The following is a 57,671-nucleotide window of genomic DNA, read 5'->3' on the forward strand; positions in this document are numbered from 1 at the left end:
TCGCAAATGGTCAAACCATAAGCTATACAACTCCGACTATTCAGCCAAATGCATCATACATCGCGTATACTGCCAGTATTCCAGAACTTGCAGAGGTGGATACGTATCAGATGGCACAACGCTACGCCTCTTTGAAAGTAACTGCAGATGCTGAAGGCGCAGAAATAGTCGGTATCACAAACATCGATAACCGTGGTTTATCGGCCGATAATAATGGAGTTGCTGTGCCAATGGAAAACATTGGTAAGGGTGCATCCGTGAATATGGCGTTGGATGGGACAGCTACAAATACTTTGTTCTTTACACAGGTTGCAAAGAAGGCATCTGGTTTCTCTGGCGGTATTGTTATCGTCAATACCACTAGTTCGCCAGCGACATGTGATATTTCCTTCGCCGGCCAACCAGATTCTGCAACCTATAACGATGCCCCATTACCAGCCAATGGACAAATTTCGCTGTATCTGGGAACTTATGCGAATCTACCTAATGGCTTCAACGCTAGCGTAAAGGCTATTTGCACCGAGAATGTCTTCGGAACTTACAACTTCTCAATTGAAGCTGGAGTAGGGAAGTACGGTGATAGCTATATTGAAGCGAATGCATTAAACCAGTAATTGTGGATCTGGATGGCTTTGATAATCCAGATTTTTAAGCGATTCGCAATTTAGTTTAGAAATAACAGGAGCTATTCAAAAATAGCTCCTGTTATTTTGTGTTTCTTCTATGTAGTAATAATAATATTGTGAATTAGTTCCGCTTTTGAGATAAATGGACATTCTTTCTCAAAATAAAATTAAAATTTGGAATTAAGAAAAGAATTGGTTTTACTAAGAACAGTGGCATATATTGTATTAAACCTAAAATTGCAAATCGATTTACCATACCATAACGTTCCGGATTTTGTAATATTTGGAGTGTTTTGTCCTCAATCGCAAAGTTTCTTAATAATTTTTGAAGAGCGTGATAAGAAAGCGGATGAATATCATAGCTAGAATTTCGATGAAAAAATCTCACATAGAAATCAGAAATCCGTGTTGGTAACCAGGATAAAAACGGTAAAAAATAATGCTCTTCCATTATAGTAAATTTATTTGGACCGCTGAAAAAACACACGCCATCTTCCTTAAGAACCCTTTGGATTTCACTGACCAACCCATATTGATCTTCAGTATGTTCATAGACCTGCGCACAAATAATAAAATCAAATGAGTCGTTCTCAAAAGGTAAATGGGCACCGTCTGCTTGGGTAAAGTAAAAATTTTTTTGAAAATTGTCACCATTTTCATCAATTTGAATTCGGTGTAAATCAACCTCAATTCCAACCACTGATTGGAATCTAGATGCTAATATCTTTCCTATTTCACCGGTGCCACATCCAATATCAAGGCAATCTTTTGTGTGTATACCATTTTCTGACTTATAAGATTCAAGAAGAAGATTATATATTTTTAAGGCTTGCTGCGGCCTAGTTGCAGAATCGTGTTTGGTCATGAAAATCCTATGATAAAATATTTATGAGTAAAAATTTCCAAAACTTATTATATAATAAAAAACCAACCTTTACGTATAGCTATTATTCCATCTGAAAAGGATCATATATGAAAAGCAAAATTTATTTAAAATTCATATTGTTCTTTCTTTGTATTGTTTTATCCGGATGTGCATCAAATGGCCCTAGAGCGTCATCCGAAGAAACTTCGTATCCTTTTCCACAAAATCTCAATGTAACAATATCGCCGACTTATAGTGGGTATCCTTATCCTGGTGAGAGTTCCACTCCTGAAATTACCAACGAATTCTTGCCTGCTCCATTGATCGTGCCCACACCTTCAAGTGATAAAGTGGTCTTTTGGGGACAAATGCTTACTCCAGGACCAGGTGGAACGCCATATCTTGGCGATATTTACTTAGGGTACCTAGTGAAGGCAACCCAGAGTGGTTATCCACCTATGATTAAATTTTCTGAAACTACCAATCCGAAAGCTGTTGTCGATACTGAGGGACATTTCTATTTTGCTGATGTCGATCCTGGAGAATATGCATTGGTGATCTATTCGCTTGGTGGCACATATGTCGTATCTGATAAAAGTGGACAAACGAGTTATATTACAGGAGTACCTGGTAGTTCAGTTGATCTGGGCATAATTAGTGTGCCATAACCCACAGTACCATTATTTTGACAAAAAAATTAAAAATACCAGAAATGGCATTAATATTGCATAAGCCCTTTTAATTATGTTGGAGGGTTTCTTTATGCATATGAAAAAAAACTCTATCTTTATAGCATTAGTATTTATGCTCATCCTTTCTTCCTGCACCTACATCGAGGACTACGTCCCCGGTCAGGCCACCCCCACGCTGCCCGGCTCCAGCGCCTTGAAAACCCAGGTACCCACCGTAACTCTGCCGCCTTCGGCCACCCCCGAGCCCTCCCTGACGCCCACGCCCACCGCCACGCGCCCGCCGACTTTCACGCCCACGCCGACGGTGCCGCCCAAGCCGTTCGCCTTGCAGCCGGGCGCGATGATCCCGCTGCCGGCGTTTTCGCACGCCAGCGCGGGCTGCACCTGGATGGGTGTGGCCGGGCAGGTGATCGGCGAGGACGGCCAGCCGGTGACGAACCTGGTGGTGACGGTCATCGGGACGCAAAACGGCGCGCCGGCCGAATGGATGGGCTATACCGGTTCGGCGACGGTCTACGGCGCGGGCGGGTTCGAAATTCAATTGGCCGGCCAGGCGGCGGCGGCGAAATATACCATCCAGTTATTCGATCTGAACGGCAATCCGCTGTCTGAGGTGTTTCCCTTCACGACCTCGGCCGACTGTCAGCAAAACCTGATGATGATCAATTTCAGCCCCAATCTGAATCTGAAACCCGCGGTCTGGCTGCCCCTGGTCGAACATTAGGCTGAACCGCATAAGAATCCCAATCCCTCCGCCAGATATGCCGGGGGGATTTTCTTAAGGCCGGCCGGACGCCACGGGCGGGGAATCCGCCCTTGACCGAATCGCCCGCCAAGTTTATAATTCAGTCGTTGAATATTGGACAACTATGAGCATTCCACCCGAAAATAATCGCGACCTTGTAATCTTAGAGCAAATCGAAAATGACCCGGATGCCACCCAGGCATCTCTGGCGTCCCGGCTGGGAGTGGCGGTCGGGACGGTCAACTGGCATCTCAAGCGGCTGATCGATAAGGGCTACGTCAAAGCGCGGCGCGTGGAACGGCGCAAATTGCGCTATATCATCACGCCCGAGGGCCTGGCCCTGCGCACCCGCCTGACGGTCGATTTCGTTCAGACCCAGTTCCGCCTGTACCGCGACGTTCGCCAGCAGGTGATCCACGCGCTCGAACAGGCGCGCGCAAACGGGTATGACCGCGTGCGCCTGCAGGGCGACGGCGACCTGGCGGATATCTGCCGCCTGACTTGTCTGGAGCAAAACGTTGCCATCGTCGAGGATGGCAACGCGCCTATTCTGGCAATAAACAATCTCAAAATTCGAATCCTATGGGAGGAATCGTCATTATGAGTAGTTCGGCCGATTCTTGGGAAAAGAAACGTGTTTGTGTGACCGGCGGCGCCGGCTTTTTGGGTTCTTATGTTACTGCGAAATTGCGCGAACGCGGCGCGAAGGAAGTCTTCATCCCGCGCATCGAAGATTACGATCTGGTCAAGCCGGAAGACATCAAGCGCATGCTGGATGACAGCCGCCCGGACGTGATCCTTCATCTGGCCGCGCACGTGGGCGGCATCGGCGCCAACCGCGAGCATCCGGCCGAGTTTTTCTATGACAACCTGATGATGGGCGTGCAGTTGATGCACCAGGCCTGGCTGAGCGGCGTGAGCAAGTTCGTGGCGCTGGGCACGGTTTGCGCTTATCCCAAGTTCACGCCGGTGCCATTCCATGAGGACGACATCTGGAACGGTTATCCCGAGGAAACGAATGCGCCTTATGGCCTGGCCAAGAAGATGCTGCTGGTGCAGGCGCAGGCTTATCGCGAGCAGTATGGCTACAACGCCATATTCCTGCTGCCCGTCAACCTGTATGGACCGCGCGATAACTTCGATCCGCGCAGCTCGCACGTCATCCCCGCGCTGATCCGCAAATGCCTGGAAGCGCAGGAGACCGGCCAGGAGGAGATCGTGGTGTGGGGCGATGGTTCGCCGACGCGCGAGTTCCTGTTTGTGGAAGACGCCGCGGAAGGTATTCTGCTGGCAACTGAAAAGTTCAACGGCTCCGAGCCGGTCAATCTGGGCTCCGGGCAGGAGATTTCGATCAAGGATCTGGCGCTGCTGATTGCCCGCCTGACGGGTTACCAGGGCCGCATGGTGTTCGACACCAGCAAACCCAACGGCCAGCCGCGCCGCGCGCTGGATACCAGCCGGGCCGAGCAGTTCTTTGGCTTCAAAGCCGGCACCAATTTCGAGCAGGGCCTGCAGCGCACCATCGATTGGTATCGGGAACATCGGATGCATTAAGCCTTATGGTTACTGAGAACACCACGCCCACGGTTTATTTACGCCCTTCGAAAGGATGGATTCCGCTGAATCTATCCGATCTTTGGGCATACCGCGAGCTGGTGTTCTTCCTCACCTGGCGCGATATCAAGGTGCGCTACAAACAGGCCGCGCTGGGCGTGCTGTGGGCGGTCCTGCAGCCGGTGATGATCATGGTGGTATTCACGGTCATCTTCAGTAAACTGGCCGGGTTGAAACCCGATGCCGGCATTCCGGCGGAGTGGTACCCGGTGTTCAGCCTGGCGGCGTTGCTGCCCTGGCAGCTTTTCCAGGCCGCGCTGCAGCGGTCATCCGTCAGCCTGGTGGGCAACGCCAACCTGTTGACCAAGGTCTACTTCCCGCGTCTGATCATCCCTTTCTCGGCCGTCGCAGCCGGGCTGGTGGATTTCTTCATCTCGCTGGGCGTGCTGTTCGTGATGATGGTGATCTACGGCGTACCGTTCACCTGGAACCTCCTGTGGATGCTGCCGCTGGTCGTGCTGGTGCTGCTCACCGCGCTGGCAGTCGGGCTGTGGCTGAGCGCGCTCAACGTGCAATACCGCGACGTGCAGCAAATTGTGCCTTTCCTGCTGCAGGCCTGGATGTACGCCTCGCCGGTGGCCTATTCCATCGACCTGATTCCCACGACAGGCCCCTGGCGCCTGATCTACGGTTTGAACCCGATGACGGGCGTCATTCAGGGCTTTCGCTGGGCATTGCTGGGCAGCAGTCCGCCTGACCAGCTCATGCTGATTTCCGTGGTCATGGTGCTGGCGCTGCTTGTCTCCGGGCTGTTCTATTTCCGGCGCATGGAACGCAAGTTTGCCGATATGGTGTAACCCGATGAGTGATCTGGCGATTCGTGTCGAACATCTCAGCAAGCAATATCGTATCGGCGCACAGGCCGAGCGGTATGACACGCTGCGGGATTTGCTCACCGGAACCGTCGAGCGAGCAGTCCAGCGTCTCAAACCCGGCCGTAACGGCGGGGAATCTGCCAATACCATCTGGGCGCTGAAGGATATTTCGTTCGATGTGAAGCGCGGCCAGGTGCTGGGTATCATCGGTCGCAACGGCGCCGGTAAAAGTACGCTGCTGAAGGTCCTGGCGCGGGTAACCGAACCCACCGAGGGGCTGGGCGAAATTCACGGGCGCGTCGGATCTCTTTTGGAAGTGGGGACCGGTTTTCATCCTGAGTTGACCGGGCGCGAGAATATCTTCCTGAACGGCGCCATTTTGGGCATGAAACGCAGCGAGATCGCTCGAAAATTCGACGAGATCGTCGAATTTTCCGAAGTGGGTGCCTTCATCGACACGCCGGTCAAACGTTATTCGAGCGGAATGTATTTGCGACTGGCCTTTTCAGTGGCGGCGCATTTGGAACCTGAAATTCTGGTGGTGGACGAGGTGCTGGCGGTTGGAGACGCCGAATTCCAGCGCAAGTGCATGGGCAAGATGGGCGATGTCGCCCAGCAAGGCCGTACTGTGCTCTTCGTCAGCCACAACATGTCGGCCATCCTGCGCCTCACGCAGGAAACCCTGGTGATCGAAAAGGGGTGCCTGAGCATGTGCGGCCCGACGCCGCAGGCGGTGGATTACTACCTGTCGCACGGCTTCGCCACCGAAGGGGAGCGCGCCTGGGAAACCGAAGAAGTGCCTCCGGAGGCCTACCCGTTCCGACCGCTGGCATTACGTGTCCGTGACGCCCGCGGCAAGGTCGTGGATACCGTCCGCTCGACCGAGCCGGCCACCCTGGAACTGGAATACTGCCTGGCAGAGGGCATCACCGGATTGAGAGTGGGTTTTTACTTGCTGAGTACGCGTGGAGAGTACGTGTTTACCTCCTTCGACACGGATGATCCTGACGCATTCGAACGCTATTCCGTTCGACCAGCAGGGCATTACATCAGCCGCTGCGTCCTACCGGCTGATCTGCTCAATGAAGGCCGGTTTGTGATCGGCATCAACGCCAGCTCGTACCGTATCAAGCGCTATTTTCAGGACGAACAGGCCATCACCTTTACGGTGGACGGCGCGGGTGCGCCGGGAACGGTCTGGCCTGAACCTCGCCTGGGGACGGTGCGGCCTCGCCTGAACTGGCAGATAGAGGTGGTAACCGAATGACAGCTGTAGCAAAAGATACGATCAAAAAATTTTTAGGCGAAATTCCTTTCACCGCAGAATTGTACTGGTTGGTTCGCCAGCGCGGGCGGCCAATCCAATCTCGATTCTCGCTCAAGCACTTGCAGGATGAATTGCCCGGCATGGTCGCTCAGGCTCAGGAACTGGCCAAAACCGCTCCAACCGGGAGAAAAGTCTTCATCTTCGCCACGCTGCATTACTGGATCGAACATGCAGCCTTGCTGGCGGTTTCGCTGGCAGCCCAGGGGCATGATGTGACCCTGGCCTATCTGCCTTACGCCGAATGGCAAAAAGAGATCAACCGCTTTGACCTGCGCCGCCAGAATGCATATGCGCGCAAGGTGCTGTCGCTGGCCGAGCCGTTGATCAAAGTGGTCTCTTTCGTCAGCGCTCGCGCGCCGTATATGCCGTTGCCGGAAGACGTCATGAATGCGGTGAAGCAGGTGACGAATTACGACACGCAATACACCCTGCAAACCGAAGAGATCGACACCAATGGCGATGTCTATAAGTTACGCCTGGATCGCAACCGCGAGGCTGCCCAGGCGGCGCTGGCATTCTTACGCCACAACCGTCCGGATGTAGCCATCATTCCAAACGGCACCATTCAGGAATTGGGCGTGGTGTACCATGTCGCTCGCTCGCTCAAGATCAAGACCGTGACCTACGAATTTGGCGACCAACGCCAGCGCATCTGGATCGCTCAAAACGCTGAAGTAATGCGCCAGGAAACCGACAGCCTGTGGAAAGCCAGCCGTGAAAAACCGCTGACGGATGCGCAGTTGGAGAAGATGAAATCGCTGGTCATGGCGCGCCAACGGGCAACGATGTGGGAAAATTTTGCCCGCCTGTGGCAGGATGTGCCCGCGCAGGGCGGTGAGCAGGCGCGCGCCACCCTGGGTCTCGATCAACGCCCCGTGGTGCTGCTGGCGACGAATGTGTTGGGCGACAGCCTGACGCTGGGCCGCCAGGTTTTCAGCCGCAGCATGGCCGAATGGATCAGCCGCACCGTGCAGTACTTTGCCGGGCGGCCTGAAGTGCAACTGGTCATTCGCGTTCACCCGGGTGAAGTGCTGACGCACGGCCCTTCGATGGTCGATGTGGTTCACCAGGTGCTGCCGCGCCTGCCCGAACACATTCGCCTGATTGGACCCAAAGAAAAGGTCAATACCTACGATATCATCGACGTCGCGGACATGGGATTGGTTTATACGACCACGGTCGGCCTGGAAATGGCGATGAGCGGACTGCCAGTGGTGGTTGCCGGCCAGACTCATTACCGGGGGCGGGGTTTTACCCAGGATCCGGATTCGTGGGTCGCCTATTTCAAGATGCTCGGCCAGATCCTGGAGAATCCAAAAACCTACCGTCTTTCGAAGGATCAGATGCATCTGGCCTGGCGCTATGCGTATCGCTTTTTCTTCGAATACCCGCTGCCTTTCCCATGGCATCTGGTTCGTATGTGGGATGATTATCGCGCCCGTCCATTGGGTACCGTCCTGAATGGTAATGCCGAGCATCCCTACGCCAACACCTTCGATTACCTGGTTGGTAAACCACTCGATTGGAGCAAAATCAGTAAATGATGGATTCGCAAAAATCGGCCAAGGAAGACGTCCGCCATTTTTACGATCAGGTGGGCTGGCAGCTCGAGGATGGCGATCATTATCAGAACGCGCATTATGAAGATTTGCGTCCGGTCGCCCAGGAGTATATTCAGCGCTGCCATATGCGCGTCAAGCGCCACCTGAAGCCGGATGGAAAATTTCTGCTGGACGCTGGCTCGGGGCCGATCCAGTATCCGGAATACCTGACCTATTCGGAGGGGTATCAATACCGGGTTTGCGCGGATATCTCGATCGTGGCGTTGAAAGAAGCCCGCAAGCGCACGGGGCAGAAAGGTCTGATGGTGGTTGCGGATGTGGCCAATCTGCCTTTCAAGGACGGTGCTTTCGAAGGCATCGTCTCACTGCATACCTTTCACCACCTGGCGCTCGAAGATCAGGCGCGGGCTTATGATGAGACCTTCCGCGTGTTGGCTCCCCAATGTACGGCGGTGGTGGTCAACGGTTGGTCTGAATCGCCCCTCATGAAGCGTTGGAACTGGGTGGCCGGGATGATGAACGGTCTGCGGAGCCTACGAGCGCGTTTGATGGGCAAGAAACCGCGACCGGCTGTAAAATCGAACGCGCCAGCCTCCAACCGTCCGGTGGGCACTTTTACGGTCAAGAACGATCCGGCCTGGTTGAAGAAAACATTGGCGGGTCGGATCGATTTCGAAATACTGGTATGGCGAAGTTTGAGCGTCAACTTCCTGCGTGCGGTATTTCATGAAAAACTAGGCGGGCGAAGATTGTTGCGTTGGGTCTATCGCCAGGAAGAGCGCAATCCGAATTACTGCGGGGAGAACGGCCAGTACCCCATGGTGGTGATTCACAAGTAGTCTACAGCCCGTTTTCGATGGGTCAGGCATCCCGGAGGAAGTCGGGGGCAGTGGAAAATGAAAACAAGCGGGTTGGTGACACTGACCCGAAGCGAAAGAAATAGTGGAGTAAACGAAATGGATTGGAAAGATAAAGTAGTTCTGGTAACCGGGGGCACCGGTTCGTTTGGAAAGAAGTTCATCAGAATCCTGCTGGATGAATACCAACCCGCCAAAGTGATCGTGTTCAGCCGCGATGAGCTGAAACAGCATGAAATGCGTCAGGCGGGATACGATCACCCGAACCTGCGATATTTTATCGGCGACGTGCGCGACTTGCAGCGCATGAAACGGGCTTTCAACGGCGTGGACGTGGTCATTCACGCCGCGGCGCTCAAGCAGGTGCCGGCCTGTGAATATAACCCGATGGAGGCCATCAAGACCAACATCCTGGGTTCCAGCAACGTCATCGACGCCGCGCTGGACTCCGGGGTCAAGAAGGTGCTGGCGCTCAGCACCGACAAAGCCGTCAATCCCATCAACCTGTACGGCGCCACCAAACTGGCTGCCGAAAAACTGTTCGTCCAGTCCAATGCCTACGCCGGCGGAATGGCAACCCGTTTCTCCTGCGTGCGCTACGGCAACGTGGTCGGCAGCCGCGGCAGCGTGGTACCGGTTTTCCTCAAACAACGCGCCGCCGGCAAAGTGACCGTCACCGACGACCGCATGACCCGTTTCTGGATTTCACTGGAGCAGGGGGTGCGCTTCGTCATCCGCTGCGTGGAAAAAATGGAGGGCGGCGAGGTGTTCGTCCCCAAGATCCCCAGCATGAAGGTGGTCGACCTGGCCCGCGCCATCGCCCCGGACGCCGACCTTGAAATCGTCGGCATTCGCCCTGGCGAGAAGCTGCACGAAGTGCTCATCTCGGAAGACGAAGCCCGCACCACCCTGGAACTCGACGATATGTACGTCGTGGAGCCGGAACTGGCCTTCTGGGCGCAGAAGGGCGGCCTGCATGAGTGGGAACGCATCGGCCGCAGGCTGCCGGACGGTTTCCGCTATATCAGCAATACCAATACCGATTGGCTGACCATCGATCAAATTGCCAAGATTACCGCCCCGATCGAAGAACAATACCTGAAGGGTACATTGGAATGACGCGTATTCTGGTCACCGGCGCGAGCGGGCTGCTGGGGTTGAATTTTGCCCTTCAGCATGCCGCCCAGCATCAGATCACCGGCGTGGTCAACAGCCAGGCTCTGCGACGCGACGCACCGTTTGCGGTGCGCAGCCTCGACCTGAGCCAGCCCGGCAGCGGTGCTGCCCTGCTGAAAGCTGAACGTCCGGAGATCCTGGTGCACTGCGCGGCGGTGGCCAACCTGGAAGTAGCCGAGAAAAATCCAGCCCTGGCGCAGCGCGTCAACGCTGATTTGCCCGGCGAGTTGGCCGAGGCCAGCCGCCGGTTGGGTGTACGCATGGTGCACCTTTCGACGGATGCGGTTTTCGACGGCGCGCACGGGCCATATATGGAAAGCGATCAACCCCATCCGTTGAGCGCTTATGCGCGCAGCAAATGGGCCGGCGAGCAGGCGGTGGCAGCAGCAAATTCACAGGCCATCATCGCGCGGGTCAATTTCTACGGTTGGAGTCTGAACGGGCGGCGCAGTCTGGCTGAATTCTTCTACAACCAGCTCTCCGGCGGCCAACCGGCCAACGGCTGGACGGACGTGTTCTTCTGCCCGCTGGAGGTCAACATGTTGGGCGACCTGCTGCTCGAAATGGCTCAACAGGGGCTGGAAGGGTTGTACCACGTGGTCAGTTCGGAATGCCTGAGCAAGTACGACTTCGGCCGGGCCGTGGCGCGCGCCTTTGGGTTCGATGAGGGGCTTGTGAAACCCACCCGGGTCGCCGACAGCGGTTTACATGCGGCTCGTTCGCCGGATCTGCGGCTTTCCACGATGAAACTGGCGCGAGACCTTGGACGGGCGTTACCCGGACAGGCTGAATGCCTGGCTCGGTTTCAGCGCGAGTACGCCGAGGGGTACGCCGGGCGGCTGCGCGGCCTGGCCGCGTGAAAGCACTGCTTTACAATCGTGTTCGGTCCGGAGATTCCTTGCCAAAGGAGGGATGAACCATGGAAATCAAAATTGGGAACCACCTGGTTGGGGATAATCACCCCACTTATTTCATTGCTGATATTGCTGCCAATCACGACGGCAGCCTGGAGCGCGCCAAATACCTGATCCGGCTGGCAAAGCAGGCCGGTGCCGACGCGGCCAAATTTCAAAACTTCCGCGCGGCGAAGATCGTCTCGGATTACGGCTTTCGCTCGATGGGCGGCCAGCAGTCGCACCAGTCGACCTGGAAGAAATCGGTTTTCGAGGTTTACCAGGGCGCATCGATCCCCTTCGAATGGACGCCGGAATTGAAAGGGGTCTGCGACGAGGTCGGCATCGATTATTTCTCCTCGCCCTATGATTTCGAAGCCACCGACATGCTGGATCCCTATGTTCCGGCTTACAAAATTGGTTCGGGCGAGATTACCTGGCCGGAAGCGCTCGAATTCATGGCGCGCAAGAACAAGCCGGTGCTGCTGGCGACCGGCGCATCGGATATCGGCGAGGTGCAGCGCGCCGTGCATGCCATTCTGGCGATCAACCCCAACCTGGTCCTGATGCAGTGCAATACCAACTACACCGCCAGCGGAGAAAATCTCAAATACATCAACCTCAATGTGCTTAAGACCTACGCTCTGATGTTCCCGCAGGTGGTGTTGGGGTTGTCGGACCACACCACCGGCCCGACTACGGTGTTGGGGGCGGTAGCGTTGGGCGCGCGCGTGATCGAGAAGCATTTCACCGATGACTGCAACCGCGAAGGTCCCGATCACCGCTTCGCCACCGATCCGGATGCGTGGGCCGAGATGGTGCACCGGACGCGTGAGCTGGAATTTGCGCTGGGGGATGCGGATAAGAAGGTCGAAGATAACGAAAAGGAAACCGTCGTCGTGCAGCGCCGCTGCCTGCGCGCCGCCCGCGATTTGAAAGCCGGCGAGACGCTGACGCGCGAGATGATCGACGTGCTGCGGCCGGCCACCCCGGGCGCGCTGCAGCCCTTCGAAATTCCGGCCGTCATCGGCAGGAAACTGTTGGTGGATATCCCGGCCGGGCATGAGATGCGCTGGCTGGACCTGGGAGAGTAGTTGCGCGTCCTGTACTTCACCCGCGATTACACACCGCACGACCACCGCTTTCTTTCGGCCCTGGCCGAAACTCAACATACCATTTTTTCGCTGCGTCTGGAGCGGCGCGGGCGGCAGTTGGAAGACCGCCCTCTGCCGCCGCAGGTGGAGCAGGTACAGTGGAACGGCGGACAGCGTCCCGTGCGCCTGATCGAGGCGCCGGCTCTCCTGACCGACCTCGAGCGGGTCATTGAACGCGTGCAGCCGGACGTGATTCATGCCGGGCCGATCCAATCGGCGGCGCTGTTGGCCGCGTTGAGCGGGTTCCACCCGCTGGTCAGCATGTCGTGGGGCTCGGATTTGCTCAGGGACGCCGACCGCAATTGGAAAATGCGCTTCGTAACGCGCTACACGTTGAGCCACACCACGGTGCTGGCCGGCGACTGCGAGGCGGTGCGCCGCAAGGCGGGCGAGTTTGGATTCCCGGCCGAACGGGTGGTGCTCTTCCCGTGGGGCGTCGATTTGCAGCGTTTCTCGCCGGGCCAGGCGTCCGAACTGCGCAACCGGCTGGGTTGGGAGGATGCCTTCGTCATCCTTTCGACGCGCACCTGGGAAACGCTTTATGGCGTCGATGGGGTGGTCAAGGCCTTTTGCCAGGCCGCCGAGCGCGAGCCGCGTTTGCGGTTGATGCTGCTGGGCGGCGGTTCGCAGGCCGCCATGTTGCGCAAGATGCTGGCCCAGCACGACCTGCTGGATCGGGTGCACTTTGGCGGGCAGATCAGCGGGGATGAACTGCCGGCGTATTACCGGGCTGCGGACCTTTATGTGAGCGCTTCGCACAGCGATGGATCGTCGGTTTCGCTGATGGAAGCCCTGGCCAGCGGCCTGCCCGCGCTGGTTTCGGACATTCCGGGCAACCACGAATGGATCACACCAGAGGAAAACGCCGGCTGGCTTTTCGCGGACGGCGATTTCAACGCCCTGGCCGAAGGAATGCTGCGTGCTGCGGCGGCCCCGGCAGGGTTGAACGACCAGCGTCAGGCGGCCAGGGCATTGGCCGAACGCCGCGCCGATTGGCCGAAAAATTTTCAACAGCTTCTGCGCGCGTACGAACTGGCGCGCGAGCTGGATGATAGGAAATCACAGTGACTGCTGAACGAATCATCGTCATTATTCAGGCGCGTATGAGTTCCACCCGGCTGCCCGGTAAAGTGCTGAAGGATATTGCCGGCCGCCCCATGCTGGCCTGGGTGGTCGATCGCGCGCGCAAGGCGCGATCCGCCACGGATGTCGTCGTTGCCACCACCACGGATTCGTCGGATGATCCGATCGTCTCTTTTTGCATGCTCATGGGGTACGCGTGCACACGCGGCAGCCTTACGGACGTGCTGGATCGGTATTACCAGGCGGCCCGCCAGTATCGGGCGGACGTGATTGTACGCCTGACCGCCGATTGCCCGTTGATCGACCCCGCCGAAATCGATCATGTGGTGCATGAGTTTTTGAGCAGCGGCGTGGATTTTGCCGCCAACCGCCTGCCGCCGCCTTTTGGGCGAACTTACCCGATCGGGCTGGACACCGAAGTGTGCTCTTTCGAAGCCCTGGAACAGGCCTGGAACGAAGCCAGGAAGCCTTACCAGCGCGAACACGTCATGCCTTATTTATATGAAATCCCCGGGCGCTTCAAGGTGCTGCGGGTGGATCACGATCCGGATTACGGCGATTTGCGCTGGACGGTGGATACGCCGCAAGACCTGGAGCTGGTGCGCGCCATATTCGAACGTATGGGCGAACGCGAGGATTTCGGCTGGCTGGATGTGCTGGCGCTGTTCGAAAACGAGCCTGAGCTCGCGCGCCTGAACGCCGGCATCAACCAAAAGTTCTACAACAAACACGGGTGAGCCGATGACACAAACCTGTCCCTTATGCCGCAGCGATCAAAGCCAACCCTTCGAATCATTGAAGGCCGAGGGGCGGACGATCGAATATCGCCTGTGCAGCCGCTGCGGGATGGTTTTCCAGGGTGAAGACTGGAAGAAAGCCGACCTGGATCAATTTTACGCCAACGATTACCGCAAACTGGTCGAGGGTGAGGACCAGGTCAGCGACAAGAACCGGGCCATCGAAGAAACGCGCGCGCGCCTGCTGGTGAGCTGGCTGAAGGCGCAAGGCGTGCAGACGGTGAGACGCCACATGGATATCGGCGCATCCACCGGCGCTCTGATCAACCGCAGCCGTCGCGAATTCGGCGCCCAGGTGCTGGGCGTGGAGCTCTCCAATTCGCACCGCGCTTTTGCCGAAACGCGCGGGCTGCGCATGTTGCCCTCGCTGGATGTCCTGGAAACTCAATCCGAACAGCGCTTCGATCTGATCAGCCTGATCCACGTGCTCGAACACCTGCCGGAGCCCGTGCAGACCCTGTCGCATTTACGCGAACGCTGGCTGACCTCGGACGGCGCCTTCCTGCTGGAAGTGCCGAACCTGTACGCCCACAATTCTTACGAGATTGCCCACCTGCATGCCTTCAGCCGGCACACATTGCTGGAGACGCTGCGCCTGGCGGGCTATCGGGTCGACGCGCTGCATGTGCACGGTCAGCCGCGTTCGAACGTGCTCGGACTGTACATCACGGTGCTGGCGCGGCCGGCAACTGCCCCGGCGAACCAAACCGTGCAACCGGAAGGCAGCGTGCGTCTCAAACGCCGGCTGGGCATGACCAAACGCCGCCTGCTCGAAAGACTGATGCCGGGTCAGGCCTGGCTGCCGTTCCCGACGCTGCCGAACAACGAGGAAAAATGACCGCGTTGATTACCCTCTTCTCGGCGCCCAAGCCTTTCACCAACCCGCACATCGCCACCATTCAGCGCAACGCGATCCGTTCCTGGTTGGCGCTGGGGGACGCGGTGGAGGTGCTGCTGCTGGGCAATGAGGACGGCCTGCCGGAAGCGGCGGATGAATTGGGCGTGCACCTGATCAAAGAGGTCAAGCGCAACGCGCAGGGCACGCCGCTGGTCAGTTCGCTTTTCGAACTGGCCCGCCGGCACAGTTCGACCTCCTTGCTGGCTTATGTCAACGCCGACATCCTGCTGCTGCCGGATTTCGTCGCCGCGGCGCAAACGCTGCTGGCTGACGGTAACCCTTTCCTGGGGGTGGGCCAGCGTTGGGACCTGGAGATCAAAGACGAGCTCGATTTTGGCGAAAATTGGGACGCCGGACTGCGCCAGAGGATCCAGGAGAAGGGCGTGTTGCATCCGCCGGCTGGCTCGGATTACTTCCTCTACCCGCGGGATTGCTTTACCTGGATGCCTGAATTTGCCATCGGGCGCGCCGGCTGGGACAATTGGATGATCTACTGGGCGCGGCGCGAAGGCTGGCGGGTGGTGGATGCGACGGCCGATCTGCCGATCGTGCACCAGAATCACGACTACAGCCACCTGCCGGGCGGGCAGCCGCATTACCGCCTGCCTGAGACGGACGTCAACGTCCGGTTGGGCGGTGGTCGCAGGACCATCTTTACGCTTTCGGATGCCAATTATCGATTGAAGGACGGCCTGGTTTCGGCGGTCCCCGCGCACGGCGCCAGGTTCTGGCGCGAGGTCGAAATCTACCCGTTGGTTCGATTGCATTCGCGCCTGCTGGGGCAGCTTTTCTTTGCCCTGTTTCACCCCCGCAAGGCCTGGGGAGAGGCGCGTGGCTGGCTGGCTTACAAACTGGGACGCCTGCGTAAGCGCCACTAAGGAGCATTATGGCACGAGACGGAATCAATCCATCACGTTCCCGCACCACCGATTATCAACCCGCGCGGGTCACGGTCGCGGTGCTGACCCATTTGCCGCACCAGATGGGCTATTTCGAGAGCCGCCTGGATGTGACCCGCATGACCATCGAATCGATCCTGGTGAATACCGGCGAACCGTTCGACCTGTGGGTGTTCGACAACGGCAGTTGCAAACCGATGGTGGATTACCTGTGCGGTCTGCGCGATGAAGGCCGGATCACGCAACTCATTCTATCGAGCAAAAACATCGGCAAACCGGCGGCCCTGCAGGCCATTTTCAAAGCCTGCCAGAGCGAGATCATTGCTTATACGGATGATGATGTCTTCTTCCTGCCGGGTTGGCTGGAGCAACATCTCAGAGTCATCGACACCTACCCAAAAGTGGGCGCGGTGACCGGATTTTACATTCGCGAGCGCATGAAGAACGGCATTGACAGTACGCTGGCTTTTCTCGACCGACCCGGCGTTGAATCGCAGCGCGGGCTGCTGATGCCGGCCAGTTGGGAAGAAGAATACCGCGTCAACAGCGGCCGTTCGCAGGAACGCTACGATGCGGAAGTGGCCGGGCTGGAAGATATTCGGTTGAATTATCAGGGCGTAGAAGCCTGGGTTTCGGCGCACCACTTCCAGTTTGTGGCTCCCCGCGAGGTCATTTTGCAGGCGCTGCCGCAGGAATGGACCGGGCTGTTGATGGGCAAGATGGTCGAGATGGATTTGACCATCGACCGGCTGGGATACTTGCGCCTGTGCACCGGCAATCAGACCGTGCGCCTGATGGGCAACGTGCTCGACCCGGAAGTGCTGGCGTTGGCTGGGCAGTGCGGGATTCAGCTGCAGGCCGGTCACAAGACCAGCCGCCCGACCAGCGGATTTATGAACGCCCTCTATCGCCTGCCGGTGGGGAAACGCCTGATTCACGGTCTGTACAACCAGCTCTACAAAGTCATCAATTCATGAGGCGTTTATGAGATTTCTGATCGCCGGTTTCGGTTCCATCGGACGCAGGCACATGCGGAATTTGATGGCCCTGGGGCAGCGCGATATTGTGCTGTATCGCAGCGGGCGCTCCACGCTGCCGCAGGATGAACTGGCCGGTTTCCCGGTGGAAACGGATCTGCAGGCCGCCCTGGCGCATCATCCCGATGCGGTCATCGTGGCTAACCCGACTGCGCTGCACCTGGACGTGGCCATCCCGGCCGCGGAGGCCGGCTGCCACATTCTGATGGAAAAACCGGTCTCCGATTCGCTGGAGCGCATGGACGCACTCAAGAGCGCCCTGAAGCGCGGCGGCGGAAGCCTGATGGTTGGATTTCAGTTTCGATTTCATCCCGGGCTGCGCAAGGCCGCCGAGTTATTGAGGGACAGCGCCATCGGCCGCCCGGTGTTCGCGCGGGCGCACTGGGGTGAATACCTGCCCAACTGGCATCCCTGGGAGGATTACCGCCAGAGTTATACCTCGCGGCCCGAACTGGGTGGGGGTGTGGTGCGCACCCTGAGCCATCCATTTGATTATCTGCGCTGGCTGCTCGGGGAGACCGAAGTGGCCTTCGCGCAGGTGGGCGCATTGGGCGAGCTTGGAATTCCGGTCGAAGATACAGCCGAGATTGCCCTACACTTTTCCAGCGGCGCCATCGGCAGCCTGCACCTCGATTACTTACAGCAGCCTCCCGAGCACCGGCTGGAAATTACCGGCACGCGGGGTTCGCTGCGCTGGGATAACGCCGACGGCGCGCTGCGCTGTTTCCGCGCGGAACGCGGTGAATGGGAGACCTATCCGGTCCCGGATGGTTTCGAGCGCAACACCCTGTTCGTCGACGAACTGCGCCAATTCATCGAGGTGGCCGCCGGGCGCGCCGAGCCGGTCTGTGGACTGGACGACGGCATTCGCGTGCAGGAGTTGGCACGGGACGCACTTGCCTATGCCGGCAAAGCGCCAAACGGATTACAATTTGAGGTTGAAAAATAATCTTTAGACCCGCTGCCAATCCGGTCCATTCATAGAAAGAGACTGATCCGATGTCTGATATCTTCGATAAATTCAAAATGAACGGCCAGGTCGCCGTGATTACCGGCGGCGCCGGTCTGTTGGGCAAACAATTCTGCCGCACGCTGGCGCAGGCCGGAGCAGCGGTGGTGGCTGCGGATTTGAACGGCGCGTTGGTGGAAAAAGCCGCCAGCGATATGCAGGCCGAAGGTTTGAACGTCATCCCGGCGGTGGTGGATGTGACGGATCCCCATTCGACCGAAGCCCTGGTGGCGACGGCAGTCAAAGCCTTTGGCCGATTGGATGTGCTGGTATGCAGCGCGGCCATGGATCCGAAGTTCGACAGCGCCCACCAGTCCCAGCAGAGCGCGAATGCGTTCGAGACCTTCCCCGTGGAAGCCTGGCGCCAGGCCGTGGACGTCAACCTGACCGGCCTGTTCCTGTGCGCGCAGTCGGCCGTCAAACCAATGGTCGCCCAGAATCATGGCGTGATCATCAATATCTGCTCGACCTACGGTCTGGTCGGCCCCGACCAGCGTCTTTATGAGCGCCCCGGCCAACCCAGGCAGTACAAGCCGGTGTATTATTCGGTGACCAAGGCGGGCGTGCTGGGCTTGACCCACTATCTGGCCACATATTACGCCGGGACGGGCATCCGTGCCAATGCGCTGACGCCCGGCGGCGTGTATAACAATCACGATGAAACATTCACCAAAGCGTATTCGGCGCGGACTGTGTTGGGGCGCATGGCGAATCTGGACGAAATGAGCGGCGCGATTTTATTCCTGGCGTCGGACGCCTCGACGTATATGACCGGCGCCAACCTGGTGGTGGATGGAGGGTGGACGGCATGGTAGACCGACCGGCAGTCCTGGCGATCATTCCGGCGCGCGGCGGCTCGAAGGGCATTCCGCGCAAGAATATCCGCGATTTTGCCGGCTACCCGTTGATTGCGTATAGTATAGCTGCGGGGTTGCAGGCTGAAACTGTGACCCGCGTGGTCGTTTCGACCGACGACCTGGAAATTGCCGCCGTGGCGCGAACCTGGGGCGCTGAAACACCCTTTCTCCGACCGGCCGAATTCGCCCAGGACCACACCATGGACCTGCCGGTATTCCAGCATGCCCTGCAGTGGCTGGCCGACCATGAAAACTACCGGCCTGAGGTGGTGGTGCAGCTTCGTCCGACATCGCCGGTGCGGCCGGTTGGGCTGGTGGATGAGGCCGTGCGCACCTTGCTGGCTCACCCGGAAGCCGATTCGGTGCGCGGGGTGGTGCCCGCCGGACAGAATCCGCATAAGATGTGGCGAATCGATCCGCAAACCGGGCACATGAAGAATCTGATCGATGTGCCGGGGATCGCGGAACCTTACAATGCTCCCCGCCAGGCGTTGCCGCAAATCTACTGGCAGACGGGGCATATCGACGCCATTCGCGCGCGCGTGATTCGCGAGGGCCATTCGATGAGCGGCGAGGTCATTTTGCCGGTGATGGTTGATCCGCAATTCACCGTGGATATCGATACGCCCGCCGATTGGCAACGCTATGAATGGATGGTCTCCAGCGGTTTGAACCTGGTTCTGCCGGGGCCCGGACGCCGCCCGCTGCCGGAGAAAGTGGCCCTGGTGGTGTTCGATTTCGACGGCGTCATGACCGACAACCGGGTGTACGTCGACCAGGATGGGCGTGAAATGGTGGCCGCATCACGCGCCGAGGGACCCGGCCTGCGCCGTCTGGAAGCGCGCGGTATTCGCACGCTGGTGCTCTCCAGCGAGGTGAATCCGGTGGTGGCGGCGCGCTGCCGTAAACTGCAGGTGCCGGTGCTACAGGGTGAACAGGATAAAGCGCAAGCCCTCCTGAATTATCTGCGATCCGAAAAGATCGATCCGCGCCAAGTGGTATACTTGGGCAATGATGTCAATGACCTGCCGTGCTTCCCGCTGGTGGGGTGCGCGGCTGTGGTGGCTGACGCCGAACCGGAGGCGGTGCATCAGGCAGACCTGGTGTTAACCCGCAAAGGCGGTTACGGCGCGGTTCGTGAATTATGTGAGATCATCCTGACGCATCAGGGAAAAATCTAATCTGTTCTACTGGAAAATTCAGTAAGGAGTAAGAAATGTCGTTTTTGTCCAATTCTGGAATGGCTGTAATGGCTTATCTTGACCCGGGTTCGGGCAGTTTCTTGATTCAGATGCTTCTGGCCGGTGGGTTGGGAGCCGCGTTCTTGATTAAGACGTACTGGCGTAAAATCAAAGGTCTTTTCAATAAGAATAATGAGGATGTGTCTCCATCCGTAATGGAAGACGCCCACCAGGAAAAGTAAATTTTCTGCTTCGGCAGGCACGGAGCCGAAACAGCATCCTGGAAATGAAAAAGCTGAGTATCGCCGATCGGTATGCATCGGTTTGCGCAGCCTTTACTGAGGAGTATTAACCTATGGCGAAAGCCGTGAAGATTGGTGAGCAATGGGTTGGTGAAGGTTATCCGACTTACGTTGTCGCGGAGATTGGCATCAACCACAACGGCGACATCGACATTGCCAAGCGCTTGATGGAAGCAGCCAAACACGCCGGCGTGGATGCGGTCAAGTTCCAAAAGCGCACCCCTGAGTTGTGCGTACCGCCCGAACAGCGCGGGCAGATGCGCGAGACTCCCTGGGGCTACATTACTTATCTGGATTACCGGTATAAGGTCGAGTTCAACGCCGAGCAATACGCTGAGATCGACCGCTTCGCGAAAGAGATCGGCATTACCTGGTTTGCATCCGTTTGGGATGAGCCTTCCGTCGATTTCATCGAACAGTTCAATCCGGTGGCCTATAAAGTACCGTCGGCTTCTCTGACCGACCATGCCTTGTTGAATCATTTACGCCAGACAGGCCGGCCGGTGATTCTTTCGACCGGTATGTCCACCATCGAGCAGATTCACAGGGCGGTGCCGTTGATGGATATCGACAATTTGATCATTTGCCATGCCACCAGCGCGTATCCCTGCGATCCCGAGGAATTGAACCTGCGCATGGTCCAGACGCTCAAGTTCGAGTATTCCTGCCCGATCGGGTATTCCGGCCACGAGGTTGGCCTGATTCCGTCGGTGGTGGCTGTTGGATTGGGTGCCTGCATGGTCGAGCGGCACATCACTCTGGATCGAGCCATGTGGGGCAGTGATCAGGCGGCATCCGTCGAACCGGGCGGCTTCGAGCGGTTGGTCAAATACATCCGCGTGACCGAAGCTGCACTTGGCGATGGCGTCAAGCGCGTCTATGACAGCGAATTATCTTCATTGAAGAAATTACGCCGCGTCCAGGAATAATTATCAATTGGAGGAAGTGTCAGGGTATGAGTTCAAAGGCTACGTTGAGTGCGTCGTTCCGCGATCCCAGCGGTTTCCTGTTTCGGCGAGAAGGTGTGCTGTACCGGCAGGTGAATCAAAAATATCAGCCGGATTACGATCAATTGATGCATTCCGGCCTGTATCAAAAGCTGGTCAATGCGGGCCTGTTGATTCCTCACACAGAAGTCGATATTCAAGCCGAACAGCCCGAAATTGCCTATCGCGTCCTCCGACCTGAAGTTGTGCCCTTCATTTCCTACCCGTATGAGTGGAGTTTCGGCCAACTCAAAGACGCTGCCATGGCTACCCTGGCGATTGCCCGGCAGGCGCTCGATTTTGGCATGCTGCTCAAGGACGCCAGTGCTTACAATATTCAGTATCATCTGGGCAAACCGGTTTTAATCGATACGCTCTCCTTCGAAGTTTATCAGGAAGGCCGGCCGTGGGTGGCCTATCGCCAGTTCTGCCAGCATTTCCTGGCGCCGCTGGCGTTGATGGCTTTCAACGACGTTCGCCTGAACCAGCTTCTGCGCATTTATATCGATGGTGTGCCGTTGGATCTGGCCAGCAAGCTCTTGCCGGGAAAGACGCGCCTGAACTTCGGGTTGGCTTCGCACATACACATGCACGCCAACGCCCAGAAACGCTATGCCGATCAGGCGGTGGATAAATCTGCCGTCCCGCAGCGCATGGCGAAGATTTCGCTGCTCGGTCTTCTGGATAATCTGGAGAGCACCGTGCGCGGCTTGAGTTGGACGCCCGAAGGCACCGAATGGGCGGACTATTACGACGCCACCAATTACACACGCGAAGCTTTTGAAGAAAAGAAAGCCTTGGTTTTGGCCTACATCCAGAGAGTCCGACCGGCGCAGGTGTGGGATTTGGGCGCCAACAACGGCGAATTCAGCCGCCTGGCGACGACCAAAGGCATCAATACCGTGGCCTTCGATATCGATCCCAGCGCAGTCGAAAAGAATTACCGGGCAGTGAAGGCCAACGGTGAACAAAAAATGCTGCCGCTGGTGCTGGATTTGACCAACCCCAGTCCCAGCCTGGGTTGGGAGAACCGCGAGCGGCAGTCATTGGCTGAACGTGGGCCGGTTGATCTGGCGTTGGCGTTGGCCCTCGTCCATCATCTGGCCATCTCGAACAATGTGCCCCTCGACCGTCTGGCGGCGGCCTTTGCCGCTCTGGGGCGCTGGCTGGTGATCGAATTCGTGCCCAAGGAAGATTCTCAGGTGCAGCGCCTGCTGGCGACGCGTGAGGATATCTTCCCGACCTATACCCTGGATGGCTTTGAAGAAGCGTTCTCGCATTCTTTTGACATTGTCGAGAAAGCGCAGATCAATGGGTCCAAGCGCACCCTGTTCCTGATGAAGGCCAAGGAAGACTGACCGATAGGCTCACTCTTGCGGAAAATACCCTTCTATCCCTTCCTATTTGCGCTCTACCCGATGGTTTATCTGCTGGCGGTCAACGTCGATCAGATCAGCCCGATTATGGCGTTTCGATCGATGGCCATTCCCTTTGTCGCCAGTGTTGTTCTGTTCTTGCTGATGGCTCTCGTCACCCACAATTGGCGACGAGCGGCCCTGGTGACTGCCTTTTGGGTGGTGGCCATCTATCTGCTGTTCTTTTTCTTTTACGTGCCGCTGTATCGTACCTTTGAGAAAACGGTCGTGTTCGGGATCAATATCGGACGCCACCGCACCTTGATTTTGGGGCTTGCAGTACTGCTCTTGGCCGGAACGGCCTTGATCTCAACCCGCAGAAGTAATTTTGGCACGCTCACGGTCTTCCTGAACCTGGTGGCCATCGCGGCGATCGCCATTCCACTGGGCCAGATCGTATTGTATAAATATCAATCCGGCATCATGGGCACGGCTTCCCAATCCCAAGATCAAGCGGAGAGCGCAGTCAGTCTGACGCCGGGCGAGAATCCTCCGGATGTATATTACATTATCCTGGATATGTATACTCGTGAGGATTTGTTAAAAGACTTCTTCAAATACGATAATTCGCCCTTCCTGCAGTTCCTGACGGACAAGGGCTTTTACGTTGCCAACTGCAGCCAGAGTAATTACAATTCGACCCAGTATTCGATCGGTTCATCCTTGAACATGGATTATTTGCCCGATCTGGGGCTCGGGGTCGAGGATCCGGACCTGGTACCTGCGGTGCAGCAAAACCGGGTCATGGCCCTGTTCAAACAGATGGGTTATCGCACCGTCAACTTCGAATCGGGCTTCTCGATCACGGAACTGCGCAATGCGGATGAATATCTCAGCCCGTTCAGCAATGTGTGGGACAGCCTGTTCTATGGGGGCGTCAATTCCTTCGAGGCCATGATCTTAAAGAACTCAGCCGGAACGCTGATTTATGAAGCCAAACCGAACCTGGCCAAGAAATACCAGACCATCCTGGACACGCCCTATATCCAGTACCGCGAGCGAATCGCCTACGCGCTGGAAAAGCTGGAAACCATCCCCGCCTCGAAGAGCCCGAAATTCGTCTTTGCCCACATTCTGGCTCCGCATGATCCGTTCGTTTTCGATAAGGACGGTAATTTCGTCTTCCGTGAAACGCCATTCACCCTGAATGGCGACAAGGAATATCCTGGCGAAACCTACATTCCCGGCTATACGTCCGAATTGCAGTATCTCAATGCTCAGGTGGAGAAGATCGTCACGGACATCCTTGAGAATTCAGACGAACCACCCATCATCATCCTCCAGGGAGATCACGGCGCACCCCGAACCAAGGGCATCGACGGTTCTTCGGCAATCCTGAATGCTTATTATCTGACCATGGGGAAAGATCAGCTCTACCCCACCATTTCACCGGTCAATACCTTCCGCGTCGTTTTCGACCAGTATTTTAACGGGCAGTTTCCCCTGTTGCAAGACCAGCCCTACAAGATCGACTTCGATGCGAAGAACTACATTTCCTACGATGGGTATGCGTGTTCCGCGCAGCCGCTCACATCCACTCCTTGAAACCGGACGGTGAATGTGGCCAATATGATTTCGAAAGCAAAAGAACGAATTCGCCTGAACTGGTCGCGCAGGCAAACCGATTACCTCTTCGGCGTGATGACGCGGGAGGTGGCCAGAAATGCCCCGCCGGCCGAAGGTAAACCGGTGGTGATGTTCAACGCTTCGACGCGCATCACCGGATACAGCCAGAATATGGCCTATCACCTGCTGGCCTCCTGGGCGCTGCGCCTGCAGGGCGTGAAGGTGGTTCACTTCGTCTGCCAGGCCGGCATGACGCGCTGCCCGTTGGGCACCAATCGCGACGATTTTTCCGCGAAGCCGCCTTGCAAAGACTGCCAGTGGCAATCTTTTCACGCCTACCCGCAGCCTGGCGCGGTAAACGCCATGCTGCGCGGCTTCGAAATGACGACGGATGAGAACCTTGAAACGGCCATGGCCGGGCTCGGCCTGGAAGCATTGACCTGTTTCGAATATGAAGGCTTGCCCCTGGGGGCACTGGTATTGCCGTCCATGCGCTGGGTATTGCGCCGCCATCACCTTGCGGACGATGACGCCCACCGCGACCTGTATCGGGATTGTATTCGTTCGGCCTGGAGTGTTGCCGCCGCATTCGAAAAAGTGCTGGACGAAGTCGATCCGCGTATGGTGATCGTGTTCAACGGACAGTTCTTCCCCGAGGCCACGGTCCGGTATCTGGCGCAAAAGCGCGGCCTGCCTGTGGTCACTCACGAAGTCGGCCTGTTGCCCATGACGGCGTTTTTCACGCCCGGTGAAGCCACCGCCTACCCGATCGATATCCCGGAGACCTTCGACCTCAATGCCGAACAAAATGCCCGCCTGGACACCTACCTGGAACAGCGCTTTCAGGGCAACTTCAGCATGGCGGGGGTGCGGTTTTGGCCGGAGATGAAACCGCTGAGCGAGGAGTTCTGGCAGCGCGCCGGGAAGTTCAAGCAAATCGTACCCGTATTTACGAATGTCATTTTCGATACCAGCCAGGGGCACGCCAACGTACTCTTCGAGCACATGTTCGCCTGGCTCGATCAAGTGCTGGATATCGCCCGCGCCCACCCGGAGACTTTCTTCATCATCCGTGCCCATCCGGACGAATCGCGTCCCGGCAAGGCCGCCCGCGAGAATGTGGCCGGTTGGGTGGCCCAGAGCGGCGCATTGGAAATGCCAAACGTGCTGTTCGTGGACGCGAGCGAGCATTTCAGCTCCTACGAATTGATCCAGAAATCCAAATTCGTCATGATCTATAATTCGACGATTGGAATGGAAGCCTCGTTGCTGGGCGCGCCGGTGTTGTGCGCCGGCAAAGCGCGCTTCACCCAACTGCCAACCGTTTTCTTCCCGCAAACTGCCGAGGAACACCGCGCCTGGGCTGAGAAATTTCTGCATGCTGAGTCCATCGAAGTCCCGCCCGAGTTCAAGAGAAACGCCCGCCGCTTTTTGTATTACCAGCTCTACCGCACTTCGTTGCCGATGGGCGATTTCCTGGCCGAGGAAGGGATCTGGAAGGGTTTTGTCACGCTCAAAGATTTCGAGTGGCAGGCCCTGCTGCCCGAGAATTCGCCCAGCCTGCGGGCCGTGGTGGACGGTGTGCTGCACGATGGGGATTTCTTGTTGGGGGAGTAGGAAAACCGGATGAAACCTCGCTTTTCCATCTGGCCGCGTAAAATTGGTGATAGCGCCTGGCTCTGGCTGCCGGTGCTGGCTGCGCTCGCCTTGATGATTCCGCGGCTGCTGTCAGCCCAGTACGGGCTGTTGGACGATGGCGCCACGGCTTTGAACGCCGACAAGATGGGCGCGGGCGTGATCGGATATAACGATATCGGTTCGGGCCGCATCCGCCCGGTCTACTGGCTGTACTTCAGCGGGTTATACCGCCTGGTGGGCAATCACCCGCAGACCTTCTTTATCATCCACGCGCTCATGCTGGCGGCCAGCGTGGGCATGCTGGCTGCCCTGGTGCGCCGCGTTGGCGGCAGCCGCCTGCAGGCTTTCCTGGCCGGACTGCTGGCGGTCAGCGCCGGACCGGTGATCGAGAATTTCTACACCCTTTCCAAGAGCGAACCCCTGCAGGCTTTCCTGACCCTGGCCGGGTTGCTGTTGATGCTCAGCCTGGCAGGTCGAAAATCGCGCTGGGGCCGTGGCCTGACCTTCGCCGGGGCGACCTTGATCTTCAGCATCGCGATGTTGAGCAAGGAAACCTACGTGGTCATGCCGTTCATTGCCCTGGCCGGGCTGTTCCTGGCCTGGGTGATCAAACCCTGGCGCCCGTCGAAGGATGGTCTGCGCCTGGGTGGAGCGATTCTGGCGGCGTTGGTGATTGCCGCGCTGGTGTTTGTCATTTACGCGCTGCCCAGCCTCGGATCGCCAACGTCGGGTACGTACGCCACGCATTATGATTTCAACCTTTCGCGCCTTTTCAAAACGCTGATCGAATGGCGCGCCTGGTTGACGCGCGATTTCCTGTACCTGCTGCCCGTTGGCGCGCTGTGGCTGATCCTTCTGATTTTGCGTAAAAGCGGCCCTGCGCCGTTGATTGCGTTGGATGGGCTGGTTTTCGCGGCGGCCTGGATTGTTGTGTTTCTGCCCTGGGAAATCATCTCGGAATACTATTTGCTATTGACAGCCCTGGGCGTGGCGACCTTCGCCGGATTGGTGTTGGGCGGCCTGGGGAAACACTGGCCGGGTCTGCGACTTGGCTGGAAAGTGGTCAGCGGCCTACTGACGGCGGTTGCCGTTTATCTATGGCTGGCGGCCCTGCCGAACCAGGTTAATAACGCCCGGCTGCAGTTGACCGTCGACCGGATCAACCAGCAGATGAGCGCATACCTGGCCGAGACCGTCCCTCAGAACGGCAGGGTGCTGGTCAACCTGACGCCCGGTTCGGAATATACCCCTGAACTGGCGATGCACCTCAAGTATTTCTACAACCGTCCCGATATTCAGGTCGATATCTTCAACTACCAGACACCGCAGAACGGCGCGGAATCGTTCGAATACTGGCTGGTCACGCCGGCTGTGGTCAACAAACCGGTGTATGCAGTTCGCTTTGGCTTCCTGGAGACCCGACAACGGCGCGCCAATGCCCTGCTGGCCGACTTCGTGGCAGAGCCTGGCGCGGTCTTTTCGGGTGGATACGACCAGTACCTGGTGCGCCCGCTGCAGCCCGCGTGCTGGGTGCTGCCCAAAGTCGGGCCCTGCCAGGAAAGCGGCGCATGGATCAGCCGCCAGCCGCTGGAATACAACTGGACGATCTATCATTGGACCGGCAACGCTTCCAAACAGAGCCAGCCGGCGACTTATGCCGCGGCCGGGCAGTGGCAACTACGCCAGACGGATGGCTCGCTGCGTGCAGTTCGGTTCGGCGGCCAGGGCGATTTGCCGGTGATCGGCGATGTCGACGGCGACGACCGCGATGACCTGGGCGTATACAATCCTTCCACGGGAAGCTGGCAGTTCGACACCAACCTGGATGGGCAGGCCGAGATCGAATTAACCCTCCAGGATGGGCAAACCGGCGGACAGGCGCTGCTGGGCGATTGGGATGGCGATGGCCGCAGCAGCCCGGCCCTGTATCAGGATAAAAGCGCGAGCTGGTATTTCTATGATGAGAACGGCCGGTTGCTGCAATCCTTGCAGGCAGGGAATTCAGGCGATATTCCGCTGGTCGGGGATTGGAACGGCGACGGTCGGGATACGATCGGCGTCTACCGTCCCGAGACCGGTGAAGTGGATCTGGAAAATGAACTCAGCGGGCTGAGCGGGGTGGATTTCTACGCGCCGAAGCAACAACAACCGGTCGTTGGGCACTGGGCCGGGTTGCCAGCCGAAACGCTGGCATTCTTTGGCGACGGAGTCTGGCAGCCGTATTACTGGAACCGGGATGGCGAGCCTTTGTTGGCGCCGGCCAGTTTTGAATTCGGCGCGAATGGAGAGACTCCGCTGGCCGGACGCTGGTGAGAGGATGGGGATGCCTGCCTGTTCGATTGTGATTCGCGCTTATAACGAGGGACAGCATATCGGCCGTCTTCTGGCCGGTATCCGGCATCAGAATGTGCGCGATGTGCAGGTCATCCTGGTCGATTCCGGTTCCACGGATGCGACCGTTTCGATCGCCCAGGAATACGGCGCCGAAGTGGTTCGCATTCGCCCGCAGGAATTCACCTTTGGGCGCTCGCTGAACTTGGGAGTGGCGCAGGCGCATTCGGAGCGGGTGGTGATCGCCAGCGCGCATGTCTACCCGGTCTACCCGGATTGGCTGGAACGCCTGGTGGAACCGTTCACCGATTCGCAGGTGGCTTTGACCTACGGTAAACAGCGCGGCACGCCGATCAGCAAATTTTCCGAGCATCAGGTTTTTCGGCAGTGGTTTCCGGATACTCCTCGCCCGCAGCAGGGCTATCCCTTCTGCAATAATGCCAACGCTGCCATCCGCAAATCCGTCTGGGAACAGCACCCTTACGATGAGATGCTGCCGGCCCTGGAAGACCTGGCCTGGGCTAATTGGGCTCAAAGGCAGGGCTACAGGATTCAATACGTTCCCGAAGCCGAGATCATCCACGTGCACCGCGAGACCTGGCGCGGCGTATTCAACCGCTACCGGCGCGAGGCCATGGCTTTCAAGCAGATTTATCCGCAGGAGACCTTTCACTTCTCGGATTGCATCCGCCTGTTTGCCAGCAACTCCTGGGCTGACCTACGCGAGGCGGCCCGCCTGGGCGCGCTGCGTCAGGTGAGTCCGGGTATTCTGGCCTTCCGCTGGATGCAATTCTGGGGCACCTACCAGGGCTACCGCCGCTCGGGTCCGCTGACCTGGAAATTAAAAGAAGCTTTTTATTATCCTCCGGATGCGGATGACGGCCGCGCGGCCCACCGTCCGGTGGCGCCGATTCGTTACACCGAAGAGAAATCAGACGTTCATTCACCTTCTGATGATGCCTGATGGCAGTCTGCGAGGTTCCAAGATGTCGTTACAAAAAGTAGTGGCACTCGTTCCCATGCGGCACCATTCGGTGCGCGTCCCCGGCAAAAACTACCGCCCGCTGGCCGGCAAACCGCTCTACCAGCATATCCTGGACACACTGCTGGCCTGCCCGGAGATCCACGAAGTGGTGGTGGATACCGACAGCCAGGTCATTGTGGCGGGCGTGCGTGAGACTTTCCCCCAGGTGTGCGTCATCGAACGTCCCGCGCACCTGCGAGCGGATACCATCCCCATGAATGAAATCCTCATGTACGACACCGATCAGGTTCCTGCTGACCTCTACGTGCAGACCCACAGCACCAACCCGCTGCTGCGCGCCGAGACGGTTTCGCGCGCGATCCAGACCCTCCAGGACAACTACCCGGCCTATGATACGCTTTTCTCGGTGACGCGGCTGCAATCCCGGCTGTGGGACGGCCTGGCCAGGCCGATCAATCACAACCCGGCCATCCTGCTGCGCACGCAGGATTTACCGCCGGTATACGAGGAAAATTCGTGCCTGTATTTGTTCTCACGGCAGACGTTGGAACTGCGCCGCAACCGCATCGGCGAGCGGCCCTATCTGTTCGAGATCGAGCGCGATGAGGCCCAGGATATCGACGAGGAGATCGACTTTACCATTGCGGATCTGATGATGCGCGCCCGCGGCGCCGGCGCCTGAAGCCTCTCGCCGGAATGGATGTGTTAGAATCAAATTTACGCCGCCGTCGAGTGCTCTTTTTCCAACGGCGGCAGTATATCGTAAGGGATGTGGATTGATGACCAGCGTTCTTTTGACAGCACCCTATATGATCCCGTTTGTGGATCGTTTCCGCCCTGTGTTTGAGCATTATGGAATCGAATTGATCGTCCCGACCGTCCACGAGCGTATGTCGGAAGAGGAATTACTGTCCTACGCCGGCCAATTCGACGGTACGGTCTGCGGCGACGACCGGTATACCGAGCGCGTTTTACAGGCCTGCCAGCCGCGCCTGAAGGTGATTTCCAAATGGGGCACGGGGATCGATTCGATCAACCGCGAAGCCGCTGTGCGCATGGGTATCCAGGTGTGCAATACACCGAACGCGTTCACCTTGCCGGTATCGGACAGCGTGATGGCCTACCTGCTGGCCTTTGCCCGCCGCCAGCCTTGGATGGACCGCGAAGTCAAGGCCGGACGCTGGCAAAAGATCCCGGGCCGTTCGCTGAGCGAATGTACGCTTGGCGTGATCGGCGTGGGTAACATCGGCAAGGCGGTGCTGCGGCGGGCGCGTCCCTTCGGCATGACGCTGCTGGGAAACGACATTGTCCCGATCGCGCCGGATTTTATCGTTGAAAACCGGGTCGAGATGACCTCCCTGGAGGATCTGCTGGCGCGTTCTGATTTCGTCAGCCTGAACGCCGACCTGAACCCGACCAGCCGGCACATCATCAACGCGCGCACGCTGGCCCGGATGAAACCCGGCGCGGTGTTGATCAACGCCGCCCGCGGTCCGCTGGTGGATGAGCCCGCGCTGGTGGCGGCCCTGCAAAGCGGGCAGATCGGCGGCGCGGCCCTGGATGTGTTCGAGGTGGAGCCGCTGCCCGCGGATTCGCCGTTGTTGAAGATGGACAACGTGATGCTGGCGCCGCACAATTCCAACTCCAGCCCCTCGGCCTGGGAGCGGGTTCACTGGAACACGCTGCGCAACCTTCTGGTCGCCCTGCAACTGGACCCGGCCGACCTGAGCCTCTATCAATAATCTCAATTCTCGTTCGATTGGAATCAGGCTCAAAACGCTTCTCGAATCTTCTTCAGGATTGGGACCATCTCCTGCCATTCAGCCCATAGGATTGCGACGAACGTGAAAAAAATCGAACTCCACTGGAAAAACGCGTTACGGAATCCGGACTGGATCGCCGGTCTGGTCCTGGCAATTCTATTCTGGGCGGCTCGCTACTGGCTGGTGGGCGGATTTGGCCTGTACGAGGATGACCTCACCATCGTGCCGAGCGCGGCCAGTATGAGCTTCGGTGAAGTGCTGAAATATATATGGGTGTATATCACTCATCTTTACGGGCATGCGCGCCCGCTCTCGGACAGCTTTATCTACCTGTTTTCGAACCTGGGCTGGCGCCTGGGAGGGTTGCGCGGAATCTATGGGCTGGGTTTCCTCCTCACCCTGGCAAACATCCTGCTGTTCTATGCCTTGATCCGGCGCGCAAGCAACCCGAGCCTGGCCTTTCTGGCCGGTCTGGCTTACTGCCTGTATTCCGCCGACACGACGCAGGCGTTCCTGACTCATTCGCTGGGCGTGCAGCCCTCGATCATCCTGTTGCTGTTGGCTGCGCACGCCTATCTTTCGCGAAAAAAATGGCTGGCCTATGTGCTGGCGTTTGTGATCCTGTTTAGCTACGAGACGCCTTTCCTGGTCTTTGTGGCGGTTCCCCTGTTACAACGCAAATGGGATCGCAAACTCCTCAAAGAATTCGTCTTGCATGCGCTGATCCTCGCGGCAATGCTGGGCGCGGTGTACCTGTTGCGTACGGCCGTGGGCGAAGGGCGCGTTGCCGGCCTGAGCGGTAAGGAGATCCTCAGCATCCCGCTGCAGCAGGTGATCAATGGCTCGCGCGTCAGCGTGACCCGTTATTTCCGGCTGGCGATCCAGGTGGCCCAACGGCTGCTCCAAAATCAAACCCAGGCTCTGCCGGTTTTGGTCGCGTTCGTGGCCTTGCTGGTCGTGATGGCGGTCAAAGTAAATCGTGAATTTACGAATGGGATTGTATCTGCCTTCAGCCAGATCCGGTTGCGGCCTGGAAATTTCCACATACCCACGGAATTCGTGCAGTTGGGCCAGTTGTTGGTGTGCGGGCTGGTGATGGTGGCGGCGGCTTATCCGCTCACCTTTACGACCCAAGCGTTTGCCGTGCGCGGGCGGGAATCGCGCGTTCACCTGGCGGCCGTCCTGGGCAATGCATTATTGATGGGCATTTTACTCTACGCTGGCTTTGCGCTGGCCAAACGCCTGCGCATTTCATGGGTGGCCAGCCTGGTCTGGGCTGCCTGGTTGGCGCTGCTGGTGGGGTATGGTTTCGAAATTCAGGCGGATTATCAGAAGGCCTGGCAATTCCAGAAAGATTTCTGGCGCGAGCTGGTTCAAACCGCGCCAGACGCCGGAGAAAATACCGTCATTCTGGTCGAACCGGGCGGGCTGCAAGATTCGGTTCAGATCGACGCCAACACCTGGAATGTGCCGCGCGTCCTGCCTCAGCTCTTCGAAATGCCGGTCGGGTGGGAAAATCCGCCCCGGGTTTACCGACTGCGCGAGCAGTGGAGGGAATATCTGGCGGCTTCGGAGACGGAATTTCTGGTGGACGACCGCACGGTCACCGCGCCGCCTTCGTTGTACGGCAAATTCCCCGCCGGGGATGTGATCTTCATCGAGACCGCTTCCGGGAATTTCGTGCGGCACGAGGGGCCGTTAACGGTCGGTGGGATGACCTATGAATTGAGGCCGGCAGCCGAACCGGTTCTGCCGCAACTGCCGCATACGCTTCTGTATGGATTGTTGATGAAATAACGTGAATATTTCTGCTTCTCAAGGAGCAATACCAATGGATGAATCTCGACCTCGGGTCTTATTGATCACCGGCGCCGCCGGCGGAATTGGGCGGGCCACGGTCCGGCTGTTCGCGGACAATGGCTGGCGGGTGATCGGGGTGGATCGCGCCGAATTTGGTGAAACCTTCCCTTCGGATGGACTTTTCATTCGGGCGGATATCTCGATCCCGGAACAAATCCAGGGGATCTACCAACAGGCCAGCGCCTTTACGGACAGCCTGGACGCGGTGGTGAACAACGCCTCCATTCAGGTGAACAAGCCGATGCTCGATATCAGCGTTGAAGAATGGGACCTGGTGATGGCCTCCAACCTGCGTTCGGCATTCCTGGGCGTCAAACTGGCCTATCCGCTTCTCAAGGCGCGCGGCGGCGGCGCCATCGTGAATACTTCCTCGGTGCACGCCGTGGCGACCTCGGTCAATATCACAGCTTACGCCGCCAGCAAGGGCGGGCTGCTGGCGCTGACGCGCGCCATGGCGATCGAATTCGCCCACGATAACATCCGCGCGAATGCCGTACTGCCCGGCGCGGTCGATACGCCCATGCTGCGCGACGGCCTGGGCCGCGGGCACCTGGGCGGCGCCAGCATCACCGAGCGCCTGGATAATCTGGCGCGGAAGACCGTCAACGGGCGCATTGGTACGCCGGAGGAGATTGCGCATGCCATCTACTTCCTGGCGGACAGCACCCAATCCTCCTTCATGACCGGCCAGGCCCTGGTGGTGGACGGCGGCGCGACCGCGCGCTTGAGCACGGAATAAAACAGGCGGCATGGGCCTGAATCGTTCGAGTGAATCTGTCCATCCCACCGGGAGATGCGCATGAAATCGATGTTGAAGAAAATTACCCCGCAGCCTCTATGGAAGGCCGGTTCCGATTGCTACTGGGGGTGGCATAACCGCGGGCGGCATACCTTCCTGCGCGGGCTCGATCCGCGCTGGCGGGAAAGCCAGCAGCGCCTGGAAAGTTTTCGCGAGAAACACGCCGGCCAACGCTGCTTCATCATGGGCAATGGTCCCAGCCTGCGTAATACGGATTTGAGCAAACTGCGCGGTGAAACGACCTTCGGCCTCAACCGCATCTATCTGGCCTTCCCGGAACTGGGCTTCAGTACCAGTTATCTGGTGGCCGTCAACGACCTGGTGCTGGAACAATGTCAGGCCGATTTCCGCGCCCTGAGCATGCCGAAATTTATCACCTGGCGCGAACGCAAGGCCCTTTCCGGCGACCCGAACACGATCTTTGTGGACACGGATTTCACTGGCGAGGAAAACTTCAACGGCGACGCGACCGGGCGATTGTTCGAAGGCTTCACGGTTACCTATGTGGCCCTGCAACTGGCTTTTTTCATGGGTTTCAAACAGGCCATCCTGATCGGGGTGGACCATAATTTCGTCACCCAGGGACCGGCCAATCAGGCCGTGGTTTCCCAGGGCGATGACCCCAACCATTTTACGCCCAACTACTTTGGCGCGGGTTTCAAATGGCAATTGCCGGATCTGGCGGGCTCCGAACGCGCTTACCGCCTGGCGCGCCAGGCCTATGAAGCCGCCGGGCGCAGCGTGGTGGATGCCACCGTGGGCGGCAAGCTCACCGTCTTTCCCAAAACCGATTACCTTTCCCTATTCTGAGGATGAGACTGGCGATGATTCTGGCGTTCCTCCCTCCCTCGGTCCTCCTGCTCATCTGGCTGGCGATTCCTGGCAAAACCGGACGCACCGGCCAGCGCCGGGCATTCTTTTACGCTGCCGCCATCTGGGGAACCTGGCTGGCCCTGGCGAGCGAACTGCTGGGCGCCTTCCACCAACTCCGTTTCACCGGGTTGTTGATCGTCTGGCTGCTGCCGTTGGCCCTTCTGTTGGGACTGCCGGGATTGAGGCACTCGATCTGGCGAGGCAAGGACCGGGTGCTGATGGGCATTCGATCGGTTCGCGATTGGACTGCATTCGAGAAATGCCTGTTGGGCGGTCTGATCCTCGAAGCCCTGCTGCTGTTGGCCATCGCCTGGATGGCGCCGCCCAATACGAACGACGCCATGCAGTATCATCTGGCGCGGGTGATGCACTGGCTGCAGGACGGCAGCCTGGCGCATTACCCGGCTGCCATCGACCGCCAGTTATGGCAGCCGCCCTGGGCCGAACTGGCCATTCTGAATCTGATGGGTCTGTCCGGCAGCGACCGCTGGGCGAACCTGGTGCAATGGTCGGCTTTCCTCGGCTGCTGGGTGGGCGTTTCCGGGCTGGCGACCAGCCTGGGCGCCGGACGAAAAGGGCAACTGCTGGCGGCCTGGACCTGTGCGCTGCTGCCGATGGGAATTTTGCAGGCAACCGGCGCGCAGAATGACCTGGTGGCTGCGTTCTGGCTGCTGGGGGTTCTGATGGTGGTGGTGAAGGCGCATCAAGGTTGCCGGGAGATAGTTGCCAACGGTTTTGCCGGGTTAGGCTGGCCGGAATGGGGCATTCTGGGACTTACTGTTGGGCTTGGGTTGCTGACCAAGGGAACCTTTGCGCTCTTCGTGCTGCCGGCGCTGGTCTGGGTGCTGGTTTCAGCGCTGCGTGCCATCCGGGCGCGTTCGGGCGGCCGGTCTGGCGGGAAGGCCTGGTTGAGACTGTCCGGGGTGATCCTGCTGGGCGCTGCCTGCGTGGTTTTGCTCAACGGGTCGCATTGGGCGCGCAATTGGCAGTCGTACGGCAGCCCGTTTGGGCCGCAGGTTTCGCAAAATTCGCTGAAGAACCAGCCCCTCGGGGCGGCGGCATTGTATTCCAACACGCTGCGGAACGCCGCCCAGCAATTGGCCATGCCGGTGGGCAAGATCAACGTGCTGATTCAGGCCGCGGTTCAGAAACTGCACGCCTGGGTTGGACTGGATGTCAACGAGCCGGGATTCACACACACGCCCGGCGATAACGCCGGCTTCATGGTCAAGTATTCGAACAAGAATGAAGAACTGGCCGGCAGCCCGCTGGATTTCGGATTGATCTTCCTGGCGCTGGGCTTCGCCGTGTTTGCGCGCAAGAAGAATGCGCTGGCGATATTCTTCGGCGCTGTCCTGGTGGCGGCTTTTTTGCTGTACTCTTTCTTTTTCAACTGGCAAACCTGGGGCAACCGCCTGTTCCTGCCGCTCTACGTGGCCGGGACAGTCCTGGTCGGCGGCTGGCTGGAGCGCTGGCATTGGGCCGGCCGGGGATTGGCGGCGATCGTTTTGTTGGCGGTTGCGCTGCCCGCCCTGTTTCTCAACACTTCCCGCCCGGTATTGGCCTGGCAGAAGGCCCCTCAGACTCCCTTCAGCGTGTTTACCGCCAGCCGCGGGTACCTGCAGTTCGTGAATTCCCCTGAGCAGTACAATGCCTGGATTTCGCTTTCGGAGGAATTAAAACAGCGCGCCCCTCAATGTGCCCAGGTGGGGTACTGGTTGGGCCCGGGCCAGGCGGAATACGCCCTGTGGACACTGCTGTCGCCGACCGCGAAGGAACGCCGGCTTGAGTTCATCGACCTGGCAGCTCCCCGGAGCGCCGGGGTGGGCGGCATTGCGTATCCAGCCGGTGAATTTGACCCGTGTGCCATTATTTCCACGCGCTTCGATTACAATCAGGATATCCCCGGTTATTTTCTGGCCGCCGGGCATTCGGGCAGCCAGCTCTATCTGCGAAACGATCTAAAACAATGATCAACGGCCCTCTGGTTAGCATCGTAATTCCTTCCTACAATCAGGCGCGCTTCCTCGAAGAAACGCTGCGCACCGTGTTCTTCCAGGATTACACCCACCTCGAAGTGCTGGTGGTGGATGGCGGTTCGACGGACGGCAGCGATGAGATCATCCAGCGCTACGCCGACCGGCTGGCCTGGTGGGTCTCGGAGCCGGACAACGGCCAGGCAGACGCGATCAACAAGGGGTTGGCACGCGCGCGGGGCGAGTTCGTCGCCTGGATCAATTCGGATGATCTGTACTACGGCCCAACCGTCGTGCGCCGGGCGGTCCAGGTGCTGCTGGCCCATCCCGAGGCCGGTATGGCCTACGGCGACGGCGTCATGGTGGACGCCGATCTCAACCTGCTGGACTGGCATCCCTACCGGCAGTATGAACTGGTCGATCTGCTGGCCTTCAACGTGCTCCTGCAGCCGGCGGTGTTCATGCGCCGAACCGCGCTGGAAGCAGTCGGTTTTCTACGCCCGGAGTTGAACCTGATTCTGGATCATGAATTGTGGCTGCGCATGGCGGCGCATTCCCCGATCGTGCATGAAAGCGAAGTCTGGGCGGTGGAGCGCACCCACGAATCGGCCAAGACCATCGCACTGGCCGCGACCTTTGTGGACGAAGCCTTCAACCTGGTGAAAAAATTGGAAGACGATCCGGCCTTCGCGGCCACGATTCGCGCCAATCGCAAGAAGGTCTACGGCGGGCTGCACATCTTCGCCGGACGGCGTTTGATCGACGCCGGGCAGCCCCGCCAGGCCGTCCGCCATTTCTGGCAGGCCTACCGGCTCTCGCCGGGGATGACCCTGCAGGTGTGGTTCAAAGTCGTCCAGGCCCTGGGCGGCGCAATCGGATTGGGCGGATTGTTCACCACGTTCCGCAACGTACGCCGCATGGCGCAGCATAGCGGTCAGCACCTGGTGATCACGCAAAAAGATGTGCGCTGGAAATAACCTGAAGCAGAGTGCGCCGCCAATGGCGGGATGCATCTGCAATGATTGGCCTGAATGGTGAGAACCCGATGAATGAAATCCCGCTGGTTTCGATCGTAACCCCTTCGTTCAATCAAGCGGCTTTTTTAGAAGAAACAATTCGCTCGGTGCTGGAGCAGGATTATCCGCGTATCGAATATATCCTTATCGACGGCGGCTCGACGGACGGCTCGCTGGAGATCATCCAACGCTACGCCAATCGATTGGCCTATTGGGTTTCCGAACGCGACCGAGGTCAGACGGAGGCCATCAACAAGGGCTTCGCGCGGGCGCAGGGTTCCATCCTGGCCTGGCTGAACTCGGATGATACCTACCAGCCGGGCGCGGTGCGCGAGGCTGTGGAATTTCTGCGGACGCACCCGGAAGCCGGCATGGTCTACGGCGATGGAAATTTCATCGACGAGCACGACCGGGTCATCGGGCGTTTCCCGTCGGCGCAAACGGATTTGAAGAAGCTGCGCCGAGGGTATGTGCACGTTTGCCAGCAGTCATCCTTCTTTCGGGCCGGGTTGTGGCAAGAGGTTGGGCCGTTGGATCCCAGCTTTTATTTCGCGATGGATTACGATCTGTGGGTGCGCCTGGCGCAGCGCGCGCCGCTGGTCTACCTGCCGTGCACCTGGGCCAATTTTCGCCTGCATTCGGATGCCAAGACCATCAATGCCGACGACCGCTGCTGGCCGGAGATGCTGCGCGTGCATTACCGCGACGGCGGTAAGTGGCTTTCGCCAATTGTGCTGAAATACTACATCCGCAAACTGGTCGCGCCGCTCTTGAACTGGCGGCGGCGCAGGCTGTTTACGCGTTAGGAGGGGGATTTGAAATCGACATTACAGAAGGCCTTGAAAATCGGGTGGGGAGCGACTGCGGCGGGTTTTCTGGCGGCGTTGGGAATGTACGCCTGGATTGGTTCCTTCATGCGTTTTATGGGGGATGATTATTGCTACGGTATGGTCCTGGCGCAGAAAGGTTTCTGGCAGGCGCAGTGGTATTCCTATGTATATCCCACGCCGTATACAGGCGATCGTTTTTCGCTGACCTTCTTCTCGGACCTGTTCCATCTTTTCGGGCCCGGGTTTACCGGCTGGCTTGCCGGCCTGACCCTGGCGTTGTGGATCAGCGGTCTGGCGCTGACCTTTCGCCAGATCACCCGTCTGCTGCGCCGGGATGCGATGCCGGTTCTGTGGATGGCGGGCGCAGCCGCATTTGCATTTTTCGTGTTGTACCAGGCGCCTGACCTGGCAGAGAGTTTCTATTGGCGGTCGGGAATGTTGCCCTATTTCATGCCCCTGATTGGCGACACCTGGCTGGCCGCCCTGCTGCTGGCTTCGATTCAAAAGGAACACTCTGCCTGGCCTGAAGTGTTGGGAATCGGCCTGTTGGCCTTTGTGAATTCGGGCTTCTCGGAAACTGCGGTGGCGTTTCAGGTTGGCGGATTGGGTGTAGGTCTGGTGGCGGCATTGATCTTGGACAAGGGCCGAAAAACAGCCGGGCGATCCTGGAAACGGATCGGTGTTGCGATGGTTGGGACACTGGCCGCCATGGTTGTCATGCTGTTATCTCCCAGTAATACCGCTCGTTTGAATACCCTGCCGGATTCTCTGGGTTTTTGGCCATCCATAAGAGACTCGCTGCAATACGGGTTGGATTTTACACTCGAGAGCCTGCGCGGGTTACCCGTGCCCACTCTGCTGGGATTGGTCTTCTCCTCTGCGCTGGGGCTCGAGATGGCCGACGGGCAGACATCGCGATTGCGAGTATCCTGGTGGCAAGGGTTGTTGGGGACCGCCCTGATCCTTGGGTTTGGTTTTGCACTGGTGGTGTGCAGCATGGCGCCCAGCGTTTTCATCCAAACCTGGTACCCGGAACCCCGCGCGCTTATCGTCTCGCGTTTCGGGCTGGAATTGACCCTATTCAGCCTGGGTGGATGGATCGGATGGTTCCTGCGTGGGGTTATTTCCAGTGAATCCCCAATTCGACTGATTCGCGTCGTCGCCGTGTTGGCGGCGTTGGTTTGCGCGGTTTATGGCGTACGTGGCGCGGCCCGGCCCCTAGTTGATCTACCTGCCTATCACCAATATGCAGCCCAATGGGACCAGCGTGATGCACAAATCCGTCTGGAAGCCAAAGACGGGGTGCGTGACGTGAAGGTTGTGGGGTTGTCGCACCTGCTCTTGCGCGGCGGGGATTTCAATACAGATGCCGGTCACTGGTATAACAATTGCGCCGCCGGTTATTACGGCGTTGATTCCATCCGGGCGTTACCGTAAAAAATAGGTCTTCTTTGTACGAATCGCTTTCTGGCAGGAAGCGGGCAAAGTGGAATTTAATTTGATATAATTTATCAACAAATAAACATATTCCACGCAAGTGTGAATGCTGTTCTACGGATTGAAAGAGCCTTCCCTGGCTCACCGCACCTGAGGAGACGGTTGGCTTCAGCCAGCCGAAGGAGTGAAAATGACCTACCTGCCGTACAGGATGCGATCCATCCTCTTTTTAACTGTTGTCTCGGCATTCATCCTGGCAATTTCTCTTACGGCCTGTGCTGCAGCGCCTGCCGGCTCACCCGTGAGCAGCGAACCCACGGCTTCGCAGACCGCGCCAGCCTATCCTGCTCCCGGCGAAACGGCTTCCACCCAGCCTGCGGCAGGCACTCCCGCGACAGGATATCCTGCACCTCAAAGCGGCAGTACCTCGACCGCGGCGCCGCAGCCCGCGGCAAGTGCGACATCCGTCGATCGTTTTCCGGACCCGGCCGCGTTCGAATGGAAGAAGCTGGCGGAAGGCATCGAGCGGCCAACCGACGTGACCGATCCGGGCAACGGTGCATTATGGGTGTTATCCCAGGTCGGGCGGATTTTGCAGGTACGCGACGGGCAGTTGAGTGAGGTGATGGACATCCGCGACCGCATTAAGTCATCCGGCGAGGAACAGGGCCTGTTGGGGATTGCCCTGGATCCGAAGTTCACGGATAACCGGTTTTTCTATGTCAATTATACGGATTTGTCGGGCAATACTGTCATCGCGCGCTTTACGGCGGCGGCCGATTTTAAAACTGCCGATCCAAACAGTGAAGAGAAGTTGATCCAGGTCCAGCAGCCCTACGCCAATCACAACGGCGGCGGCATGGCATTCGGACCGGACGGGCTGCTGTACCTCGGCCTCGGCGACGGCGGCTCGGGCGGCGACCCGCACAATAACGCCCAATCCACGAACACATTGCTGGGCAAACTGCTGCGCATCGACGTCAGCCAGGGGCAGGCATATACCATCCCGCCCACCAACCCTTATGCCGGAGGCGGGGGTAAGCCGGAGATTTATGCCCTTGGCCTGCGCAACCCGTGGCGTTTCTCGTTCGACCGCGCCACCGGCGACCTGTATATTGCCGATGTCGGCCAGGATCAGTACGAAGAGGTGGATTTCGAGCCGGCCGGCAGCCAGCCGGGCGCGAATTTCGGCTGGCGGTTGCGCGAGGGAATGCATCCTTATGATGGCTATGCTTCAGATGGAGCGAACCTGGTCGACCCGATCTGGGAATACGACCACAGCCAGGGCTGTTCGATCACCGGTGGGTTTGTCTATCGCGGCGAAGCGTTGCCTGAATTTTCCGGCATCTATCTGGCCGGCGATTTCTGCACCGGGACGATCTGGGGGCTGTTGCGCGCTGCGGACGGAACCTGGCAATCGCAGGTGTTGTGGACCCATCAGGGCAACCTGACCTCCTTTGGCCAGGACCGGTCGGGTGAATTGTATTACCTGAACCAGTATAACGGCGGCCTATACCAACTGGTCCGAAAATGACGGCGATGGGCCGAACGTCAGCCGGATTGAGGATGCCCGTCACTAGAATGGCCGGGGAGAATCCGTTATATTCTCGAATAGGATAAATATTGTAGGCATTCTGGAGGTGTCTTGTGGCGGTTAAGATGTGGGAACCGATCAAAGTTCAATACTGCGACCACGCCGGCTGTGAAGTAGCCCTGGAGGCCGAAGTCGTATACCCCGCGGAAACCCTACCCGATCAGCCGCGCCTGGGCGCACACCGCTGCTCGCATGGGGCAATTTGCAGCCAGATGGATAAACCGGCCTGTTTGTGGGCGGGAACCAATCCGGGTTACGACCCTTTCAATGAAAGGTCCTTTGTTATGACCACAGAGCCACAGAGTTCACACAGAGGCTAGAAGATCGAGAAAACTGAACCCTTCGAAGGCTGTGTGGTTTTGCTTTGTCCAGAAGGTCGAAATACGTTATGTAAAAAGCCGGACACCCATTTGGGTGTCCGGCTTTTGATGCTCGACAGTGAGATTAATGTATGACGCTCAATTTGCGGCCGACGCGGGCGAAGATTTCCAGGCCCTTGTCGAGATCGTCGCGCGAGTGCGCGGCAGAAATCATCACCCGGATGCGCGCCTTACCCCGGGGAACGGTGGGGAAGCCGAGCGCCATGGCAAAGATGCCCTCATTGTAGAGTTCGCGACTGAACTCGTGCGCCAGCGGAGCCTCGCCCAGCATGATGGGGGTGATCGGGGTGGTGGAATGGCCGGTATCGAAGCCCAGATTCTTCATCTCGGCCTTGAAGTAGCGCGTGTTCTCCCACAGGCGATCGACCAGTTCGGTGGAACCTTCGAGGATGTCGATGGCGGCGATGCAGGCGGCTACGTCAGGGGGCGTCGCCGCTGAAGAGAACAGGAACGGGCGGCCGCGCTGCTGCAGCCATTCGACAATCAGCGGGCTGCCGGCAACGACGCCGCCAACCACGCCAAACGCCTTGGAGAGTGTGCCGATTTCCACATCCACCTTGCCGTGCAGGTGGAAATGATCGACGATGCCGCGGCCGCCGGCACCCAGGACGCCTTCGCCGTGCGCGTCGTCGACCATCAGCATGACGTCATGTTTGCTGGTGACTTCGTAGATTTTATCCAATGGAGCGACATCGCCGTCCATGCTGAAGACGCCGTCGGTGATGGCCAGCGCTCGCCGGTAGCTGCCCTTGGCGGCATTGATCTGCGCTTCGAGGTCCGCCGGATTGGCGTGGGCGAAGCGGATGATCTTGGCACCGGATAGGCGCGAGCCGTCGATGATGCTGGCGTGGTTCAATTCATCCGAGAAAATCACGTCTTCCTTGCCAACCAGCACGGGAACGGTGGCCAGGTTGGCGCAAAAGCCGGACTGCAGGCTAATGGCAGCTTCGACGCCTTTGAATTTCGCCATACGCCGTTCCAGCTCGAGATGCAGGTCCATGGTGCCGGCGATGGAACGCACGGCGGCCGGGCCTACACCGTACTTGTCGACGATCTTACGGGCGGCATCGACCATGCGCGGGTCGTTGGCCAGGCCGAGGTAATTGTTGGAGCAGAAGTTGAGAACGCGTTTTCCGTCCACCACCAGCCAGGCGCCTTGCGGCGAGCTGAGGGTGCGGATGTGGTTATATAAACCGGCCTCTTTAAGGCCATCCAGTTCCTGCTGAATCCAATCCAGTCGGGAAGTCATAAGCACCTCAATTTTAGTGTCGAATACAAAGAAACCATTCGCGGTCTTAATTATAGTACATCGGCGAGCCAGTTCAGGATTGCCGAATGTACTCGATTCCGCGGATGGCTGTCAACAGAATCCGGTCGCGGATAAGATTTATTCCGTGGACTGGATTTCACCCAGGTAGCCCAATTCGGCCAGGGCCAGCAGCACCTTTTCCTCGCTGCCGGCGTGGATCAGGACCGCGGTTGGCGAGAGCGGCTCGGCCAGGAAGCGCGCGGCCCGGGATTTACGCAAGGCCGCCAGGATATCCGGCGAAGCAACCCGCAGCAGGACCGCCGGGCGGATGCTGGCCTGCACGCCCTGGCTTTCCCAGCGGTCGATCGCCTGAGCCAGCGGTGGCGGCACCACCGGCGCGTACCGGCGCAGCAGCGACATCAACTGGGCCGGTTTAAGGCCTTGCTGGCGAGCGCGTTCCAGAGATGCAGGAGTGATGTGATAGCGGTATTCGCCGTTCCGTTCACCCTCCCAGGCGCAGAAACGGGCAATTTGATAACGCAGCGCGCGCGGCGCCAGCGGCAGAGCGGTGACGCGGCCGTCGCTGATGACGCGCAACCCGCCGTCTTCGGCCGGCAGATCTTCCGGCGACGAGCCGTGCCACAGAGCGGCCGCCCAGGGCGAGAAACGGAATGCACTCGGTTCCCCACCGGGAGCGGGCGCGGCCAGTTCAAGCAAACCCAGCCAATGCAGCGGCCCGCAGATCAGAAAGCGCAGCAGGGCGCCGTCCACCTGATCCCAGGCGGCAAAACCGCGCAGGAATTCCCCGTCGCTCTCCTGACGGATGAACCAGGAATCATAATCGCCGGCCGGGCGCTGATAATCGGGGTGGCGCTCGCGCACGGCATTGACGAAGGCCGACAGGCTCCACCAGGTATCCTGCGGGATTGCGCTGATCAGGTCGAGCACCAGGCGGCGCGTGAGTAGCGGATCATTGCTCCATTCGCCTTCCATCGACAATCCGGGCAGAAGACGCAATTCGTTGAAAACCGGGCTGCCCATCCAGGTTGAGGTTAACGTAGCCAGCCCCTGCCCGCGCGACGCCCCCAGAAAAGTCTTGACCGCTTCGGCATGGGGTTGGTTCTTTGAGTCCAGCAGGCCGGCAGCCTGAAGAAGGCGGATCAGGATTCGCGGCGGAATGTCCCAATCCGGGCTGGCCAGGGTCGCGGGGTCTAGGCCCAGGCGCAGGCCGGCCAACAGCGTGCAGGCATGGTCGAGGATGTGATCGTTGACCGGCTGCGGATGAGCCCGTTCGGCGGCGGTGGCTTTGCGACCCAGCGGCGCAGGCATGTGCGCAATGGAGGGCTGGATCAGTTCAAGCAGGTCATCCGGAATGTAAGCGTATTCCAGGGGTTCGGGCGGATCGTTGAAGAAGGCGCGCCCGATCAGGGCCCGGTACCACAGCACTTCAGCCGGCGAAGCCGGTTTCAGGTCCGGCCGTTCGCGGTCCCGGCGCGCGCTGCCCATCCCGCGCACCTCTCCGAAGCGGCGTGAAAAAATCGCCCAGCTCAGGCGGCCGTCGTTTTCCAACAGTTCGTCCAGCGCCGCACGCGCTTCCGCCGGGAGTATATCCAGCAGTTCGGCGATGCGGGGCCGGTCGAGCAGCATTTGCACCAGTTGCGGCAGCGCCGTATAGGCATCGGGTGCGTTCAATTCGATACCCCAGGCGGCGGCTACCATTTTCAGGAAGCCGAGGTCATGACCCTGAAGGAGATGCTGCAAATCGGGCATACTTTATCCCTGGTGCGGAAGAATGACCTGGACGGCGGCAGGAAGGATGTGGATTTCGCGCGATCTCGCGCGTGTGCGAACCCATTCCGGTGAAGACTTCGCCGCCCGATTGAGATCGATATGATTATAATCTGAGTTACAATCCACATTGGTTCGAACGCCTGTGACGAATTTTCAGGAGGTGTGCGATGAGCGAACAAATGCCGCATGACGAGGGCGAGCATAAGGATGCCTGGCAGGAAGTTGGCAGGCAATTCCAGCGCCTGGGTGAAAGCCTGGCGACCGCATTTCAGACCACGATCAAAGACGAATCGACCCGCCAAAACATGAAGGATTTGCAGGATGGGTTGGAAAACGCCGTCCAGGGTATCCGCAATACGGTGCAGAAAGGTGTCAGCGAGCTGGAGGGCCAGAATTTCGGCGAGCAGGCTCGGCAGGCCGCCGAGTCGTTGAAAACCGCCGGTGAGCAGACCGTGGAAGAGGTGCGACCGCATTTACTGTCCGCCCTGCAGCAGCTCAACCGGGAATTGGACCAACTCGTCCAGACCATTCAATCGAAACCCGCGCAGCCGCCAAAAGAAGATGATCAACCCAAAGAGTGACCCGGCGCCAATAACGACGGACGCCATTCCATCAGTTTGGAATGGCGTTTGTTGTTGGTTAGGAACCTTGCAGAATTGAAAATGGCATGCAAGGGTTTTTAATTGACGCCCCCTTTCCTTGACTGTATAATTCCCTGAGACGTAGACTGCAAGGATTGAGGCCCACATGGCATTAAGGGGAAACCTGCGCGATTTTACCATTACGCAGTTGCTTAATCTCATCAATCTGGCGAAAAAAACCGGTACCCTGGTGATCGAAAGCCCGGGCGATGTGGCCTGGGTGGCTTTCCGCGAGGGCAAGCTGGCTTACGCCCAGATCGGAAAAGAAGATAACAGCCTGGCGGCGATTCTCCAGCGCAGCAATAAGATCTCAGCGGCCCAATATCGCATGATCAAAGAACGCGCCAACCAGATGAACGACAAGGAATTGGGACTGCTCCTGATCAACGCCGGTTATCTCAACCAAACCGATATCCTCGACAGCCTGCAGCAATATTTTATCGGAGTTGTGCGGAGGTTGTTTACCTGGGTCGAGGGTTATTTCCACTTCGAAGCCGACCAACTTCCGCCGGCCGATCATATTCCCATGCGCATCGACCTGGAAAACCTCATCATCGAGGGCGCCCGGCAATTGCGCGAGTGGGAACAACTTCAGGAAGAAATCCCCAGTCTCGACATGGCCTTGAAATTTATGGACCGCCCGGGGACGAACTTGCGCAATATTAATTTGAGCGTGGAAGAGTGGCGGGTGGTATCGTACGTCAACCCCAAGAATACGATGCGCCAGATTGCCCATGCCACCAAGATGAATGACCTGGAAATTCGGCGGGTTGTCTACGGCCTGCTGCAGGCGGGTTTGGTCGAAATCGTCCGTCCGGGTGGTGTGCCCCTGACCAATCAACGTATGTTCCCAACGACCAATAAAGATGAGCAAAAGTCGTTAGTCAATCGTTTGATCAACCGGATTCGCACGATTTAATATCTTTACCTTTCTCTTCGAAGGAACAATCGCTTATGCAGACGGTTAAAATCGTGGTTACTGGCCCTTTCAACGCAGGAAAGACGGAGTTTATCCGTTCGGTCAGTGAAATCGACGTGGTATCTACGGAGAGGAAGATCTCCGCTGAAGCGGAGAAAGTGAAATCGACCACCACAGTGGCGATGGATTTCGGGCGTATCACGGTGGATGACGATCTGGTCCTATATTTGTTTGGTACACCTGGACAAAAGCGCTTTGATTTTATGTGGGAAATCCTTTCCGAGGGTATGCTGGGCTTTGTCGTATTGGTCGACAGCTCGCGTCCTGAGACCTTCCGCGAGGCTCGCTCCATTCTGGAAACCTTCCGGGCCTACGCGCCGACGCCTTACGTGGTGGCCGCGAACAAGCAGGATATGGATGAGGCCTGGGATCTCGATGATATGCGCGTTGCACTGCGCCTGGATTCCAAAGTGAGATTCCTGCCGGTCATCGCCACCGATAAAGAGAAGGTCAAAAAAGTCCTACTGGAACTGCTCTACAGCATCCTCGCTGAAATGGAGGCGGGCGGGTCGTAGCCCATTGCCCGGCATATCGCCGTGTCATCCATCACGACAAACCAGGGAATTCTTCATTACGAAGTTTATGGTCGGGGGAAGCCCGTCATCCTTTTACATGGGTGGCTGGGTTCCTGGGGGTTATGGCAAGAGACCATGACATACCTGGGCCAGTATTACCGCACTTATGCGCTGGACTTCTGGGGCTTCGGCGAATCGGGCAAGAAGCTGAATACTTACCTGGTGCCGGATTTTGTTTCCCTGGTGGATCAGTTCATGGAGCAGCTCGGCATCACCAGCGCCCCGTTGGTCGGGCACAGCATGGGCGGCACGGTCAGTCTGTCGGTGGCCATCCATTATCCGCAGCGCGCGCAAAAAGTGGTGATCATCGGATCGCCAGTGAACGGTTCGTCGCTGGCGTTGGCGCTTAAGTTTGCCGGAATGAAGTGGGTCGCGAAGCCATTGTTTACTTTTTTCCCGGCCTTTCGGGCCGCAATGCGCCTGGCTTCCCCCTACATCTGCCGCGATCCGCGCTTCCCGGCCATGATGGACCGGGATCTATCCAAAACGACGGTCGAATCGTTTCTCACCAGCATCGCTTCGCTGCGCCGCACGGACCTGCGCCCTGATATGCATACAATCCAGGTACCGGTGATGGGGATGTTTGGCCATCGGGATAATATCGTCAGCCCGAATGAATGGAAAGTGCTCAAGGAAAGCCTGCCAGACGCCCAGATCGAAAGATATCCCAACGCCGGGCACTTTATTATGCTGGATGAACCCAAGACCTTTATGCCGGTTTTGAAAGATTTTCTCGACGCACCGACCGGCCAGATCTAAATAGAAAAGAGAAAATGACAAATTTATCCTGCAGTATAGCTTTCAGCCGGGTGATTTCCGAAGCAGCAGTGGACGTGCTCGGAGAGGCGGATGCTGCAAATTTACCGGTATCCCCGCGCAATGGCGTCGACATCGAAAAATGGATCGATGCACTGCAGAAAAATTACGGGCCGAATGGAAGCAAGGGAATTGCCCAGCGCATGGGACAGGCGGCTTTCAAATATTTCTTGAATTCCTACGGCAGGGATTTGAACCTCACCGGCCTGGATTTTCACCTGCTGCCGAGCGCCAAACGCCTCAGAACCGGGTTGAAAACCGTCAGCCAAAAACTGGGCCAGGAATGCGGCGCAGATATCCAACTGGATGCCGATAATAATGCTTATTACTGGCGGATCAGCCTGGGATCCACGGCAGAAGTCTACTGGATTCAAAATGGCTTCGCTTATTTTCTGGCCGGAATGGCCCAGGAATTGATGAGTTGGTCGGGTGGCGGGAAGGTCTACAACGTTCGGGAAGTGATGGACAAAACCGTCTGTGTGTTAAAGATGGATCAGAGACCCCTGGATTGAGAGCCTGAGATGCTGAAGATCATCCTGCAGTCCACGCGATTAGTCCCGCCTTTCAACGAACCCGCTCGCGATTTGCGCATTCAAAACAAGCCGCTCTGGCTGGCGCAGCGGGACGCGCTGGCGCCCTATACCACCCGCGAAATGGAACTGCCCCCAAACGAACGGCTGCCACAAACCCGACAGGCGTGCCTTGTCTACCGGGATAATCTCTGGTTCGATGAATTCTATATTCGCGCTTTTCTTGCCGAGGCCACGAAACGGAAACGGGCCTGCCGGGCGGCGTTCACAATCAACGATCCGGCGTTCCGCGAACATTGTCTGCCTCTGTCCAGCTCCTACACCCCGGCGGGTGGATTATATCTGGCGGATTTGTGGTATTACCCCAATGGTCCTGAGCCCGAGGCCGACCCGCTGGTGATCGATTTGCAGGCGCGCGAGATTGGTTATTATCATATTCCAACCTACATGGCCAGCGATTCCGGCGACCTGGTGTACTGGGTGCCGCTGCGCAGTCTGATCGCCATCGATTCGTGGGTACACATTTTCGTGGCGGATATGATCTTCGGCCTGTTCGGACGCGGCGCGCGCTTCGAAAAACGCCTGAATGAGGATCTGGGCTTCAAACTGCGCATTCTGGCGACCAGTTTGTACGAGGGCCGCCAGGTTTTGGAATGCTCCAAGCTGGTCATGATGGGCCGGAACGTCTCGGTGGATCCGACGGCTGTCATTCACGGCCCCACGTCCATCGGCGACAACGTGACCATCGGGGCGGGCGCTGTGATCGAAAACAGCATCATCGGCGACAATGTCAATGTCTCTCAGGGCTGCCAGCTGATGCTTTCGGTGGTCGGCGACGGCACCTTCCTGCCCTTCCGCGCCTCCCTGTTCATGACGACCATTATGGATAACAGCATGGTTGCGCAGAACACCTGCCTGCAAATGTGCGTGGTGGGCCGAAATTCCTTCATCGGCGCGGGCAGCACGTTCACCGATTTCAACCTGGTGTCTGGCACCATTCGCGCCCGCGATGGACACGGCGAACTGCATGATTCCAATCGGCCCGTGCTGGGCGGCTGCGTGGGGCATAACTGTCGCATCGGCGCCGGCATGATCATTTATCCGGCGCGTACGATCGAGTCGGATGTGGTGCTGTTCGCCAGCCCGGAACGGCGGGTGATCCAGCACGATGTAACGTACGAAGAAAGCGACCACCACAAGCTGCATTTTCAACACAACCATCATCAACGATATCCACGCCATCGTGAAGTGGTCGAAGAAAGCTGGTAACACGGGAGCGAAAAAAGATATCTTGATCGGTTTCGAAAGATTTCAGGAACGTGAGTCAAAACCAATGTCCATTACTGAACAAATCCGGGCCTGCACGGCCCACCGTCAATAAGCACCCAGGGAGGAGAGTATGGGAAAAGCCCGCCTGCTGATCGTGGAAGATGATCCTGATATTTCCAATATGCTGCGCATCTATTTCACCGCACAGGGATATGATGTCGATACGGCTTTGCGCGGCATGGATGGGGTGGAAAAGACCCGGCATGTGATGCCGCACCTCATCATCCTGGATATCATGTTGCCGGATGTCGATGGGTACGAAGTGTGCCGGATCATGCGCACCAACACCCGCACCAGTCACATCCCGGTCATCTTTCTCACCCAGAAAGATGAACGCAGCGATAAGTTGAAAGGCCTGGAACTCGGCGCCGATAATTACATCACCAAGCCTTTCGATATCGAAGAATTGAAGCTGTATGTGCAGAACGCGCTGGCGCGTTCGGAGCGCGAGAGCCTCACCGACCCGCAATCCGGTCTGCCCGCCGGGCGATTGATCGAAGATCAACTGCGCCGGGTAATCCGCGACAAGGGCTGGAGCTTCCTGGATATCCGCATCAACGCCTTCGAGCCCTTCAAGGATGTCTATGGCTTCATTGCCGCCAACGACGTGCTGCGCTTTACCGCCATGCTGTTGGGTGAGGTGGTGGATGAGCTGGGCAGCGACGCTGACTTCATCGGACATGCCGGCGGCGATAATTTCGTCATCATCTCCTCCGACCAGACCGCACCGATGATCAAACAACGCCTGAAATCGCGTTTCTCCGAAGAAGTTCAAACGCATTACAACTTCATGGACCGCGAACAGGGTTTCGTTCAGTTCACCGACAAGAATAGTGAAGCCCAGCAGGCGCCCTTGATGACATTGGGCGTCGGCCTGGTCTCGCCTTCCACGCATATGTTCTCGGACATTCGAGAAATTACCGAATTGGCAGCCGAGGAACGCCGTCTGGATTCATCGAACATCGCATAGAAACGGCCTGAATGGGATCTAATCCGTACGTCCTTGGGTTGGTGTTGGGGGTGCTGGGGGTGGCGCTTTGGCTGTTCACCCGTCTGGCTTTGCGTTCTCCATGGGTGAATAAAACCGATCTGGAGAAAGCTGCATCGCCGGTGAATGGCGTCCTTTCACCGCATCAGGACGCATGGATTGTTGTTCAACTGGGTGGTCGGGTATCTCAGATCAATCAGCGCGCGCGGGAAGTCTTCCGGCTGGATGAAAACGAACCCCCGGACCTGGAGGTGCTGGCGCGCCGGGTGCGGCCGGGTGAGGAATTCCTGACCCTGTGCGCCTCGGAAGGCCACGGGCGTTTCCTCCTGGATGGGCGCCTGGCGGAAGCGACCTCTTATTATTTGCATACCGGTCCCCAGCCCGTGATCCTGCTGACCATTCGTTTCCCTGAGCTCGGCGGGCGGCAGGGGAACGCCAGCGCAGAATCCTTGCAGTTCTTTACCCAGATGGGTCAGGCGATGGGCTCCAGCCTGGACCTGGATGCGACGCTCGAAGCGATTTTGGAAAATGTCGCCAAATTGCTGCCCACGGACGTGCTGGAAGTGACGCTTTGGGACAAGCGGAATGAGAATTTCATTCCCTATCGAATGATCGGCCTGGCAGGGCTGGATCGCCACCTCGAGAAAAACAAACAGCGCTATCCGGCGGACGAAGGTTACACCGGTTATCTGGCGCGCGAGCGAAAACCACTGGTCATCCCGGATGTGGAACAGCGCAGCGATCTTCGCCCGGTCGCAGATTCGCTGTCATCGCCGGTACGGTCTTATCTGGGATTGCCGCTGCTGGCCGGCGAAGAGCTGATCGGCACCCTGGAATTGGGCTCGCTGACAGCCGGCACTTTTTCCGAAGATGATCTCGAAATGCTGGAGTTGGTGGCCGGGCAGGCCGCCACGGCCATCCACAACGCCCTGCTCTATCAGGAAGAGCAGCGCCGGTCGGCGGAGCTATCCGGCCTGTCGCAACTGGCGCAGGCTTTCAGTTCCATTCGCGAACCGCGCGGGCTGTTCGGCAAGCTGGTCCAAAGCACCGCGCCGCTGCTGCGCGTTAAAATTTTTGGCTTCCTGTTGTACAAGGAAACCACCCGTACGCTGGATGGACAGAATCCATTCTATGGATTGCCGCCGGAATTCATCGAGACGTATTACCGGGCCGAAGTTGCTCCCGGCAGCCAGGCAGAGCAGACGCTGCTCGATCAGGACGTGATCATCACCGAAAATGCGATGGAAGACCCCCAGTGGATTGCCCTGGGTTATGACGACTTGGCGCAGGGCGCCAGCCTGCACGATTCGGTCTTGATCCCCTTAACGTCCGGCGGCCGTATGCTGGGCTATTTGCAGGCGTCGAATCATGTCGACGGCAGTTCCGTCTTTACGCAGGACGAATTGCACCTGTTGATGATCATCGCCAACCAGTCGGCGCCCATCATCGAGAACGCCACCCTGGTGCAACAGTCCCGCGAGCGCGCCCAACGCGCCGAAGCGCTGCGCCGGATTTCGAGCCTGACGAGTTCCACCGCGACCCTGGATGAAATTTTGCATTTCTCGATTCAGGAATTGGCGCGCCTGCTGCGAGCCGATTCCGGCGCGGCCTTTCTGCTCAACCAGGATCGCAGTGAATTGTGCCTGCATCCGGCTTCACTTTTCGGCAGCGACGGCGCCCGGGCAGACCATATCTACCGGCTGCGCGTCGAGGATCCGCAATTCCCATTCACCCTGACCGGCAGCCAGCACGGGCTTCTCGTGAAGCACTTCTCGGAAGAGCGCAATGAAACAACCATCGTGCCCTTCTTTCAGACGCTGCTGGCCGAGTGGCAGGCCGAATCCGTGGTCGCCGTGCCGCTGGTGGTGCGCGATGAAGGGGTGGGTGAACTATGGTTCGGCTGCCGGGCCGGTGAAAACTTTGCCCAGCCGGATTTGCAGGCAATTTCGACCGCCGCCGGCCAACTCGCCGGCGTGGTGGAGCAGGCGTTCCTGTCCGTGCAAACCGACGAAGGCCTGCGCCGGCGTCTGGAGCAGTTGACGGCGCTCACCCGCATCAGCCGCGAACTGAGCACATCGCTTGATCTGACGGATCTGTTGAAGCTGATCCACGAAGAGACCCTGCACGCCACGCGGGCGACATGCGCTTCGGTACTGCTTTTCGAGCAGCCGGAAGAGGATGAGGAACCCCGCATCCGCCAATTCGTGGGTTGTACACCCCGGTCCAGCCTGTCGGAACAGGAAATGACCGTCTACCGGAGGGGTGAACCGGTCATCATCCAATGCACGGATGTAGAGGAGTCGGCCCAGCCGCACCCGGGCATCGAATCGATATTGATCGTGCCGTTGATCTATCATCAGGCGACGGCCGGATTGATCGAATTGCACGCGGAAGCCCGCAATCGCTTCGATGATGGCGCGGTCGAAATTACCCAGTCTCTGGCGGCCCAGGCTGCCGTCGCTTTGGGAAATGCATTGCAGTATGACGATCTGGCCCACCGCAGCGAAAAGTTGCGGGGCCAGTTGGGCACCCTCGGCAAGTTGTTCCAGGCCGGCACCGCCCTGCGGCCCAACATGAGCCTCCAGGACGCTCTGAAGGCCATTGCCGATGCCATTCAGGACGCCACGCCTTTCCAAACCGTGCTGATCAGCTCCGTAAACCCCAACACGAAACAACTGGTGCGGTTGCACGGTTCCGGGATCCCGGCGGATGCCTGGGAAGAGCTGCGTTCGCGGGTGGTTCCCTGGCAAAGCGTGCAAAACCTGCTGAAATCGGAATACCGCTGCGGCAGTTCGTATTTCATCCCCGCCGATCAGTTACCCGAGCCGCCCGCAGACGTGCATATGGTGACGGTGTTGGATGCGGACGATAATCCGACCCGCAATGCCTGGAATCCGGATGACATCCTCTGCGTGCCCATTTTCACGGCGGACGGTGAGCCGATGGGCCTGATTTCACTGGATGCGCCGAATAACGGACAGCGCCCGGATGAGGCCACGTTCGACGTGCTCAACCTGTTTTCAAACCAGGTGGCGCTGGTGCTGGAAAACCAGCGCACGCTGGATGACCTGCGCAGCCGTTTGCAGTATCTGCAAACGGATTACGAGCGCCAGGAGCAGGCCGCGCGCAGCGCTCGCGAGAGCCTGCCGGTGTTGATGCACCAGCAATTGGACCAGACCATGCGCATTCGGGACCTGAACTGCCGCATGGAACGCATCAAAGCCGGTATGGCATTGAGCGGGCAGGCTGCCAGCCAGAAGGATACCCGCGAGACCTTGCGCACGATGGCCAATGAGATGATCGCGCGCTTCGATTTGCAAAGTGTGCTCGTTGGCGAGTCGACGCCGACCGGGCCGCGTCTGGTGGATCGGATTGGCAATCTGCCGGCCGGAGCGAATCCCGAAGCGCTTTTTGGGCAACGGAATCCTCTGCGCCAGACGCTGCAGGACGGAAAAATGCTGCTGACGGCCGACCTCGAGGCCGAAAATGAATGGCGCAACTCGCCGCTTCTGGCAGCGTTGAACGCGCGCAGTTTCATCACCATGCCGTTCGAAATTGCCTCCGACCGGCGGGCTGTTCTGTTGGGCATCGGGCCGCGGGCCATGCCATCCTTTACGGATGAGGACCGGCGTGTAATCACCCAGGTGACCCACCAGGTGAGCATGGCTTTGCAGAACGTCGAGCGTCTGAATCAGACCCGCCAACGGTTGAGCGAGGTCAATTTGATGTTGGATTACGCGCACCAATTGAGCGGCAACCTGAATCCCGAGGGTATCCTGCGGATTCTCGTGGAAACCGCCATGCGGGTTCTGCCGGCCGCGCAAGCCGGCTGGGTGGGGCTGGTGTCGGAGAAGGAAAATCGGCTCGTCCCGCGCGCAGCCGTTGGTTACCGAGATGTGGAAGATCTGCTGGCCATGCATTTCGATCTGGCCATGGAACCGCCCGCGCTGCCTGTGAAGGTCTTGAAGCAGGAAAAGCTGCTGCGCATAGGCGATCTCCGGTTTGCGAGCGAGTACCCGCTGCCGCCTGAAGATTTGCTGCATTACCAACATGCCACCGGCGGCCGCCTGCCGGTCGCCAGCATGGCCGTGCCGCTGCAGTTCGGCGCCCGCACGCTGGGCGTTCTGGTGCTGGAAGATTTCGTCTCACCGGCTTCGTTTACCGTCGAGGACGAGGCGTTGCTGCAATCCCTGGCGCAGCAGACGGTGCTGGCGCTGGAAAACGCCCGTCTGTTCCAATCCTCCGAGAACCGCGCCGCCCAGATGCAGGCGCTGAACGAGGTGGCCGGCACCATTACTTCCAGCCTGCAATCCGACGATTTGATCGATTCACTGCTCGATCAACTGGGCTCGGTCGTGCCGTATAACACGGCCACACTCTGGCTGCGCGACGGCGACCAGTTGAGCGTGGCGGCAACGACCGGTTTCGATGACAATGAGAGCCGGGCCGGCCTGGCGGTGGCGGTGGAAGACAGCGCCCTGTTCCAGGAGATGATCGGCACCGAGCAGGCCCTTTCGGTGGCGGATGTGCGTCTTGATTCGCGCTTCCCCAGCCTGATCGAGCCGGATTACCTGAGCTGGCTGGGCATTCCACTGCTGGCGAAATCGGAACTCACCGGCGTCATCGCGCTCGAAAAGGACGAAGCCGGTTATTATTCGCCGGAGCATATTCAGGCGGCCACGACCTTCGCCGGTCAGGCGGCGGTCGCGCTGGAAAACGCACGCCTGTTCGAGGAAAGTCAGCGCCGCGCGGGGGAACTGGACCGGCGCAGCCAGCGCCTGCAACTGCTCAACCGCTTCTCCTCCGAGCTGAGTGCAACCTTGGAAGTGGACCTGATCTTCAAATTATGCCTGGAGCAGTTCCTGAGCGCGCTGGGCGGCGCGCACGCGGCGGTAATTCTGACGGATGCCCACGCCAGACTGACCCTGCAAAGCGAATTGCCCGAATCCAGTTCGACTCTGCCCCGCCAATTGCCGCCTGTGCCGCTTCTGGAGCGGTTGAGCGAATCGCATGGCATTTTCAGCACCAGCAATGCAAATCTGGAGCCTGAAGTGGCGCCGTTGATGGATGCGTACCTGAACGCGCACGGCACGCAAAGCTTGCTGGTGGTTCCACTGGTCACCGCGGGCAGTCTGCAGGGTTGGCTGCTGCTCGAATCGCAGAGAGAATACCGTTTCTCGCCCCCCGAGATCGAGCTGGCGCGTACGATCGCGAACCAATCGGCCATTGCCATTCAAAATGCGCGCCTGTTCGCTGAAACCCGCCACCTGACAACGGATCTCGAAAAACGCGTCGACGAACGCACGGCTGAACTCAGCCGCGAGCATCGCAATTCGCAGACCCTGCTGCGGGTCACCACCGAGCTTTCGGCCAGCCTGGAAATGGGACTGGTGCTCAACCGTACGCTGGCCGTGTTGAACGAATCGCTGGGTTCGGAACAATCCGTCATCCTGATGAGCCAGACCGGCAGCCGCTTCCAGGCCGGTGAGCCGCTGGTGGATGTGAATGCCCTTTCCAGACTCGAAAATGACATCGCTCGCTGGATGAGCAAGGAACGCGTCCCGGCCCTGGTCGACGATATGCACAACGACGCGCGTTGGAATTTACCCGAGGCGAAATCCGCGGCGTATGCTTCCATGCTGGCGGTGCCGTTAATTCTGGGCGCAGATTTTCTGGGCACACTGCTGCTGCTGCACCGCCAACCCAAGGCCTTCATCGTCGAACAGGCGGCCCTGGTGGAAGCTGCCGCGCGCCAGATCAGCATCGCACTCAACAACGCCGAGGTGTTCAACCTGATCCGCGATCAATCCGAACGCCTGGGTGGAATGCTGCGCGACCAGCAGATCGAAGCCAGCCGTTCGCGCGCCATCCTGGAAGCCGTTGCGGATGGTGTGGTGGTAACCGATGCGAATAACACCATCACCCTGTTCAACGCTTCAGCCGAGCGTATCCTGGGCCTGAAGAACACCGATGTAATTGGCCAATCGTTGGATAGCTTCCTGGGCGTGTTCGGCCGCGCCGCGCGTACCTGGAGCCACACGATTCACGAGTGGTCGAATAATCCGCAGAGCGCCACCGGCGCCGAAAGTTATTCTGAACAGATCAGCCTGGAAAATGACCAGGTCATCTCGGTACACCTGGCGCCGGTCTCCTGGCGCAGCGATTTCCTGGGTACGGTTTCCATCTTCCGGGATATCACCCACGAGGTGCAGGTCGACCGCTTGAAATCGGAATTCGTAGCCAATGTAAGCCATGAACTGCGCACGCCGCTGACCTCGATCAAGGGTTATGTCGAGATCATGCTGATGGGCGCCGCCGGGCAGTTGACTGCCCAGCAGAATCATTTCCTGGATGTGGTGAAGACGAACAGCGAGCGCCTGAACGTGCTGGTGAACGATCTGCTGGATATCTCGCGCATCGAAGCCGGGCGCGTGACCCTGAGCCTGCAGCCCCTGTCGCTGGCTGAAATCGCGGCGGACGTGACGGCTGACCTGAAGCGCCGTTCGCGTGAAGAGAACAAGCCGATGACCGTCGAGGCCGAGGTTGAAGCGAATCTGCCGCAGGTCGATGGCGACATGGAACGCATCCAGCAGGTGATGGCGAATCTGGTGAACAACGCCTACAACTATTCGCCAGAAGACGGCGTGGTGCGGGTGCATATTTTTGCCGCAGGCGACGATGAGGTTCAAATCGACGTAATCGACAAGGGTATTGGTATCGAACCGAGAGAACAGGCGCGAATTTTCCAGCGCTTCTATCGTGGGGATGATCCTCTGGTGTTGGCGACCGCCGGAACCGGCCTGGGACTGGCCATCAGCAAAATCCTGGTCGAGATGCATCACGGGCGCATCTGGTTCCACAGCGCTGGCGTGCGGGGTGAAGGCTCGATATTCTCCTTCACACTGCCGGTAACAAAAGCGGAGGAAGAACTGGCA

The 57,671-nt window shown here is 58.3% G+C and carries 49 protein-coding genes (3 of these 49 cut by a window edge); 46 read left to right on the plus strand and 3 right to left on the minus strand.

The features are described 5' to 3' along the window. On the plus strand, positions 1–614 hold the end of the coding sequence (locus LARV_RS20170) for a hypothetical protein (RefSeq protein WP_152031746.1). Its footprint begins 841 nt before the window's first position; the window shows 614 of its 1,455 coding nt (coding positions 842–1,455); its start codon lies beyond the left edge, outside the window; the stop codon is at positions 612–614. 133 nt (positions 615–747) lie between these two features. Here LARV_RS20170 and LARV_RS07645 read toward each other — a convergent pair whose 3' ends face one another. Beyond that, on the minus strand, positions 748–1,491 hold the full coding sequence (locus LARV_RS07645) for a class I SAM-dependent methyltransferase (protein WP_075073082.1): 744 nt from the start codon (positions 1,489–1,491) through the stop codon (positions 748–750). Between the two features lie 107 nt (positions 1,492–1,598). Here LARV_RS07645 and LARV_RS20175 point away from each other — a divergent pair, with 107 nt between their 5' ends. The 36 genes from LARV_RS20175 to LARV_RS07820 all read left to right on the plus strand — a co-directional run bounded on the left by LARV_RS20175 (position 1,599) and on the right by LARV_RS07820 (position 41,398). Next, positions 1,599–2,159, plus strand: a complete 561-nt coding sequence (locus LARV_RS20175; protein ID WP_152031747.1) for a hypothetical protein — start codon at positions 1,599–1,601, stop codon at positions 2,157–2,159. A gap of 100 nt (positions 2,160–2,259) precedes the next feature. Further along, positions 2,260–2,907, plus strand: coding sequence for a hypothetical protein (locus tag LARV_RS20795; protein ID WP_152031748.1), 648 nt, complete (start codon positions 2,260–2,262; stop codon positions 2,905–2,907). Positions 2,908–3,052: 145 nt separating this feature from the next. Beyond that, complete coding sequence (locus tag LARV_RS07655) at positions 3,053–3,532, plus strand: winged helix-turn-helix transcriptional regulator (RefSeq protein ID WP_075073084.1); 480 nt, start codon at positions 3,053–3,055, stop codon at positions 3,530–3,532. Next, positions 3,529–4,482: a GDP-L-fucose synthase family protein gene (locus LARV_RS07660; protein ID WP_152031749.1), complete on the plus strand. Its 954-nt coding sequence runs from the start codon at positions 3,529–3,531 to the stop codon at positions 4,480–4,482. The genes LARV_RS07655 and LARV_RS07660 overlap by 4 nt, the downstream gene beginning before the upstream one ends. 5 nt (positions 4,483–4,487) lie before the next feature. Then, on the plus strand, positions 4,488–5,339 hold the full coding sequence (locus tag LARV_RS07665; protein WP_075073086.1) for an ABC transporter permease: 852 nt from the start codon (positions 4,488–4,490) through the stop codon (positions 5,337–5,339). Positions 5,340–5,343: 4 nt separating this feature from the next. Next, positions 5,344–6,624: an ABC transporter ATP-binding protein gene (locus LARV_RS07670; RefSeq protein ID WP_075073087.1), complete on the plus strand. Its 1,281-nt coding sequence runs from the start codon at positions 5,344–5,346 to the stop codon at positions 6,622–6,624. Next, a complete protein-coding gene (locus tag LARV_RS07675; protein ID WP_075073088.1) occupies positions 6,621–8,228 on the plus strand; it encodes a hypothetical protein in 1,608 nt (535 codons plus the stop codon). Before LARV_RS07670 ends, LARV_RS07675 begins: the two co-directional genes overlap by 4 nt. Further along, entirely contained in the window at positions 8,225–9,085 is an 861-nt protein-coding gene (locus LARV_RS07680) for a class I SAM-dependent methyltransferase (protein ID WP_075073089.1), read from the plus strand. Before LARV_RS07675 ends, LARV_RS07680 begins: the two co-directional genes overlap by 4 nt. A gap of 117 nt (positions 9,086–9,202) precedes the next feature. Next, entirely contained in the window at positions 9,203–10,222 is a 1,020-nt protein-coding gene (gene pseB, locus LARV_RS07685) for a UDP-N-acetylglucosamine 4,6-dehydratase (inverting) (protein WP_075073090.1), read from the plus strand. After that, the gene (locus LARV_RS07690; RefSeq protein ID WP_075073091.1) at positions 10,219–11,139 is read left to right on the plus strand and encodes an SDR family oxidoreductase; all 921 of its coding nucleotides are present in this window, start codon (positions 10,219–10,221) and stop codon (positions 11,137–11,139) included. Before pseB ends, LARV_RS07690 begins: the two co-directional genes overlap by 4 nt. 59 nt (positions 11,140–11,198) lie before the next feature. Beyond that, positions 11,199–12,266, plus strand: a complete 1,068-nt coding sequence (locus tag LARV_RS07695) for an N-acetylneuraminate synthase family protein (RefSeq protein WP_075073092.1) — start codon at positions 11,199–11,201, stop codon at positions 12,264–12,266. After that, positions 12,267–13,394 carry a glycosyltransferase gene (locus LARV_RS07700; protein WP_075073093.1) on the plus strand — a complete coding sequence of 376 codons (1,128 nt, stop codon included), beginning with the start codon at positions 12,267–12,269 and terminating at the stop codon, positions 13,392–13,394. Beyond that, positions 13,391–14,146 carry a cytidylyltransferase domain-containing protein gene (locus tag LARV_RS07705; RefSeq protein ID WP_152031750.1) on the plus strand — a complete coding sequence of 252 codons (756 nt, stop codon included), beginning with the start codon at positions 13,391–13,393 and terminating at the stop codon, positions 14,144–14,146. The genes LARV_RS07700 and LARV_RS07705 overlap by 4 nt, the downstream gene beginning before the upstream one ends. Before the next feature lie 4 nt (positions 14,147–14,150). Continuing rightward, entirely contained in the window at positions 14,151–15,044 is an 894-nt protein-coding gene (locus tag LARV_RS07710) for a class I SAM-dependent methyltransferase (protein ID WP_075073094.1), read from the plus strand. Further along, complete coding sequence (locus tag LARV_RS07715) at positions 15,041–15,982, plus strand: hypothetical protein (protein ID WP_075073095.1); 942 nt, start codon at positions 15,041–15,043, stop codon at positions 15,980–15,982. Before LARV_RS07710 ends, LARV_RS07715 begins: the two co-directional genes overlap by 4 nt. Positions 15,983–15,990: 8 nt before the next feature. Continuing rightward, entirely contained in the window at positions 15,991–16,980 is a 990-nt protein-coding gene (locus tag LARV_RS07720) for a glycosyltransferase family A protein (RefSeq protein ID WP_075073096.1), read from the plus strand. 7 nt (positions 16,981–16,987) lie between these two features. Further along, entirely contained in the window at positions 16,988–17,989 is a 1,002-nt protein-coding gene (locus LARV_RS07725) for a Gfo/Idh/MocA family protein (protein WP_075073097.1), read from the plus strand. A 50-nt stretch (positions 17,990–18,039) separates the two neighbouring features. After that, positions 18,040–18,864 carry an SDR family oxidoreductase gene (locus LARV_RS07730; RefSeq protein ID WP_075073098.1) on the plus strand — a complete coding sequence of 275 codons (825 nt, stop codon included), beginning with the start codon at positions 18,040–18,042 and terminating at the stop codon, positions 18,862–18,864. Continuing rightward, positions 18,858–20,087 (plus strand): acylneuraminate cytidylyltransferase, encoded by a 1,230-nt coding sequence (locus LARV_RS20345; protein WP_075073099.1) that lies wholly within the window; start codon positions 18,858–18,860, stop codon positions 20,085–20,087. The genes LARV_RS07730 and LARV_RS20345 overlap by 7 nt, the downstream gene beginning before the upstream one ends. 35 nt (positions 20,088–20,122) lie before the next feature. Then, positions 20,123–20,329 (plus strand): hypothetical protein, encoded by a 207-nt coding sequence (locus tag LARV_RS07740; protein WP_075073100.1) that lies wholly within the window; start codon positions 20,123–20,125, stop codon positions 20,327–20,329. A 113-nt stretch (positions 20,330–20,442) separates the two neighbouring features. Continuing rightward, positions 20,443–21,318: an N-acetylneuraminate synthase family protein gene (locus LARV_RS07745; protein WP_075073101.1), complete on the plus strand. Its 876-nt coding sequence runs from the start codon at positions 20,443–20,445 to the stop codon at positions 21,316–21,318. Between the two features lie 26 nt (positions 21,319–21,344). Next, on the plus strand, positions 21,345–22,733 hold the full coding sequence (locus LARV_RS07750) for a class I SAM-dependent methyltransferase (RefSeq protein ID WP_075073102.1): 1,389 nt from the start codon (positions 21,345–21,347) through the stop codon (positions 22,731–22,733). A 15-nt stretch (positions 22,734–22,748) separates the two neighbouring features. Next, entirely contained in the window at positions 22,749–24,335 is a 1,587-nt protein-coding gene (locus LARV_RS07755; RefSeq protein ID WP_075073103.1) for a sulfatase-like hydrolase/transferase, read from the plus strand. A gap of 24 nt (positions 24,336–24,359) precedes the next feature. Continuing rightward, complete coding sequence (locus LARV_RS07760) at positions 24,360–25,973, plus strand: capsular polysaccharide export protein, LipB/KpsS family (protein ID WP_152031751.1); 1,614 nt, start codon at positions 24,360–24,362, stop codon at positions 25,971–25,973. 9 nt (positions 25,974–25,982) lie between these two features. After that, positions 25,983–28,307: a glycosyltransferase family 39 protein gene (locus LARV_RS07765; RefSeq protein ID WP_075073105.1), complete on the plus strand. Its 2,325-nt coding sequence runs from the start codon at positions 25,983–25,985 to the stop codon at positions 28,305–28,307. A gap of 10 nt (positions 28,308–28,317) precedes the next feature. Continuing rightward, positions 28,318–29,289, plus strand: a complete 972-nt coding sequence (locus tag LARV_RS07770; RefSeq protein ID WP_075073106.1) for a glycosyltransferase — start codon at positions 28,318–28,320, stop codon at positions 29,287–29,289. Positions 29,290–29,311: 22 nt separating this feature from the next. Beyond that, positions 29,312–29,992, plus strand: coding sequence for an acylneuraminate cytidylyltransferase family protein (locus LARV_RS07775; RefSeq protein ID WP_075073107.1), 681 nt, complete (start codon positions 29,312–29,314; stop codon positions 29,990–29,992). Between the two features lie 97 nt (positions 29,993–30,089). Further along, the gene (locus LARV_RS07780; RefSeq protein ID WP_075073108.1) at positions 30,090–31,052 is read left to right on the plus strand and encodes a phosphoglycerate dehydrogenase; all 963 of its coding nucleotides are present in this window, start codon (positions 30,090–30,092) and stop codon (positions 31,050–31,052) included. A 102-nt stretch (positions 31,053–31,154) separates the two neighbouring features. Further along, positions 31,155–32,870, plus strand: coding sequence for a hypothetical protein (locus tag LARV_RS07785; RefSeq protein WP_075073109.1), 1,716 nt, complete (start codon positions 31,155–31,157; stop codon positions 32,868–32,870). Between the two features lie 34 nt (positions 32,871–32,904). After that, positions 32,905–33,672, plus strand: coding sequence for an SDR family NAD(P)-dependent oxidoreductase (locus LARV_RS07790; protein ID WP_075073110.1), 768 nt, complete (start codon positions 32,905–32,907; stop codon positions 33,670–33,672). 60 nt (positions 33,673–33,732) lie between these two features. Then, complete coding sequence (locus tag LARV_RS07795; RefSeq protein WP_083522406.1) at positions 33,733–34,542, plus strand: 6-hydroxymethylpterin diphosphokinase MptE-like protein; 810 nt, start codon at positions 33,733–33,735, stop codon at positions 34,540–34,542. Between the two features lie 14 nt (positions 34,543–34,556). Beyond that, positions 34,557–36,578, plus strand: a complete 2,022-nt coding sequence (locus tag LARV_RS07800; RefSeq protein WP_075073111.1) for a hypothetical protein — start codon at positions 34,557–34,559, stop codon at positions 36,576–36,578. Continuing rightward, positions 36,575–37,558, plus strand: a complete 984-nt coding sequence (locus LARV_RS07805; RefSeq protein ID WP_075073112.1) for a glycosyltransferase family 2 protein — start codon at positions 36,575–36,577, stop codon at positions 37,556–37,558. Before LARV_RS07800 ends, LARV_RS07805 begins: the two co-directional genes overlap by 4 nt. A gap of 41 nt (positions 37,559–37,599) precedes the next feature. Further along, on the plus strand, positions 37,600–38,403 hold the full coding sequence (locus LARV_RS07810; RefSeq protein ID WP_075073113.1) for a glycosyltransferase family 2 protein: 804 nt from the start codon (positions 37,600–37,602) through the stop codon (positions 38,401–38,403). A 9-nt stretch (positions 38,404–38,412) separates the two neighbouring features. Further along, positions 38,413–39,864 carry a DUF6056 family protein gene (locus tag LARV_RS07815; RefSeq protein WP_075073114.1) on the plus strand — a complete coding sequence of 484 codons (1,452 nt, stop codon included), beginning with the start codon at positions 38,413–38,415 and terminating at the stop codon, positions 39,862–39,864. Between the two features lie 190 nt (positions 39,865–40,054). Continuing rightward, the gene (locus tag LARV_RS07820; RefSeq protein WP_201785896.1) at positions 40,055–41,398 is read left to right on the plus strand and encodes a PQQ-dependent sugar dehydrogenase; all 1,344 of its coding nucleotides are present in this window, start codon (positions 40,055–40,057) and stop codon (positions 41,396–41,398) included. Positions 41,399–41,902: 504 nt separating this feature from the next. Here the strand turns inward: LARV_RS07820 and LARV_RS07825 are convergent. Both LARV_RS07825 and LARV_RS07830 read right to left on the minus strand, forming a co-directional pair. Then, positions 41,903–43,087, minus strand: a complete 1,185-nt coding sequence (locus LARV_RS07825; protein ID WP_075073115.1) for a glycine C-acetyltransferase — start codon at positions 43,085–43,087, stop codon at positions 41,903–41,905. Positions 43,088–43,225: 138 nt separating this feature from the next. Continuing rightward, positions 43,226–44,857 carry a helicase-associated domain-containing protein gene (locus tag LARV_RS07830; RefSeq protein WP_075073116.1) on the minus strand — a complete coding sequence of 544 codons (1,632 nt, stop codon included), beginning with the start codon at positions 44,855–44,857 and terminating at the stop codon, positions 43,226–43,228. Between the two features lie 188 nt (positions 44,858–45,045). On the opposite strand from LARV_RS07830, the gene LARV_RS07835 reads away from it, so the two are divergent. Beyond that, positions 45,046–45,459, plus strand: a complete 414-nt coding sequence (locus LARV_RS07835) for a hypothetical protein (protein WP_075073117.1) — start codon at positions 45,046–45,048, stop codon at positions 45,457–45,459. A gap of 166 nt (positions 45,460–45,625) precedes the next feature. After that, positions 45,626–46,438: a DUF4388 domain-containing protein gene (locus LARV_RS07840; protein ID WP_075073118.1), complete on the plus strand. Its 813-nt coding sequence runs from the start codon at positions 45,626–45,628 to the stop codon at positions 46,436–46,438. 35 nt (positions 46,439–46,473) lie between these two features. Further along, a complete protein-coding gene (locus LARV_RS07845) occupies positions 46,474–47,013 on the plus strand; it encodes a GTP-binding protein (RefSeq protein ID WP_075073119.1) in 540 nt (179 codons plus the stop codon). 21 nt (positions 47,014–47,034) lie between these two features. Further along, positions 47,035–47,832, plus strand: a complete 798-nt coding sequence (locus tag LARV_RS07850) for an alpha/beta fold hydrolase (RefSeq protein ID WP_075073120.1) — start codon at positions 47,035–47,037, stop codon at positions 47,830–47,832. 14 nt (positions 47,833–47,846) lie between these two features. Beyond that, entirely contained in the window at positions 47,847–48,401 is a 555-nt protein-coding gene (locus LARV_RS07855; protein ID WP_075073121.1) for a hypothetical protein, read from the plus strand. 9 nt (positions 48,402–48,410) lie between these two features. After that, positions 48,411–49,688: a DapH/DapD/GlmU-related protein gene (locus LARV_RS07860; protein ID WP_075073122.1), complete on the plus strand. Its 1,278-nt coding sequence runs from the start codon at positions 48,411–48,413 to the stop codon at positions 49,686–49,688. A 130-nt stretch (positions 49,689–49,818) separates the two neighbouring features. After that, positions 49,819–50,718 (plus strand): GGDEF domain-containing response regulator, encoded by a 900-nt coding sequence (locus LARV_RS07865; protein WP_075073123.1) that lies wholly within the window; start codon positions 49,819–49,821, stop codon positions 50,716–50,718. A gap of 11 nt (positions 50,719–50,729) precedes the next feature. Next, positions 50,730–57,671, plus strand: the 5' portion of a protein-coding gene (locus tag LARV_RS07870) for a GAF domain-containing protein (protein ID WP_083522408.1). The gene runs 3 nt beyond the window's last position; 6,942 of the gene's 6,945 nt are visible here — the first part of the coding sequence; the start codon lies at positions 50,730–50,732; the stop codon falls past the right edge of the window. Beyond that, position 57,671: a 1-nt sliver of a response regulator transcription factor gene (locus LARV_RS07875; protein WP_075073125.1), read on the plus strand. The gene runs 374 nt beyond the window's last position; a 1-nt sliver of its 375-nt coding sequence is all that appears in the window; the start codon is cut by the window's right edge — 1 of its three bases falls inside, at position 57,671; its stop codon lies beyond the right edge, outside the window. The genes LARV_RS07870 and LARV_RS07875 overlap by 4 nt, the downstream gene beginning before the upstream one ends.

Origin of the sequence: Longilinea arvoryzae, assembly GCF_001050235.1 — a bacterium.
GTDB classification, from domain to species: domain Bacteria; phylum Chloroflexota; class Anaerolineae; order Anaerolineales; family Anaerolineaceae; genus Longilinea; species Longilinea arvoryzae.

Excerpts from the sequence above, each read along its gene's own strand:
- LARV_RS07715 (WP_075073095.1), top strand. The coding sequence starts at position 15,041 with ATGACCGCGTTGATTACCCTCTTCTCGGCGCCCAAGCCTTTCACCAAC.
- LARV_RS07660 (WP_152031749.1), top strand. The coding sequence starts at position 3,529 with ATGAGTAGTTCGGCCGATTCTTGGGAAAAGAAACGTGTTTGTGTGACC.
- LARV_RS20795 (WP_152031748.1), top strand. The coding sequence starts at position 2,260 with ATGAAAAAAAACTCTATCTTTATAGCATTAGTATTTATGCTCATCCTT.
- LARV_RS07860 (WP_075073122.1), top strand. The coding sequence starts at position 48,411 with ATGCTGAAGATCATCCTGCAGTCCACGCGATTAGTCCCGCCTTTCAAC.
- LARV_RS07780 (WP_075073108.1), top strand. The coding sequence starts at position 30,090 with ATGACCAGCGTTCTTTTGACAGCACCCTATATGATCCCGTTTGTGGAT.
- LARV_RS07810 (WP_075073113.1), top strand. The coding sequence starts at position 37,600 with ATGATTGGCCTGAATGGTGAGAACCCGATGAATGAAATCCCGCTGGTT.
- LARV_RS07745 (WP_075073101.1), top strand. The coding sequence starts at position 20,443 with ATGGCGAAAGCCGTGAAGATTGGTGAGCAATGGGTTGGTGAAGGTTAT.
- LARV_RS07825 (WP_075073115.1), bottom strand. The coding sequence starts at position 43,087 with ATGACTTCCCGACTGGATTGGATTCAGCAGGAACTGGATGGCCTTAAA.
- LARV_RS07710 (WP_075073094.1), top strand. The coding sequence starts at position 14,151 with ATGACACAAACCTGTCCCTTATGCCGCAGCGATCAAAGCCAACCCTTC.
- LARV_RS07695 (WP_075073092.1), top strand. The coding sequence starts at position 11,199 with ATGGAAATCAAAATTGGGAACCACCTGGTTGGGGATAATCACCCCACT.
- LARV_RS07845 (WP_075073119.1), top strand. The coding sequence starts at position 46,474 with ATGCAGACGGTTAAAATCGTGGTTACTGGCCCTTTCAACGCAGGAAAG.
- LARV_RS07675 (WP_075073088.1), top strand. The coding sequence starts at position 6,621 with ATGACAGCTGTAGCAAAAGATACGATCAAAAAATTTTTAGGCGAAATT.
- LARV_RS07645 (WP_075073082.1), bottom strand. The coding sequence starts at position 1,491 with ATGACCAAACACGATTCTGCAACTAGGCCGCAGCAAGCCTTAAAAATA.
- LARV_RS07770 (WP_075073106.1), top strand. The coding sequence starts at position 28,318 with ATGCCTGCCTGTTCGATTGTGATTCGCGCTTATAACGAGGGACAGCAT.
- LARV_RS07855 (WP_075073121.1), top strand. The coding sequence starts at position 47,847 with ATGACAAATTTATCCTGCAGTATAGCTTTCAGCCGGGTGATTTCCGAA.
- LARV_RS07725 (WP_075073097.1), top strand. The coding sequence starts at position 16,988 with ATGAGATTTCTGATCGCCGGTTTCGGTTCCATCGGACGCAGGCACATG.
- LARV_RS07800 (WP_075073111.1), top strand. The coding sequence starts at position 34,557 with ATGATTCTGGCGTTCCTCCCTCCCTCGGTCCTCCTGCTCATCTGGCTG.
- LARV_RS07670 (WP_075073087.1), top strand. The coding sequence starts at position 5,344 with ATGAGTGATCTGGCGATTCGTGTCGAACATCTCAGCAAGCAATATCGT.
- LARV_RS07760 (WP_152031751.1), top strand. The coding sequence starts at position 24,360 with ATGATTTCGAAAGCAAAAGAACGAATTCGCCTGAACTGGTCGCGCAGG.
- LARV_RS07680 (WP_075073089.1), top strand. The coding sequence starts at position 8,225 with ATGATGGATTCGCAAAAATCGGCCAAGGAAGACGTCCGCCATTTTTAC.
- LARV_RS07740 (WP_075073100.1), top strand. The coding sequence starts at position 20,123 with ATGTCGTTTTTGTCCAATTCTGGAATGGCTGTAATGGCTTATCTTGAC.
- LARV_RS07795 (WP_083522406.1), top strand. The coding sequence starts at position 33,733 with ATGAAATCGATGTTGAAGAAAATTACCCCGCAGCCTCTATGGAAGGCC.
- pseB (WP_075073090.1), top strand. The coding sequence starts at position 9,203 with ATGGATTGGAAAGATAAAGTAGTTCTGGTAACCGGGGGCACCGGTTCG.
- LARV_RS07765 (WP_075073105.1), top strand. The coding sequence starts at position 25,983 with ATGAAACCTCGCTTTTCCATCTGGCCGCGTAAAATTGGTGATAGCGCC.
- LARV_RS07820 (WP_201785896.1), top strand. The coding sequence starts at position 40,055 with ATGACCTACCTGCCGTACAGGATGCGATCCATCCTCTTTTTAACTGTT.
- LARV_RS07865 (WP_075073123.1), top strand. The coding sequence starts at position 49,819 with ATGGGAAAAGCCCGCCTGCTGATCGTGGAAGATGATCCTGATATTTCC.
- LARV_RS07730 (WP_075073098.1), top strand. The coding sequence starts at position 18,040 with ATGTCTGATATCTTCGATAAATTCAAAATGAACGGCCAGGTCGCCGTG.
- LARV_RS07665 (WP_075073086.1), top strand. The coding sequence starts at position 4,488 with ATGGTTACTGAGAACACCACGCCCACGGTTTATTTACGCCCTTCGAAA.
- LARV_RS20175 (WP_152031747.1), top strand. The coding sequence starts at position 1,599 with ATGAAAAGCAAAATTTATTTAAAATTCATATTGTTCTTTCTTTGTATT.
- LARV_RS20345 (WP_075073099.1), top strand. The coding sequence starts at position 18,858 with ATGGTAGACCGACCGGCAGTCCTGGCGATCATTCCGGCGCGCGGCGGC.
- LARV_RS07690 (WP_075073091.1), top strand. The coding sequence starts at position 10,219 with ATGACGCGTATTCTGGTCACCGGCGCGAGCGGGCTGCTGGGGTTGAAT.
- LARV_RS07805 (WP_075073112.1), top strand. The coding sequence starts at position 36,575 with ATGATCAACGGCCCTCTGGTTAGCATCGTAATTCCTTCCTACAATCAG.
- LARV_RS07750 (WP_075073102.1), top strand. The coding sequence starts at position 21,345 with ATGAGTTCAAAGGCTACGTTGAGTGCGTCGTTCCGCGATCCCAGCGGT.
- LARV_RS07835 (WP_075073117.1), top strand. The coding sequence starts at position 45,046 with ATGAGCGAACAAATGCCGCATGACGAGGGCGAGCATAAGGATGCCTGG.
- LARV_RS07655 (WP_075073084.1), top strand. The coding sequence starts at position 3,053 with ATGAGCATTCCACCCGAAAATAATCGCGACCTTGTAATCTTAGAGCAA.
- LARV_RS07790 (WP_075073110.1), top strand. The coding sequence starts at position 32,905 with ATGGATGAATCTCGACCTCGGGTCTTATTGATCACCGGCGCCGCCGGC.
- LARV_RS07840 (WP_075073118.1), top strand. The coding sequence starts at position 45,626 with ATGGCATTAAGGGGAAACCTGCGCGATTTTACCATTACGCAGTTGCTT.
- LARV_RS07720 (WP_075073096.1), top strand. The coding sequence starts at position 15,991 with ATGGCACGAGACGGAATCAATCCATCACGTTCCCGCACCACCGATTAT.
- LARV_RS07775 (WP_075073107.1), top strand. The coding sequence starts at position 29,312 with ATGTCGTTACAAAAAGTAGTGGCACTCGTTCCCATGCGGCACCATTCG.
- LARV_RS07830 (WP_075073116.1), bottom strand. The coding sequence starts at position 44,857 with ATGCCCGATTTGCAGCATCTCCTTCAGGGTCATGACCTCGGCTTCCTG.